Source organism: Microbispora amethystogenes, assembly GCF_016863015.1.
Classification (GTDB): domain Bacteria; phylum Actinomycetota; class Actinomycetes; order Streptosporangiales; family Streptosporangiaceae; genus Microbispora; species Microbispora amethystogenes.
In genome coordinates, this window is record NZ_BOOB01000001.1 from 115,344 (window position 1) to 157,138 (window position 41,795).

Consider the following 41,795-nt stretch of genomic DNA (forward strand, 5'->3'; position numbering starts at 1 on the left):
GGGGCCTCGCGGCGGCCGGCGCCGGCGACCGCCTCGCCCGGCCGACGTCGCTCCAGGACGCGCTGCACGCCCTGGACCGGCGGGAGGCGGCCACGCCGACGGACCGGGCGCCGGTGACTCCCGCCGCGCCGCCGGGCCCGAGGACAGGCCGCCGAGGTGCGGGCGACCGGCAAGGCGCGCGGCACCGCGCGCGCACGCGCCGTGCCCTCCCCGTGCCCTCCTTCGCCCTCGCCCGGCGGATCTGGTGGCGTGACCTCACCCTGTTCAGGAAGTCGTACCGGACCACCATCGTCCCCAACTTCTTCGAACCGGTCTTCTCGCTGGCGGCTCTCGGGATCGGCCTGGGGTTCTACGTGGACGGAGCCGCCCTCGGCTCGTCGTACGCGAGCTTCGTCGCCCCGGGACTGCTCGCCGTCACCGCGATGAACGGCGCCGTCTTCGAGGTCACGTACAACGTCTTCGTACGGCTCCGGCACGCTCGCAGTTACGACGCGGCCGTGACCAGTCCCGTGGAGCCGCCCGACATCGCGCTGGGTGAGCTGATGTGGGCGCTGACCCGATGCCTGGTCTACACCGGCGTCTACCTGGCGATCGTCGCGGCCCTGGGCTACGCGCCCGCGAGCACCGCCCCGCTCGCCGTGCCCGCCCTGCTTCCGCTCGGCCTGGTGTTCGCCTGCGCCGGACTGATCTTCACCGGTGCCGTCCGCGCGATCAACGCCTATTCCTACTTCTACACGTTGGTGCTGACCCCGCTCACCCTGCTGAGCGGGGTCTTCTTCCCCACGAGAAGGCTCCCTCCGGTGCTACGCGCAGTGGCCGAGGCCTCCCCGCTCCACCACGGGGTGGAGCTGTCGAGAGCCCTGGTGATCACCGGTGATCTCCCGGCCGCCGCCGGGCACCTCGGCTGGCTGGTCGCGCTCTCGCTGGTCCTGCTCGGTCCTGCCCTGTACAGCCTGCAGCGGCACCTGTGCGCGTGAACCGGAACGCGGCCCGAGGGTCAGGGCGCCAGGCGGTGCAGGTCACGCGGGAAGAGCGTGGTCCAGCGGATGTTGTCCGCCTCGGTCAGCCGGGCCACGAACCGCTCCAGCCCGAGCGCGAACCCGCCGTGCGGCGGCATGCCGTGGGCGAACGCGGCCAGATAGCCGGCGTACGGCTCCGGGCTCTCCCCGCGTGCCTCCAGCGCGGCCAGGTAGTCGGAGTGGCGGTGCAGCCGCTGCCCGCCGGTGACCAGTTCCAGGCCGCGGAAGAGCAGGTCGAAGCTGTTGGAGAACTCCGGCCGCTCCGGGTCGGGGTGCGTGTAGAACGGCCGCTTGCGCATCGGGTAGCCGGTGACGAAGAGGAACTGCGAGCCGTGCTCGCGCAGGGCCCAGTCGCACAGCCACCGCTCGTGCGCGGGGGCCAGGTCCGGCTCACCGCGCGGGTCCTCGTCGGTCTCCCGCGCCAGCAGTTCCTGCGCGTCGGCGAAGTGGATCGACGGGATCTCCTCCGGCACGTCCGGCAGCTTCACTCCGAGCAACTCGACCGCGCCCGGGGCGCGCTCCGCGATCGTGGCGACCATCTCGGCCACCGCCTGGCGGACCACGGCCATGACGTCGCGGTGGTCGGCCACGAAGCCCAGCTCGGCGTCGAGGCTGGTGTACTGGGCCAGGTGGCGCGCCGTGTCGTGCGGTTCGGCCCGGAAGACGGGGCCGACCTCGTAGACGCGCTCGAAGACCCCGACCATGGTCTGCTTGTAGAACTGCGGCGACTGCGCCAGGTAGGCCTTGCGGCCGAACCAGTCCAGCGCGAAGACGTTCGCCCCGGACTCGGTGGCCGACGAGACCACTTTGGGCGTGTGCACCTCGGTGAAGCCCAGCCGGTCGAGCGCGCGGCGGTACCCCGCCACCGAGGCCGCGGAGATCTCGAACGGCGCGCGCAGCCTGGGGTGGCGCAGGGCCACCGCCGCGTTGTCGAGCACGGTCGGCAGCGCGGCCGAGACCACCGGCCGGTAGAGGTCGAACGGCGACGCGACGGCCGGCTCGGACAGCTCACGGACCGCCGGCGAGGTGATCTCCACTCCGCCCGGCGCCTGCTGGTTGGCGGTGACGGTCCCGGTCACCTCGACGACGGTCTCCTCGGTGAGCACCGCGAGGCGCTTCACCAGTTCCGGCTCGGCGGCGACGACCTGCACCAGACCATCCCGGTCACGCACGATGGCGAAGGTCACCGACTTCAGCGCGCGGACGCGGTGCAGCCAGCCGGCGACGGTCACCTCTTCCCCGACATGCTCGGAGACCTGGGAGGACAGAATTCGCATGACAACTCCACAGACGAGAACCGTAGGTATCCCTGTCCGGTGTGGGCGAGCAGGGACCTGTCGCTCGCGGTGCCACCACACCTTCGCCCCGCCACCGGCGGGACCTCGTTGCGGCCCGGTCACGAGGGCCCACCGGCGGGGCATTGGGCGGCCACCACGACGGCGCCGCCGTTCCTCCCCGCAGCTCAGAAGGGTCTTCGACCGGGGGGCGAGGCCGCGTTTCCAGCGACGGCGGCTCTCTCGTGACTCGCGCGGTCCCGGCCTACTTGGCTTCGTCACAGCTTTGCTTCCGATCATAGTCGAGATCGGCTCCGGGAGCGGAAGGAACGCATGACCACGGAAACACGCGCCGCGTCCGCCACCGGGTCAGCCGGCAGGTCCGCCGCCACGAGGCGCCGGCACGCGTTCGCCCGGCTGCTTCCCTACGCCGGGGCGGCCCCGCTGAGCGTCGCGGTTCTGCTCAACCTGCTCGCGGGCCTGCTCCCCGTCTCCTTCATCGTGGGGACGAGCGTGCTGCTGAGCGAGGTCTCAAGGTTTGCCGGGGAACGGACCGGCGACCTCGGCGCGATCGGCACCGCGCTGGCGCTGACGGTCGGCGCCTACGTCCTCCAGCAGGTGCTCGTGCCGTACCAGGCCGCGGTGGGGGAGGTGATCGCGCGCCGGGTGGACGGCCGGTGCGCCGGCCGCCTGATGACCTCGGCCCTGACGCGGGCCCCGATGTCGGTGCTGGAGCGGGAGAACGTCGTGAGCAGGCTCGGCGACGCGCGTGACGGCCTCGGCCGCCGGCCGCCCACGCCGGGGGAGGCGGTGGCGGGCGCGCTCACCCTGATCGCCAGGTACACGCAGCTGGCGGGCGCGGTGGTCCTCATCGGGATCGCGCTCTCACCGATCGCGGGCGCCGTCGCGGCGGCCACCGCGCTGGTGATCCGCCGGGGTCAGCGCGGATCGCTCGGACGGCTCGGCGGGCTCTGGCACGAACTGTCCGGCCCGCGCCGCCGCGTGACCTACCTGCGCGACATCGGGACCACGGTCACGGCGGCCAAGGAGTTCCGGACCCTGGGCCTGATCGACTGGCACGAACGCCGCCACCGCGCGGACGCGAAGGAGTATCTGGCGGCGCTGTGGACCGGCCGGCGGCGCATCCTGTTCTGGCCGTTCGTGCGCTACACGCTGGTCGGCCTCGCGGGCGGCTCCGTCCTCCTGGTCTGGCTCGGCCGCACCGCCGCCGGCGGCGGGTTCGGCCTGCTGGAACTCTCCGTCGTCCTCCAGGCGGCGATCGTCGCGATCCGCTTCGGGGCCTTCTTCCCGGAGAGCGACGTCCAGACGCAGTACGGGCTGAACGCCTACGAGGCCCTGGCCGAGTTCGAGGAACTCGCCGAGGAGAACCGCGAGGACACCCCCCGGGGCCGTCTCACGGCTGAGGGGCTTCCCGCCCGCGGCATCCGCTTCGAGAAGGTCCGGTTCCGCTACGGGGAGGGACGGTGGGTTCTCGACGGTCTCGACCTGGAGATAGCGGCGGGCGGTTCGACCGCGATCGTCGGGCTCAACGGCGCGGGCAAGACCACGATGGTCAAACTGCTGACCCGCCTGTACGACCCGGAGGAGGGCAGGATCGTCGTCGACGGGCAGGACCTGCGGCGGTTCGATCCCCGGGAGTGGCAACGCCGGATCGCCGTGATCTTCCAGGACTACGTGCGGTACGAACTGTCCGCCGCCGCCAACATCGGCCTCGGCGCGCCGGCCGCTCTGGCCGACCGGGCCGCACTTCTCGCGGCCGCCCGCCGGGCCGGCGCGCTGGAGGTGGTGGAGTCGCTGCCCGCGGGGCTGGACACCCCGCTCTCCCCGCGGTACCGGAGCGGACGCGACCTGTCGGGCGGGCAGTGGCAGCGGATCGCCCTGGCCAGGGCCTTCCTCGCCGTCGCGCAGGGCGCCTCGGTGCTGGTGCTGGACGAGCCCACGGCCCAGCTGGACGTACGCGCCGAAGCGGAGTTCTACGACCGGTTCCTGGACATCACCGGCGGACTGACCACGGTGATCATCTCGCACCGGTTCTCCTCCGTACGCCGGGCCGACCGGATCGTGGTCGTCGAGCACGGCAGGGTCGTCGAGCAGGGCGACCACGAAGGGCTGATCAGGTCGGGGGGACGCTACGCCGACCTGTTCCACCTGCAGGCACGGCGTTTCGGCGCCGACGAGACCGGGACGGGGTCTCCGAGATGAGACGGATCGTGCTCAGCGCCGTGTTCGTGCTGCGCCTCGCCGCGGCGGCAGACCGGACCCGCCTGCTGCGGGCCATCGGGCTGATGACCGTCGGCTACCTCGCCACGCCCGTCATCGCCCTCGGGCTCCGGGAGTTCACCGACGCCGCCCTCGCGCGACGGCTGGAGGTGGCGACGTGGGTCATCGCGGGCGTCGCCGTCCTGCTCGTCCTGGAACTGATGCTCGGGCACTTCGCGCACCTGTCGTACTTCGAGGTCGGCGAGCTCGCCGAGACCACGCTCAACGAGGAACTGGTGCGTCACGTCAACGGCTCTCCCGGGATGGAGCGCCTCGACGACCCCGATTTCGCCGACAACGTGAACCTCGTCCGGGAGGAACTCGGCAACACCCGCACCGCGGTGGAGTCGGTGCTCCAGCTGGGCGGGCTCGCCCTCCAGACAGGGCTCACCACCGTCGTCCTCGTCACGCTCGATCCGTGGCTGGCCCTCCTGCCGCTGGCCGCGCTGCCCTCGGTGCTGGTGGGCAGGTGGGCCCAGAACCTCCTGGAGTCGGCGAAGGAGGCGAGCGCGGAGAACACCCGCCGCACCCGCCACCTGCTCGCGCTGGCGACCGCGCCGGCCTCGATCAAGGAGATCCGCCTCTTCCACGCCGAGGCCGCGCTCCTCCGGGAGCAGGACGCCAACTGGTCGAGGACCAGCGCGGTGCTGCGGAGGGCGCACCTGCGGGCCGCCGCCCTGCGCGCGGCGGGCCAGCTCGTGTTCGCCCTCGCCTACGGCGGCGCGATCACACTGGTGCTCTGGCAGGCGGAGCAGGGCAGGGCGGGCGTCGGCGACGTGATCCTGGTCATCACCCTGGCGGTCCAGGTGAGCGTGCAGGTGGCCGGCGCCGCGACCCTCCTCACCGGCCTGCAGGGCGTGGGCCGGACGCTGGACCGGCTGACCTCGCTCCGCGACCACGGGTCACGGGAGGGCGGACCACGAGAGGACGGCCGCGTCACACCGGCCCGAACGGCGCCGGTGCCCCGAGCCGTCCCGGCCGCGCTGCGCGAAGGGATCCGGCTGGAGAACCTGAGCTTCGTCTATCCGGGCACCGGCAGGGTGGTCCTGGAGGACGTCACGCTGACGATCCCCGCCGGAGGGTCGGTGGCGCTGGTGGGCGAGAACGGCGCGGGCAAGAGCACGCTCGTCAAGCTGCTGTGCGGCCTCTACCGGCCGACATCCGGGCGGATCCTGGTGGACGGGACCGACCTGCGCGACCTGCCGGCCGGAGAATGGCAGGCGAGAGTGGCCTCCCTGTTCCAGGACTTCGCCCGGTTCGAACTGCTGCTGCGGGAGAACGTGGGGGTCGGCGACGTCGCCCGGATGGAGGACGAGCAGGCGGTCCTGAAGGCCGTCGAGCTGTCGCGGGCCGGCCGGATCGTGGCGTCGGTGCCCGGCGGCCTCTCCGGGCTGCTCGGCCACGGCTACGGCCAGGGCACCGAACTCTCCACGGGCCAGTGGCAGACCCTGGGCCTCGCCCGCAGCCACATGCGTGAGGACCCGCTCCTCCTGGTCCTGGACGAGCCCGCGGCGGCGCTCGACGCCGCCGCCGAGCACGCCGTCTTCGAACGCTACGCCACCCTGTCGGCCGAGACCGGCCGGCGGTCCGGCGGGATCACCTTGTTCGTCTCCCACCGCTTCTCCACCGTACGGATGGCCGACATGATCGTCGTCCTGGACCAGGGCCGGGTGGCGGAGAGCGGCGACCACCGGGCGCTGGTCACGAGGCGAGGACTCTACGCGGAGCTCTACGAACTCCAGGAACGCATCTACCACTGACGTGCCGGGCACACCGGAGAGGCGGAACGGCGGCCGTTCTCACTCCTTGAGGTCGAGGGCGCCGTACCCGGCCCTGCGGGCGTGCCTGCGCAGGTCGTCGAGGGTGACGGAGGGGTCCGGTTCCAGCTGGCGGCAGACGCGGTCGAGGAACGCGGTCACCTCCGGCACCGTACGGCGGGTGGCCGTGGCGTAGGCCAGCGCCCGGGTGAGGACGGCCCTGACCCGGGTGGGCACGTCGTCGCACCACAGTTGCAGGACGTGGCCGCGCGGAGCCACGTACGCGCCGAGCATCGCCAGGGAGAAGGCGCCCTTCCCGCGCGTCCCGTCCTCGCGGTCGGAGTAGGGCGCGGCCTCGCGGAACTGGTCACCTCCGTCACACGCGCAGGACGGTGACCTGGCGGCCGGAGGGGGTGGTCGTCTGCTCGAAGCTGCCGCGTTCCTTCCAGGGCGGGGCCTCGGGGCGGCGGTCGAAGATCACCAGGCCGCCGGTGGGGAGGGTGAGCCGGTCCAGATAGCGGTCGAGCTGGGCGAGGCCGTCGGGCAGCGGGTCGGTTTCGCCCGCGCGCCAGACCTTCAGCTCCATGGCCTCCCGTTGCATCAGCCTTTCGCCATCGGGGCCGGTGTAGGGCCAGCGGACCAGCACGTCCAGGCGCTTGGTCCCCGCAGCGTATTCACGATCGAGATAACCTCCGCCGTTCACCAGCCGGTGCAGGAACGCCATGAGGATGATCTGGCAGGCGGCCTCGTGGTAGCCCTCCTGCCGGACGAGCACCTCGCCGTGCTCGCGCCAGAACACGACGAACGCCTCCAGCAGGCGCGGCAGGTCGAATCTGCCGTCCGGCAGCACAAAACTGTGCGGATCGGCCATCACGTACTGTTCCGACGGGTCGCCCAGCACCCGCAGGATGACCTCCCGATAGATCGGGTTCGCCACTTCCAGTGGGGGTTTCTGCTTGATCAGGCCCAGATCTCGGACGTAGGACAGATCGTCGGAGAAGGTCGGATCGATGTGAGGGAGCGATCCGGCTACCACAGGCTCCATCACTCGCTTGATCCGAGGCTCGTGCAGCCGGGCCACGAGGGAGTCCAGGTGCATGCCCCGCTTCCGGATCAGCCGCTCCTTGGCGTCTTCCACCTGCCCGGCGGTGATGGCGCCGGTCTTTCCCATCTGGAGGATGGTCTCAAAGGCGAGGGCGTTGACCAACCAGGGTTGCCCTTGGGTCAGCTCGAAGACCCGGTCCACCGCGTCCTTGGTGAACTCCTGGCCGGTCGCCTGCGTGTGCTGGTCGTAGAGTTCGGCGATTTCGTCGGCGGTGAAGTCGCCCAGGCGCAGCGACTCGGCGACGATGTTGAACGGGCTGGCCGGGTTGGACCGACCGGCCTCGCCCCCTGAGGCGACCTTGTAGTCACGTACGTCGCGCAACCCGCACAGCACCACGGACGCGGGAAACGAATGGCCCTCATGCCGCGCGTTGTGACCATGGCGGAGCTGGCTGAGGATGCTGACCATGCTGTTGCCCTGCAGGGCGTCGATCTCGTCGAGGAACAGCACCACCCGGCGCGGGCAGCGGCGGCACCACTCGGTCAGGGCCGAACCGACTCGCGTGCCCGCCGGAGCTTCCGGCCAGGTGTCCGGCGGTAGCAGCTCCGCCGGCAATGCCGCCCATTCGGCGGCCTGGCGGAGGGACGCCAGCAACATCTCTTCCGCGGCGGCGTAGTCGTCTCCGGCTGCCTTGGCGCGCTCGCAGGAGAACATCAGGGCGGCGACGTCGCCCTCGGCGTTCAGCTCGGACGCCAGGGCGTTCAGCGTGGTCGTCTTACCGGTCTGCCGGGGCGCGTGCAGCACGAAGTAGCGGTCCATATCGATGAGCTCGCGCGCCTGGGGGATCCGGTGCGCGGGAGGCAGCATGTAGTGGTGCTGGGGGCTGCACGGGCCAGTGGTGTTGAAGTACTTCGCTCCGGGTGGCCGCATGGTCACATACTGCCACTGCCTCATCCGGGGCGTGGGCCGATGCCGCCCCCGGTGGTCGCCTGCGTGTACTTCGGCGGCCTGTGCCCTGCTGAGGCGGCCGGGCTGCGTGAGAAGGGCCCTCGTCACGTTGGAGCCTGCTGACGCTGGAGACGCCCAACAGAATGCGGTGGGATATTCGCGAGACGAAACCTGGAGGTGTGGCTTAGATCGGGAAGCGGCCGCGGCGCCAGTGCCAGTGGCGGCCGGCCTTCAGGTGGTCGACGATCGCGCGCTGGAGCACGGTGCGGCGCGGCAGCTGGTCGAGCGGCGTGGTCAGGGTGCGGAACACGAACCGCAGCACCTCGACGTCGGCGTCCAGCCCTTCCGGCTCCTCGTAGGGATCAAGCTCGAACCTTCGCTGGAACCGGACGATGTTGGAGTCCTTGGGCAGGTACTCCAGCAACTGCGGGTCGAGCAGCCACGAGCCGCAGGAGAACGACGTGTAGCGCTCGTCGGGAAAGTGGCGCGGGAAGAACGCGCGGGCCTCGTCGAGTGACGCCGCGACCGCCTCCGGGGCCAGCGGCCCCGACTCGAAGATGTGTACGCCGATGTCGGTGTCGCCGCGCTGGTACTGCAGCCGGCCCAGCTCGTACAGGCCCCCGCGGGCGTGCAGCGTCAGCCAGCTCTGCATGACCGGCCAGCCCTCGCGGTGCATCCGCCGGTCGACCGCGAGGTTGCGACCCAGGTCCGCGAGGGTCGTCCACGACACGGCATCGGCGATGCCGTGGTCGCGGTGGTACCCCCTGACGACGTCGACCAGGGCCAGGTACGCGTACACGTAGAGATGCCGCCAGGCGGGGCCCCGCTCGCGCGGCAGCTCCGGACCCGGCGAGAGCCAGCCGTGCCCCCCGAGATCGGCGCGGACCAGCGCGATCGAGCGGTCGAGCAGCCAGCGCAGCTCCGGAGTCCACAGTGGAGATCCGGGGTCGGGCCAGCCCGCCATGATCTCGGCGGCGTCGTCCGGCCGCACCGCGAGCCGGTCGAGGATCGCGGGCGCGTCGGCCTTGGCGGGCAGCGGAGCCGACGGCCGGTCGCCGGCGAGCCGGTGCACGCGCTCGACGTCCTCGACGGATACCCCGAGCCGGGCGGCGGTGTCGTCAAGATCCACGCCAACGACCCTACCGGCCGGGGACGTCTTCCGCGTACCTGCGAGTAACGGCTGAGCAACCATGCGTCCTTGACCATCGCAGTCGTCCAACTGCGGCCGACAGGCGCTCCTGCTGCCGAACACCCGCCGGCACCGGCCGCCCTGAGGGCGGCCGGTGCCGGCGTTCGAGGTTCTGCCTGGCGATGGAGGCGCGGGCGGAGCCCGGGGGTCGAGGAACGAGCGTGACGGATCGCTACTCCACACGATGTAGCCGGGCGCGGACTACTTCCCCGGTGCCAGCCTGAGATGTCTTCCTGGGCAGGACGACCTCTGACCAGCCCGAGCGGCACGATGAACGGGCCTCGGCCGAGTAAGGCGGGGCGTCGGAGAGCCCGGGGGACAGTCCCCGTCCCACCCATGGATCACGAGAGGACGAATGGTGTGAAGATCGGACTGATGGCATGGGCAAGCGCGGCCATGCTGGGTATCGGCGCGGGCACGGTGAGGGCGGTGCCCGCGACCAGCGAGACGGCGGTCGTGCCGGCCGGCGCCACCCGCTCGGTGACGGGCGTCGATCCCGCGAGGCTGAAGTCCGCCATGGACGACGTGCACCGCGCGGGGATGCCCGGTGTGTTCGCCGAGGTGCGCTCTGAGGGCCAGGTCTGGCGCGGTGCCTCAGGGGTGGCCGATCTGGAGACCGGCCGTCCCGTAACGCCTGGCATGCTGCATCGCGTCGGCAGCCTCGCCAAGACCTTCGTCGCCGCCGCGGTCCTGCAGCAGGTCGAGAAGGGGCGAGTCGAGCTCGACGCGCCGATCGGCCGCTATCTGCCGCGCCTGGTGCCAGGCGAACGCGGCGAGAAGGTCACTGTTCGGATGCTGCTCAACCACACCAGCGGCATAGCCGAGTACCTCGGCTATGCGTTCCCGTCCCTCCAGAAGTTTCCGTCTCTACCGGACATGTCGCCCAAGAGCCTGGACGACAACCGGTTCAGGCGGTTCACCCCGGCTGAGCTGATCGAGATGGGACTCAGGGCGCCCGCCGTCGGCGAGCCCGGAGGCGCGCCGGGGGTGTACGCCAACACCAATTACCTGATCCTCGGCGAGCTCCTGGAGAAGGTGACCGGTACCACCGCCGAGAAGTACATCACCCAGAACGTCATCAGACGCGCCGGGTTGCGGCACACCATGTTTCCGGCCGGGCCGCGGGTCAGGGGACCGCACCCACGGATGTACGAGGCGTTCTTCGGCCTGATCGACCCGCCGCGCGACTACAGCGTCTACGACATGTCCTGGACAGGGATAGGGGCCTCGCTGATATCGAACATGGAGGATCTCAACCGCTTCTACGGCAAGCTGCTCGACGGCAAGATCGTCAAGCCGTCGTCGCTGGCCCAGATGCAGCGGACCGGCCCTGTCATCAGCCAGTCCGGGCAGATGATCTCCTACGGCCTCGGCCTGCACGAGCTCGAGATCCCGGGTTGCGGCACCTTCTGGGGCAACGACGGGACGGTCTGGGGCGCCGAGACGCAGTCGTGGATCCGCGCCGACGGCAAGCGCCAGATCTCCGTCGCGATGAACCTCGTGAGGTGGAACACGATCGATTCTTCGGGAAGGCCGCAGCCGCACCCCATCGATGACGCGCTCTCGGCTTTCAAGCGGCAAGCGCTGTGCGGCGACGAAGACGCCCCAGCTGAGAACGCCTCGTAAGAACTGAGGCCGCTCATTCTCCGGCGGCCGCTTTCCCGCCAACTGGCTGACGGACGAACGCGCAGGTCGGACCGCTGATCGCTGGTCGTACGTGGTAGGGCGGGTGGGACTTGAACCCACGACCCACGGATTATGAGTCCGATGCTCTGACCGGCTGAGCTACCGCCCCGCAATGGTGGAGTCTCTCACAACTTAGAGCAGGAGGGGATGCGCGCGCGGAGGGGAGCCGCGCCCTTCGGCCCTCGGCGTAATCCCCGCCTCTGGTGATCGTCTGGTGCTGGTGCCGATGGGCGTCGCGGGAGTTGTGGGGCAATTGTCCGGGTATGGGGTGAGGGATGTGGTCAGGCTCCACACACGACGGCTCTGCGAAACGTGGCTCCGCAACGGATCGGGGGTGTCCCGTGGGGAGACGGCTGGCGGGCGTCTGCGTGCTTCTCCTGGCGTCGGTCGCGGCGTGCGGACAGCGAGGGGAGGAGCGGGGAGCGGGCCTCGGCGCCGTCGGGGCCGTCCACGAGGGCTTCACCGTCGGCCTGCTGCTTCCCGCCGAGGGCCCCGAGCGCGCCCTGTTCACCGGCGCCTTAACGGCCCGCTGCCCGCGCTGCCGGGTCGAGTACGCGAACGCCGCCGGTGACCGGGCCCGGCAGGGGCGGCAGGTCGGGCGGATGCTGGCGGACGGTGTCCGGGTGCTGGTCCTCGGCGCGGTCGATCCCGGGTCCGCCGCGCCCTGGGTGGCGCGGGCGAAGCTGGCCGGGGCGAAGGTCGTCGCGTACGACCGGCTGGCCGACGGGCCGGTGGACGCGTACGTCTCGACCGACCCGGCGCGGGCCGGCCGGTCGCAGGCCCTGGCCCTGCTCGGCGCGATACGGCGTCCCGACAAGGGCCCCGGGAAGGGCCCCGGGCCCGTGCTGCTCCTCAACGGTCCGCCGGGCGATCCGTACGCGGCGGCCGTGAAGCGCAGCCTGCACGCGGTGCTGGACGGCCGCGTGACGGTCGGCTGGGAACGGGACCTGGCCCGGCCCGGTGACGCGGCACGCGAGGTGGCGGCTGCCCTCGCGGCGCTCGGCGGGCCCGCGAAGGTGGCCGGCGTCTGCTGCCCGGGCGAGTCCGCGGAGGCGGTCGCGGCCGCCCTCGCGCGAGCGGGCGCGGCCGGGGTCCCGCTGGTCGGGCAGGGCGGGCGGACGGGTGTCCTGCGGCGGGTGAGCGCGGGCACGCCGACCGCCACCGTGACCGTGCGCGCCGACGTCGCCGCCGAGGCCGCCGCCGCGGCGGCGCTCGCCGTCGAGGTCGCGGGCGGCAGGACCGTGTACGGCACGGCCACCGTGTCCAACGGCACCACGGCCTCGATCCCGGCCGTGCTCGTGCCTCCCGTCGTCGTCACGAAGGACTCCGCCGCGGCGGCGCCCCGGGGCGCCGGTCCCGAAGCCGCCGGCGCCGCCGTTCCCGAGGGCGCCGCCGGAGTGGTGGTCCGTCCGCGCTGACCGCGTCGCCGGAGACGACGAGGGCCGCGGTCGAGACGACCGCGGCCCTGTGCGCCGAAGGGAATCCCGCTCACTCCTCGTCGCCGGAGGAGGCGTCGGAGGATGCGGGGGCGTCGGCCGGGCGCAGGCGCTCCCACAGCAGGAAGGCGCCGCCGACCACGAGCATGGCGATGCCCGTCCACAGGTTGATGCGGATGCCCTCCGCCTTCTGGATCTCCTGGGCGCCGTCGAACAGTCCGGTGACGGTGAGGATCAGTCCGTACAGCAGGAACAGACCACCGATCACGCGGCGGATGTCGAAGAGCCGTTGCGGGGCGGCCATCAGAACCTCCTACAGGAAGGGCAGGTAGAACGCCGCGGCGAGGACGACCGCGCCGGCGCCGAGGATCACGGGGGAGCGGTACCAGGCGGCGTCTCCCGCCAGCGCGTCGTCCGAGAGGGACGCGTCGCTCAGGCCGTAGACGAGCCCGCGAAGCTCGCTCTGCGGCTTGGGGGTGGTGACGAGCGTGACCACGACCGAGACGATCGCGTCGACCACGAAGGCGATGCCCGCGCCCCAGAAGCTCGCGTTCAGTTCGGTGCCGAAGTCGAGCACGCCCGTCTTGTAGAGGATGTACGACGCGAAGGCGCAGACGGTGCCGCTCAGCAGGCCCCAGAAACCCGCCCACGCGGTCATCCGCCGCCAGAACAGGCCGATGATGAACGTCGCGAACAGCGGGGCGTTGAAGAACGAGAACAGCGACTGCAAATAGTTCATGATGTTGCTGAAGCCCGCCGCGATGAACGCCGCGCCGATTCCCGCGACGATGCCGCCGGTGGTGGCGATCCGGCCGAGCCGTACGTACCACTCGTCGGAGTGGTCGCCGTTGACGTGCGACTTCCAGATGTCGTACGTGAAGACCGTGTTGAAGCCGCTGATGTTGGCGGCGACTCCGGCCATGAACGACGCGAGCAGGCCGGTCACCGCGATGCCGAGCACGCCGTTCGGCAGGAACTCGTTCATCAGCAGCGGGATCGCCTCGTTGTACGTCGGCCCGCCGTCCTTGCCGAGGTTGCCGAACAGCACCACCGCGACCAGGCCCGGGATCACGGTCACGATCGGGATCACGAGCTTCGGGTACGCCGCGACGATGGGGGTGAGCCGGGCCGCGTTGGTGTTGCGGGCCGACAGCGCGCGCTGGACCTCGGCGAAGTTGGTGGTCCAGTAGCCGAAGGAGAGCACGAACCCGAGGCCGAGGACCAGGCCGATCCAGTTGGCGCTCATCGGGTTGTCGGTGCCGCCGGTCTGCGCCCAGGTGTGCAGGCCGCCCTCGCCGAGCACGCCCTGCTTGACCTTCTCGCCGAGGCCGGAGAAGCCGCCGACCCGGGTCAGGCCGATCACCACGATCGGCACCAGCGCCGCGACGATCACGAAGAACTGCATGACCTCGTTGTAGATCGCCGAGGACAGGCCGCCGAGCGTGATGTACGCGAGCACGATCGCCGCCGCCACGATGATCGAGACCCACAGCGGCCAGCCGAGCAGGGCGTCCATGACGAGCCCCAGCGCGTACAGGTTGATCCCGGCGATGAGGATCTGCGCGAGGGCGAACGTCGAGGCGTTCAGGAGCTGGGTCGCGCCGTTGAAGCGGCGGCGCATGAACTCGGGGACGCTGTGCACCTTCGACCGGTAGTAGAACGGCATCATCACGACGCCGAGGAACACCATCGCGGGAACCGCGCCGATCCAGTAGTAGTGCACGGTCATCAGGCCGTACTGCGCGCCGTTGGCGGCCATGCCGAGGATCTCGGTGGCGCCGAGGTTGGCGGACATGAAGGCGAGGCCGGTGATCCAGGCGGGAAGCGCGCGGCCCGAGAGGAAGAAGTCCAGGCTCGTCCGTACGGCCCGCCTGGCGGCGAAGCCGATGCCCAGTACCACGAGGAAGTACAGGGCGAGGATCACGTAGTCCAGGAGATTGACGTCGAGCCGCAGATCCTGTGCGGCCAGCAATTGGGCATCAGGCACGCAACGCCAGCTACCCTCACGCCTCCCCGTTTCACAAAGTGGGCTCGCGTATACCCAATCGTGACAAAACCGCAGGTGAGCGCGCGGTAAAGCCGGTTTCGGGCGTCCGTCGCGGCGTCCCGCGTGGCCGAGTGAACGAGCGGGTAGGCGAGCAGGTGAGGAGAACACGGACGAAGGGAGACAGGTCATGGCCGACGCCCCGAACCCGATCCAGCTGCAGAAGCACCTGAAGGGCGTGGACTACCCGGCCGGCAAGTCGGACCTGATCCGTACGGCCCGCGACCAGGGCGCCGACGACACCGTCCTGAACGCGCTGGAGCGCATCCCGGACCGGGAGTACGACGGCCCCAACGCGGTCAGCAAGGCGGTCAGCGAGACGGGGTGAACCGAAGCGGGGGCGGCGCGCGGAAGGGCTCCGCCGCCGCCGTCAGCCGGGTCAGGCCCAGACGTCGGCCAGCGGGGCGGCGACGGCGGCGGCCTGGTCGAGCCCCGCCCGGAAGGCGGGCCCCCACAGCCTCGGGTCGAGCACGTCGGCGCCGAACACCTCCCGCGACGCCCCGTCGGGATGCACCGTGTACGCGGCGTCCGCCCCGGCCTCCAGCAACTCGGCGTCGAGCACCTCCCTGGGGGTCAGGTGGCCGAGGGGCTCCAGCACGACGATCGTCCGCGCTCCGCCGGCCAGGTCGGCGTTGGTCGCGGAGCGGACCCCGCCGTCGACGTAGCGCCTGCCGCCGATCTCCACCGGCGGGAAGACCATCGGCACCGCGCAGCTCGACGCGACGGCGAGCACCAGCGGCGCGCCGGCCGAGCGATTCCACACGACGAACTCGCCCGTCGCGGCGTCCACGGCGGTGACGAGCAACTCGCGGTCCGGCCACTCCTTGACGGGCAGTCCCTCGCCGACCGCCGCGAGCCGTTCCGCCTGGTGGTCCACCCGGGCCGCCAGAGCCATCTGCCCGACCCTGCGCCGGGCCTCACGGCGGTCCAACGCGGGGTCGGACATGACCGCGAACACCTGCATGATCCCGTCCATGTCGACGGCGGGCGGCGGTCCGGTGTCCACCTCGGCCCGACGGGTGATCGTCTCCTCCAGGTCGGCGCCGGTGGCTACCAGCGTGCCGACGACCGACCCGGCCGAGGTGCCGACGATGCGGTCCGCCGTCCCCAGGTCCACACCGAGACGGCGCAGGCCGGTCACGATCCCCGCCTCCCAGGCGATCCCGGCGACGCCTCCGCCGCCCAGCACGAGAGCTGTAGTCATGTCCGGAATTATGTTCCATAAGCGCGGGCGAACGGGACGCGCCCCCCTGGTGAAACCGGTTTAGATTTTGTCTGGACGTCAAACTATTGACGGCACTTCGGCTCATGTGTGAATCTCTCGTTCAGATTTCCATGCACGGAGGAGAAGGACGGTCAGGGTCCCCGCCTGATCGTGCATGGCCGGTTGTCCATGCCCGAAGGGGAAACCGTCCATGCGAAGACTCGCAACCCTGCTCGTGGTCGCCGCGGTGGCGCTGACCACGGCCGTGATCAGGATGGCGCCGGTGTCGGCCGTCGCCGCCGATCCGTACACGTTCAAGAACGTGCAGATCGCCGGGGGCGGCTTCGTTCCCGGCATCGTGTTCAGCCCGGTCCAGAAGGACCTCATCTACGCCCGCACCGACATCGGCGGCGCGTACCGGTGGGAGCAGTCCAGCCAGACCTGGACCCCGCTGCTCGACTGGGTCGGCCAGTCGAACTGGGGCTACAACGGGGTCGTCAGCATCACCCCCGACCCGGTGGACGCCAACAAGGTGTACGCCGCCGTCGGCATGTACACCAACAGCTGGGACCCCAACAACGGCGCGATCATCCGCTCGTCGAACAAGGGCGCCTCGTGGCAGGTCAGCCCGCTGCCGTTCAAGCTGGGCGGCAACATGCCCGGCCGCGGCATGGGCGAGCGCCTCGCGGTGGACCCGAACAAGAACAGCGTCCTCTACTTCGGCGCGCCCAGCGGCAACGGCCTGTGGCGGAGCACCGACTCCGGTGCGACCTGGGCCAAGGTGACCAACTTCCCCAACGTCGGCAACTACGTCGCCAGCCCCGGAGACGCGTACAACGGTGACAACCAGGGCGTCGTCTGGGTGACCTTCGACAAGCGGACCGGCACCTCGGGCAACGCCACCCAGACCATCTACGTCGGCGTGGCGGACAAGAGCAACACGATCTACCGGACCACCAACGGCGGCACCTCCTGGGAGCGCGTCGCCGGGCAGCCGACGGGCTACATCGCCCACAAGGGCGTACTCGACACCGCCAACGGCTACCTCTACATCGCCACCAGCGACACCGGCGGCCCGTACGACGGCGGCAAGGGCGACGTGTGGCGCTACGCCACCGCCACCGGCGCCTGGACCCAGATCAGCCCGATCCCGTCCAGCAGCGGCGACGACTACTTCGGCTACAGCGGCCTGACCATCGACCGGCAGAACCCGAAGACGATCATGGTGGCCACGCAGGTCTCCTGGTGGCCCGACGCCATCTTCTGGCGGAGCACCGACAGCGGCGCGACCTGGACCCGCATCTGGGACTGGACGTCGTACCCCGACCGTAGCTTCCGCTACAAGATGGACATCTCGTCCGCGCCGTGGCTGACCTTCGGGACCAACCCGCAGCCTCCGGAGGTCACGCCCAAGCTCGGCTGGATGAACGAGTCGGTCGAGATCGACCCGTTCAACTCCGACCGGATGATGTACGGCACCGGCGCGACGATCTACGGCACCACCGATCTCACGAAGTGGGACTCCGGCGGCCAGTTCACGATCAAGCCGATGGTGAAGGGCCTGGAGGAGACGGCCGTACTCGACCTGATCAGCCCGCCGACCGGCGCCCCGCTGATCAGCGCGCTGGGCGACATCGGCGGCTTCCGGCACACCAACCTCGACGCCGTGCCGTCCATGATGTACACCCAGCCCGTCTTCACCTCCACCACCTCGCTCGACTACGCCGAGACGAACCCGAGCGTGATGGTGCGGGCCGGAAACTTCACCGACTCCGACCGGCCGAACGACAGCCACGTCGCCTTCTCCACCGACGGCGGGGCCAACTGGTTCCAGGGCACCGAGCCGGGCGGCGTCAACAACGGCGGCACGGTCGCCGCGGCGGCCGACGGCAGCCGCTTCGTGTGGTCGCCGGCCGACCCCGGCATCCAGGTCGTCTACTCCGTCGGCTTCGGCAACAGCTGGAGCGCCTCCACCGGCGTCCCGGCCAACGCGATCGTCGAGTCCGACCGGGTCAACGCGCAGAAGTTCTACGCATACTCGGGCGGCAAGTTCTACGTGAGCACCAACGGCGGCGCGAGCTTCAGCGCCACCGCCGCGACCGGCCTGCCGACCACCGACGTCCACTTCAAGGCGCTGCCCGGCAAGGAGGGCGACATCTGGCTGGCCGGGGACGGCGGCCTGTGGCACTCCACCAACTCGGGCGCCTCGTTCACCAAGCTGTCGAACGTCAGCGACTCGATCAACGTCGGCTTCGGCAAGGCGGCGCCCGGCAAGTCGTACCAGGCGCTCTACCTGGCCGGGGCCGTCGACGGCGTCGACGGCCTGTTCCGGTCCGACGACACCGGCGCGAGCTGGGTGCGCATCAACGACGACCAGCACCAGTACGGCAACATGGGCGAGGCCCTGACCGGCGATCCCCGGATCTACGGCCGGGTCTACCTCGGCACCAACGGCCGGGGCGTCATCTACGGCGACCGCACCGGCGGAACCCAGTCCCCGTCGGCGTCGCCCTCGGCCTCTCCGTCGGCGTCCCCCTCGGCGTCCCCCTCGGCGTCACCGTCCGCGTCTCCGTCGGCCTCGCCCAGCGCGTCTCCCAGTGCGTCTCCGAGCGCGTCTCCGAGTGCGTCCCCGTCCCGCTCGCCCAGCGCGTCGCCCTCGGCGACTCCGTCGGGCGGCAAGTCGTGCTCGGCGACGTACAAGGTGGCCAACCAGTGGCCGGGCGGCTTCCAGGGCGAGGTCACGGTGAAGAACGCCGGCACCGTAGCGATCAGCGGCTGGACCGTCAAGTGGGCCTTCGCGAACGGCCAGACGATCACCCAGTCCTGGAACGGCACGGTGAGCCAGTCCGGGGCGAACGTCACGGTCACCAACGTGAGCTACAACGGCTCGCTCAGCTCCGGGGCGTCCACCACGTTCGGCTTCCAGGCCAACTGGAACACCACCAACTCCGTCCCTGCGGCGCTGGCCTGCACCGCCTCCTGAGATAACCCCAAGACGGCCGTACGGGCGACTCCACGCCCGTACGGCCGTTCTCTTTTCCATGGTGGCTCCGGCCATGGGCCTCCGTCGCGGCCTCGGCACCGGGCCCTCCTCGCTCAGCGAGCGCTGCCGCACGACACGCATTGCCGGAAAAGGGGTGGGCTTGAGGTGGCGGGGTGATCTATTGGAGTGATGATGGGACTGCCAGGGGAGTGGGGCGGGACGGGGTGGGACAGCCAGGCGCGGTTGGTCGGGGAGCGGTGGGTGGAGCGCCGCCCCAGGCGGCCGGAGGTGGCCGCGCGCCACGGCCCTGGCGATGCGACGCGACCAATGGGAGAAGGCGTGCCGATGTGACGTACGCCTGACGCGCTGGTACGGCCCGTCCCTTGGCTCCCTTGCCCAGCCTCATGTGTGTGCCCATTCCTCTTCGGAATCGGAGGACGTACGCCACGCTTCGTGTGCGGTCTGTTACCGTAGGGCGCGTGACCCCCGCACAGACCACGACCTACACTCGCGACATGAGCGAGAACGCGTTCGAGGTGCCGCTGAACGAGGCCGACGGCCATCTGCCCGACGTGATCAACGCTGCCGCACAGCGACACGCGATCGCCTACCTCACGGACCAGGGTCGCCGTGTCGCCGCCATCGTGCCGTCGGACGAAGCCTGGTACTGGACCTCCGGATGGCAGTCGGCGGAGGCCGAAGCCGACGAGGACATCCGTGAGGGTCGCACCCGCTCCTTCGCCACCATGGATGATCTTTTCGCCGAGATAGACGCGGTCCGGGCAGAAGACCTCCCGTGAAGTTCGAGCGTACGGCCGCCTTCCTCCGGGATGTGGCCCGGCTTTCTCCCGAGCAGTACGCGCTCTTCAGAGAAGTGGTCTTCAAGCATTTCCTGCCGGCCATTGAGCAGGGGGCGCACACAGGTCGTGTCTCCTGGCCTACTCGGCTACGTGTTCACAAGCTCACAGACACACATGTCTACTCGATGACGTGGAACTTCGCCTCTCCAGACGGCAGAGCGACCTTCGAGTTCGGCACCACCGACGACGGCGGACCCCTCCTGGTCTGGCGTCGCGCCGGCGATCATTCGATCTACGACCGGCCCTGAAAGAGGTGGGGCTTCTCGGGGCCGTGGGGAGAGCGCGTACCGATGTGACGTACGGCTAACACGCCCGTGGGGGTGGTCGCGTAGATTTGCCTGGGCGGGCCGTCGGGCCGCCCAGAGGCAGGGTGGCCGGACACAGGGGTGACTGCGCGATGGCGATCGGGGTTTACGTCGCGGCCGGCGACGCGAGGAGCAACAAGGGCACGATCGCCCTCGGCATGATCGAGCTCCTCACCCGCCAGGTGGGCACGGTGGGCGTGTTCCGGCCGGTCGTCCGGGCGGGCCGCGAGGACAGCCTGGTCAACACCGCGCGGAGCCGCTTCGCGATCGGCCTGCCCTATGACATGTGCACGGGCGTCACCTACGAGGACGTGCACGCCGACGAGGACCGCGCGGCCGGGGAGATCCTGGCCCGCTACCGGGCGCTGGCCGGGCGGTGCGACGCGGTCGTGGTGATCGGCACGGACTACACGGACGTGGGCGCGCCCACCGAGTTCACGTTCAACGCCCAGCTCGCCGCGAACCTCGGCACGCCGGTGATGAACGTAGTCACCGGCCTCGACCGCACGCCCGACGAGATCGCCACGGCGGTCGAGATGTCGCGCAAGGAGCTCGCCGAGCGGCACGCCACCGAGCTGGCCACGGTCGTCACGAGGGTGGCGCCCGCCCTGGTGGACGAGGTGGCCGCCCGCGTCCCCGCGTACGTGCTGCCGGAGGTGCGGCGGCTGTCCGCGCCGACGGTCAGCGACCTGATGGCCGCCTGCGACGGCGAGCTGTACATGGGGGACGCCGCCCAGCTGGGCCGGGAGACGGGCGGCCTGATGATCGGCGCGATGTCGCTGCCGAACATCCTGGAGCGCCTCACCGAGGGTCTCGCGGTCGTCGTCCCGGCCGACCGGGCCGCCGCGCTGGTGCCGGGCCTGCTGGCCGCGCACAAGGCGCGCACGTTCCCCGCCCTGTCGGCGATCATCCTGAACGGCGGGCTCGAACTGCCCGACGCGGTCGTCCGCCTGCTCAAGGGCATGGACATCCGGCTGCCGATCATCACGACGTCGGGCGGCACGTTCGAGACCGCGACGAAGCTGTCGAAGGCCGAGGGCCGGTTCAGCCCCGACGCCCCCGGCAAGATCGACACGGCGCTCGGGGTGTTCGCCGAGCACGTGGACGCCGCGGCGTTGCTGCGCAGCCTGCGGGTCACCAGGGCCGCCGCGATCACCCCGCTGATGTTCGAGTACGACCTGCTCGACCGGGCCCGCGCCGACCGCAGGCACATCGTGTTGCCGGAGGGCGCCGAGCCGCGCATCCTGCGGGCGGCCGACAGCCTGCTGCGCCGGGGCGTCGCCGAGCTGACCCTGCTGGGCGACGAGCGGGAGATCCGGCTGGCGGCGAACACGATGGGCCTGGCCGTCGACGGCGCCCGGGTGGTGAGCCCGTTCGACCCCGAGCTGCGCGAGCTGTTCGCCGAGGAGTACGCCCGGCTGCGCGCGCACAAGGGCGTCACCCTCGGGCAGGCCCGCGACATCGTGACCGACGTGTCCTACTTCGGCACGATGATGGTCCACCTCGGCCTGGCCGACGGCATGGTCTCCGGCGCCGCCCACACCACGGCGCACACGATCCGGCCGTCGTTCGAGATCATCAAGACGTCGCCGGGTGTCGGCGTCGTCTCCAGCGTCTTCTTCATGTGCCTGGCCGACCGGGTGCTCGTGTACGGCGACTGCGCCGTCGTGCCCGACCCGACGGCCGCCCAGCTCGCCGACATCGCGATCTCCTCGGCCGCCACCGCCGCCCGGTTCGGGGTCGAGCCGCGCGTGGCCATGCTGTCGTACTCGACCGGCGAGTCCGGCGCCGGGCCCGAGGTCGACAAGGTGCGGGAGGCGACGGAGCGGGTCCGCGCGCTGCGTCCGGACCTGCCGGTGGAGGGGCCGATCCAGTACGACGCGGCGGCTGAGCCCAGCGTGGCGCGCACGAAGATGCCGGGCAGCACGGTGGCCGGGCGGGCGACGGTGTTCGTGGTGCCCGACCTCAACACGGGCAACAACCTCTACAAGGCCGTGCAGCGCAGCGCCGGCGCGGTCGCGATCGGCCCGGTGCTGCAGGGCCTGCGCAAGCCGGTCAACGACCTGTCGCGCGGGGCGACGGTCGGCGACATCGTCAACACCGTCGCGATCACGGCCATCCAGGCCCAGGCGCGGGAGGAGACAGGGTGAGCGGGCAGGTCCTGGTCCTCAACACGGGGTCGTCGTCCATCAAGTACCGCCTGATCGACATGGCGACCCGCACCGGTCTGGCCGGCGGGCTCGTCGAGCGCATCGGCGAGGACGAGAGCGCGCTCGTCCACGACGGCGTACGGGTCGAGCGCAGGGTGGCCGACCACGAGGAGGGCCTCAAGGCCGTGCTCGCGGCGTTCGCCGAGCACGGGCCGTCGCTCGACGGGGTCACCGCGCTCGGGCACCGGGTCGTCCACGGCGGCAGCCGGTTCGTCACGCCCGTCCTGATCGACGACGCGGTCGAGCGGGCCATCGAGGAGATCGCGCCGCTGGCACCGCTGCACAACCCGGCCAACCTGGAGGGCATCCGGGTCGCCCGGCGGGCCTTCCCCGGGCTGCCCCACGTCGCCGTGTTCGACACGGCCTTCCACGGGACGATCCCGCCGCACGCCCACACCTACGCCGTCCCCCGCGAATGGACCCGCAAGCTCGGCGTGCGCCGCTACGGTTTCCACGGCACCTCCACGGCGTACGTCTCGCGCCGGGCGGCGGCGCTGCTCGGCCGGCCGTACGGCGAGGTGAACTCGATCGTGCTGCACCTCGGCAACGGCGCGAGTGCGACGGCCGTGCGGGGCGGGCGGAGCGTGGACACGTCGATGGGCATCACCCCCCTCGCCGGCCTGGTGATGGGCACCCGCTCCGGGGACGTGGACCCGGCGCTGCCCGCCTACCTCGGCCGGGTCGCCGGGATGGGGCTCGCCGACGTCGACACGGCGCTGAACAAGGAGAGCGGCCTGCTCGGCATGTGCGGCGCCAACGACATGCGGGAGGTCTGGCGGCTGGCCGACGCCGGCGACGAGGACGCCCGGCTCGCGCTGGACGTGTACGGCTACCGCGTGCGCGCCTACGTCGGCGCCTACTACGCGGCGCTCGGCCACGTCGACGCGGTCGTGTTCACCGGCGGCGTGGGGGAGAACAGCGCGCGGGTCCGCGCGCTGGCGACGACCGGGCTCACCCGGCTCGGCATCGAGGTCGATCCCGTCCGCAACGCCGCCGAGTCGGCGGAGGCCAGGGTGGTCTCTCCCGAGGGTGCCGAGGTGACGGTGCTGGTGGTGCCGACGAACGAGGAACTGGAGATCGCCGAGCAGACCGCCGCCTGCCTTGAAGAGGGATGACGCCGGTGACCGTGGCCGCGGGCCCGGCTGGCTATCGTGGGCAGCGGATGGGGGTGAGCCGTGTGTCAACGGCTGAGAACAGTCGGACGGGTGGGGAAGAGGGAGAGCGGCAGGGGCTGCTGGACCGGGTGCGCGCCACTCCGGCGGGCCGGCTGACGCTGCGGATCGTCATCGGGGTGATCGGGACCGCCCTCGTCGTCGGCGGGCTGATCATGGTGCCGTTCCCGGGACCGGGCTGGCTGGTGGTCTTCACCGGCCTCGCCGTGCTGGCCACCGAGTTCGCCTGGGCGAGCCGGGTGCTGGAGTTCGCCAAGCACTGGGTCAGGCGGGCGACGGACTGGCTCAAGCGGCAGAACTGGTTCGTCCGCATCGTGGCGGGCGCGCTGACCCTCGCCTGCGCGGCCGCCATCGTCTGGGTGTCGGTGCGGCTGACCCTGGGCATCGACCTGATCCAGAAGGCCCGCGAACTGCTGGGCTGACCTCCGTCCCGACCCGAGCCGCGCCGACCAGCCGAGAAGCCCGCGGGGGGCGCGGGCTCAGGCGGCCGTCCGGGCCAGCCGCCGGATCGCCAGTTCGGCCAGCAGCGCGGCGCCGTCGCCCAGGATGGCGTCGTCGAACTCCGCCTCCGCCGAGTGGTTCGACGGGGCGGTGGCGAGGTCGCGTCCGGGCGGGCAGGCGCCGACTACGAGGAAGGCCCCGGGCACCTGCTCCAGCACGTACGAGAAGTCCTCCGAGCCGGTCGCGGGGGTGGGAAGCGGGAAGTACCGGTCCTCGCCGAGCGCCTCCCGCACCGTCCGCGCGGCGAACTCGGCCTCGGCGTCGTCGTTGACCGTGACCGGATAGCCGATGCCGAAGGCGCAGTCGACGGTGAGCCCGTGTGCCTCGCCGATGCCGCGGGCCAGCCGTACGAGGCCCTCCCTGACCCGGTCCCGGGTGGCGGCCGAGAACGTCCGCACCGTGACCTCGAACCGCGCCTCGTCCGGGATCACGTTGTCGGTGGTGCCGGCGTGGAAGCTCCCCACCGTCACCACGACCGGGTCGAACACGTCGTACGTCCGGGTCACGTGGGTCTGCAGGGCGGTCACGATCTCACAGGCCGCGGGGATCGGGTCGAGGGCGCGGTGCGGGGCGGAGCCGTGCCCGCCCCTGCCGCGCACGGTCACGGTCAGCGTGTCGGCCGCGGCGAGCACGGGCCCGCCCTTGGTCAGGAACAGGCCGCGGGGGATCGTGGTCGAGAAGACGTGCATGCCGTACGCCGCGACCGGCCTGTCGCCCGCCGCGTCGAGCACCCCCTCCTCGATCATGAGCTTGGCGCCCTCCTCGCCCTCCTCACCGGGCTGGAACATGAGCACCACGTCGCCTTCGAGGTCGGAGCGCCGTGAGGAGAGCAGGCGGGCCGCCCCCACGAGCATCGCCGTGTGCAGGTCGTGGCCGCAGGCGTGCATGCGGCCATCGACGCGCGAGCGGTACGGCACGTCCGTCTTCTCGTGCACCGGCAGCGCGTCCATGTCGGCGCGCAGCAACACGGCCGGCCCCGGCCGGGCACCCCGCAGCACGGCGGTCACCGACGTGAGCCGCTCACCGGTCGTGATCTCCAGCGGAAGGCCGTCGAGCGCCGCGAGCACCCTCTCCTGGGTCCGGGGCAGGTCGAGCCCGATCTCGGGCTCCCGGTGCAGGGCGCGGCGAAGCTCGACGAGATCGTCCTGAAGGGTCATGGGCCGCCCATCGCGCGAGAAGGGTCGATGTCGCGCATCACACTAGAGCGCCGGTCGAGTGGTTTCCACGTGGCCGGCGCTCCGGCGGCCCCCCGCCGAGACAGTGCCGGGACGCACCTGGCCGGGCTGTAGTTGCAGACTTTCATAACTACATATAATGGCAACGATGTCCGCCGATGAGGAGGCGATTTCTGTGGGGCGTGGCCGGGCCAAGGCCAAGCAGGTGAAGGTCGCTCGCGCGTTGAAGTACAGCGGTGGTGGTGATCTGGAGTCCCTGCGGCGGGAGCTGGGCGTCGACGCGGCCCCTGCCGTGCGCACGGAGCCCGGCGATCCCGTGGGCGAAGCGGACCTGGATCATGAAGGCGAGCCGAGCGTATGAGTTCCTTCGAGGAGAGTCTCCGGCAGCGGCTGGCCGCGACGCGCCGGGCATTGGCGGCGGCACAACGGGACGGCGATCACTTCGGCGTGCAGACGCATGCCTCGGAGGCGGAGGAGCTGGAGCGGCTGGGCGCCGCCCACGGAATCGTCGTCACACCTGAAGCGGCGGCCGCGCCCGCCGTCGAAAGAGGGGCCGAGTGATGCCGGTCCCGCTCTACCAGGCCAAGGCCGAGCTGTTCAAGACGCTCGGCCATCCGCTGCGCATCCGGGTGCTGGAACTGTTGTGTGAGGGACCCAAGCAGGTCCGGGAGCTGCTGGCCGCGATCGAGGTGGAGGCGCCGAATCTGTCGCAGCAGCTGGCGGTGCTGCGCCGGGCGGGGCTGGTCACCGCACGACGCGACGGGACGACCGTGGTCTACGAGCTGGCCGGGGCCGACGTGTCGGAGATGATGCGGGCGGCCCGCCGGATCCTCACGGAGTTGCTGGCCGACCAGCATGAGCTCCTCGCCGAGCTGGAACAGACGGCGTGAATCTCCGGGAAGTGCCGCGCCGGTTCGCGGATCTGCTGCCCGGGCGGTCGGACTGGACCGCCGCGCGCCGCTCGCCGGGCCGGGACCTGGTGGCCGGGCTGATCGTCGCGGTCGTGGCCCTGCCGCTGGCGCTGGCGTTCGGGGTCTCCTCCGGGCTCGGCGCCCAGGCCGGCCTGGTGACCGCCATCGTCGCCGGAGCGCTCGCGGCCGTGTTCGGCGGCAGCAACCTGCAGGTGTCCGGCCCGACCGGAGCCATGACCGTCGTCCTCGTCCCCATCGTGCACGCCTACGGCTCCGGCGGAGTGCTGATGGTCGGCCTGATGGCCGGGCTGGTTCTCCTGGCCCTGGCCGCGCTGCGGGCGGGACGCTTCGCCCAGTTCCTGCCGACCTCGGTCGTCGAAGGCTTCACCGCCGGGATCGCCGTGGTCATCGCGCTGCAGCAGGTCCCCGCCGCGCTCGGCGTGACAGCCGGAGACGGCGAGAAGGTGTGGCAGGTCGCGGCCGGAGCCGTGGCGCGCTTCGCCGCTCATCCGACGTGGGCTGCGCCGCTCATGGCGCTGGCGGTGGCCGCGTCGATGCTGGCCGGTGCCCGGCTGCGGCCGGGTGTCCCGTTCTCCCTCCTCGGCGTCGCGGTCGCGACGCTGGGTGCTCAGGTGTTCTCGCTCGATGTCGCCCGGATCGGGGCACTACCGGCCGGGCTGCCCGCCCCGTCGCTCGGTTTCCTCGATCCCGGCATGGTGGGACCGCTCCTGCCGTCCGCGCTCGCCGTGGCGGCGCTGGCGGCGCTGGAGAGCCTGCTGTGCGCCACCGTCGCCGACGGCATGAGCGTCGGCGAGAGACACGACCCCGACCGGGAGCTGTTCGGGCAGGGCATCGCCAACCTCGCCGCGCCCCTTCTCGGCGGCGTGCCGGCGACCGCCGCGATCGCCCGTACGGCGGTGAACGTGCGCGCGGGGGCCCGGTCCCGGCTGGCCGCGCTCACCCACGCCGCCGTCCTCGCCGGCATCGTGCTCGCCGCCGGCTCCCTGGTCGGCCGGATCCCGCTCGCGGCGCTCGCGGGGGTGCTCCTGGCCACCACCGTCCGCATGGTCGAGGTCGGCTCCCTGCGCGCGCTGGCCCGCGCGACCCGCGGCGACGCCGTCGTGCTCGTCCTGACCTTCAGTGTGACCGTCGTGTTCGACCTCATCACCGCGGTGGCCGTCGGTCTCGCCCTGGCCGTCGTGCTCGCGCTCCGCGCGGTCGCCCGGACCTCCCGGCTCGACCAGGTCCCGCTCGACGCCGGCGACCACAGCGCCGAGGAACAGCGGCTGCTGAGCGAGCACATCGTCGCCTACCGGTTCGACGGGCCGCTGTTCTTCGCCGCCGCCCACCGCTTCCTGCTCGAACTGTCCGAGGTCGCGGACGTCCGCGTGGTCATCCTGCGGATGTCACGGATCACCGCCCTGGACGCCACCGGCGCCCAGATCCTCGGCGACGCCATCGCCCGGATGGAGCGCCGGGGCATCACCGTCCTGATCTCCGGCGTCAAACCCGGGCACGGCCAGGTCCTGGCCGCCCTCGGCATCGCCGATCACCTTTACCGCGACGGTCTGGTCTTCCCCGACACGCCCAGTGCCATCGCTCACGCCCGCGGCCTTCTGCACCACCACGGGCTCCTGCCGGCCACCGAGGAGACCGACCGCGTGCGTACGGCGGGTCAGGTGCAGAGCACAGCGGGTCAGAGGTAGAGGCCGGTGCCGTGGTCGGTCTGCTGCGTCGCCACGGCGTGCAGGTCCCGCTCGCGCAGCACCAGGTAGAGCTGGCCCTGCACCTCGACCTCGTACTGGTCCTCGGGGTTGAACAGGACCTTGTCGCCGGTCTTCACCGTGCGCGCGCTGACTCCCGCGCCGCACACCTCGCCCCACACCAGCCGGTTGGCCATCTTGACCGTTGCCGGGATGACGATGCCCGAGGTGCTGCGCCGTTCCTCGGACTCCCGCTCGACCCTGACCATCACGCGGTCGTGGAGCATCTGGATCTCGAACTTCGGGTCAGGCACCCTCGCAGTGTACGCGGAGGCCGCCCGGGCGCCGTCATCGGAGGCGAACGGAGGTCAGGCGCTCACGAGCGGCCCATGGCGAGGTCGTAGCCGGTCCCCGAGTGGCGGTAGACGCGGCCCTTGCCCCACTTCAGCACCTGGAAGCGCACATGGACGGTGTTGGAGGCGACGCCCGTCAGGTCGGCCATCATCTTCTCGGAGAGGTCGACGATCGCGGGGATGTCGTGCTGGGCGACGGCCCACTCGGCCGGGCCGAAGTCCTCGACCACCCCGACCGCGCTCTTCCCCTTGTAAGTGATCTTCACCTTCGTGCCCAGGGGCCAGTACGGGCTGGCGAGCGTCGCGTACCGCATGGGCTTGCCGGAGGCGGTGGCGGCGTCCCAGAAGGACGTGGCGGTCGCCTTGCCGGAGGGGAGGGCGGCGATCCGCTTCGCGTCCGCGGCGGCCGCGCGGAGGGCCGCGTTGAGCGCCGCGCCGATGGCGACCGGGTCCAGGGCCGGGCCGTCGGCGGGCGAGAGGGATGCCGCGGGCGGAGCCTGGGGCGTCACCGCCGCCTCCGCGGTGGTGACCGTGCCGAGGAGGAGCGTGGTTCCGGCCAGGGCCGCGGTGACCGCCTGACGGGCTCGGTTGTGCATGGGGTTCCTTTCGGGTCGCTCGCGGCGCGGTCCTCTGGGGGGAGCACCGCGCGTCGTGCAGGGCTTGCGGCCGGGGTGGCCGGGCCCTCGTACGCGCGTCCGGGCAGCGCGGAGCGGCCCCGGGGCGGGGCGCGGGTGCCGATCGGGCGCGCGATCCCTGGGTGAGGGATGGGAAACGAGTCGCGCGAGGGGTGGGGCGTACAAAGGGGTCAAACGTGATGTGAGGCACGAGTATATGGAAAGAGACAGTAAATAGGACAAAGCGGAGTCAGTGCTCGGTAGATCGTCCTTGACCCGGAGGCCCTGAGAGCGCTCTCATAGGCAGGATCCGACAAAGCGATTGCAAGGGGGCGACATGGCGATCAACGACTTCACCTGGGTGAACGAGCCCGCCGAATGGTCGGGGGACGGGGAGGGGCTGCGGGCCGTCGCCGGTGCCCGGACCGACCTGTGGCAGAAGACGCACTACGGATACTCGTTCGACACGGCGCACATGTTCGGGCGGGAGGTGGCCGGGGACCTGCGGCTGACGGTGACGTTCGACGCCGACTACGCGGAGCAGTACGACCAGGCCGGGGCGGTGCTGCGGATCGACGAGGAGAACTGGATCAAGGCGGGGGTCGAGTTCGTCGACGGCGGCCACCAGCTCAGCGTGGTCGTCACACGCGGCTTCTCCGACTGGTCCGTCACGCCCGCGCCGGCCGGCCTCGTCTCCGCCACGTTCGACTTCGAGCGCGCCGGAGACGCCGTCACCGTCCGGTACGGCGTGAACGGCGCGGAGCCGGAGCACATGCTGCGCCTCGCCTACTTCCCGCCGAAGACGCCCGCCCTCGCGGGGGTCATGTGCGCCGCCCCGAGCGGCGAGGGCTTCGAGACCCGCTTCACCCGGGTGTCGCTCACGTCCTAGCCGGGGGGCAGGACCAGCTCGGCGAAGATCGCGCGGTGGTCGGTCACTGGCAGCCGGTGGATGCCGAACGCCCGCACGGCGACGCGGGGGTCCACCAGGACGTGGTCGATCGTGACGGGCGGCACCGGCAGTCCCCGGAAGTCCCACCGCCGGTACGGCCAGGTCCCGGCCAGGCCGTCGCCGGTCGCGTCGGCCGCGTCCCGGTAGCCCGCGTCGAGCAGGCGCCGGACGCGGTCGTGGTCGAGTGTCGCGTTGAAGTCCCCCGAGAGGATCCGCACCTGCCCGGCGGGGAGGGGCAGCCCGGCGAGCCCGTCGGCCCAGCACGCGAGCCGTGCCACGTAGCGCGGCGCGCACGGGTGCACGGACACGACGCCGACGGGCTCCGCGCCGGGCACCTCGACGCCGCCCTGCGCCTGCCGGGAGTCGCCGGGACCGGTGATCGTCTCCGGGCGCAGCGGGAACCGGGTGAAGAGGCCGGACCCACCGGAGCCCACCTGCGCCCGCTCGTCCCCGTACGGCAGGAGCCGGGTCAGCCCCGCGCCCCGCAGGCCCTCCAGGGCCTCCGGGGTCAGTTCCTGCAGGGTGAGCACGTCCGGGCGCAGCGTCCGTACGAGATCGACCAGCGCGGCGGGCGGCACCGAGCCCTTCAGCAGGTTGGCCGACAGCACCCGGAGGACCGGCCCTCGCGCGTCCTGCGCGTTCCGCGTGCCCGTCGCCGCTGCCATGCCGGCCTCCGCACGACCTGGGCCGGGGAGAGCACCGTCCCGATCGGAGAGGGCACGGGGCAACACGCAGGCGACGAGCACCCCGGTGACCGCCACGCCCGCCACGAGCGCGGCCCGGCGCCGCGTGAGCAGCGCGACGACCGGCGCGGCGACCGAGGCGAGGGCGGCGTACGGCGTGAACGCGACCAGTTGCACCCAGCGGAAGTGGACGTCGCCCGGCACCAGCCGCAGCAGGGCCCACAGCGCGAACGGCGCGACCACGAGCCAGGCGAGCAGGCCGCGCAGGAGGTTCCGGCAGCCCGCCCCGCCGCCGGCGGTCCGCTTCGTCATCCTCGGCCCCTTCGCCACACCGCTCGGAGTGATGATCCACCCTACGGGCCGGGCGCCCGCGTTCTCAGGACTCCACGCCGACGCGGGCACGCCGTACAGTCTCGGCATGAATGTCGAAGCGAGGGTCCTGGACGCGATCGACGAGGCGGAGACCGTGCGCCTGCTGGCCGGTCTGGTCCGGGTGCCGAGCGTCACGGGCAGCGACGCGGAGTCGGACCTGCAGGACAGATGTGCCCGCATGCTCACCGAGTGGGACCTCGACGTCGACATGTGGAAGCTCGACCTCGACGACCTCCGCGCCCGCGAGGGGTTCCCGGGGACGGAGGCGGAGCGCGCCGAGGGGTACGGCGTCGTCGGCGTCACCGAGGGCGAGGGCGTGCCCGCGCTGATCCTGCAGGGGCACGCCGACGTCGTGCCGATCGGCGACCCGGGCAAGTGGGAGGGGCAGGACCCGTTCGGCGCCCGTCTCACCGCGACCACCCTGCACGGCCGGGGCGCCTGCGACATGAAGGCCGGTCTCGCCGCCAACCTCGCCGTCGTCCGCGCGCTGCACCGGGCCGGCGTACGGCTCGCGCGCCCGCTGGCCGTCCACTGCGTCGTCAGCGAGGAGGACGGCGGGCTCGGCGCCTTCGCCACCCTGGCCAGGGGGCACACCGGCGAGGCGGCCGTGATCACCGAGCCGACGGGCGGCGCGCTGATCACCGCCACCGCCGGGGCGCTGACCTTCCGCCTGGAGGTCGCCGGCCGGGCCGCGCACGGCGCCACCCGCTACGAGGGCGTCAACGCCGTCGAGGCGTTCTGGCCGGTCCTGCGGGCCGTGCGGGAGCTGGAGCGGGAGCGCAACCGGGACCGCGACGCGTTGTTCGGCGGCAACCCGGTGCCGTACCCGATCGAGATCGGCACCGTGCGGGCCGGAGACTGGGCGAGCACGGTGCCCGACCTGCTCGTGGCCGAGGGACGGCTGGGCGTCCGCCTCGGCGAGGACCCCGCCGAGGCGCGGGCGGCCCTGGAGGCGGCGCTCGCCGGTCTCGACGACCCCTGGCTGCGGGACAACCCCGTGCGTGTCACCTGGCCCGGCGGGCAGTTCGCCAGCGGACGGCTGCCCGACGGGCACCCGCTGGCGGGGGAGACGGCCGCGGCCGTCGCGGACGCGACCGGCGCCGCGCCGTCCAGGACGGCCGCGCCGTACGGGAGCGACCTGCGCCTCTACGCGGCGGCGGGCGTGCCGACCCTGCACTACGGCCCCGGCGACGTCCGCTTCGCGCACGCCCCGCGCGAGCAGGTGGACCTGCGGGAGGTCCGCGACGTCACCCGCGCCCTGGCGCTGCTCGCCCTGCGCCGCTGCGGCGTGCGCTGAGCAAGTGGACGCCGGGAGGACGGGCGCCGGGCAGGTCAGCGCCGGGGAGGTGGACGCCGGGGAGGTGGACGCTGGGCGCCGCCGAGGGGAACGCGGGCGGGCCGGGGTCGTCAGGCGTTGACGACGGAGGCGATCTCGTTGAGGGGAAACTCCAGGTAGTCGCCGGCCTCCTCGCACCAGGCGTCGAGCACACCGCTGCGCAGCTCGCCGTGGCTGACCGTGGCGGTGACCCCGTCGGCGAGCGTGATGAGCGCCCGGATGTCGCGGTCGACCACGAAGCCCAGCAGCGACTGCTGGGCGGCGGGCAGCCGCGTCGCCATCCGGCCGATGACCGCCCACGTCTGGCGGGCCCGCGCCTCCCCGGCAGCCGGCCCGCCGCTGACGATCAGCCGCCGGGCGTGCTCGCGCGGGTCGGGCGGGGGTTCCAGGAGGTGCGCGGGGGGATCGAGCTCGGCGACCCGCCCGCCGGGCAGGAGGATGAGCCGCCCGCCCTGCGGCTCCCGCCTGACCGTGATCTCGCCGGTGTCGTCCACCGGCACGGGGGCGTACCCCGCCTCGCGCAGGGCGGCCAGCGTCGCCCCTGCGGGCGCCGCGCCCGCGAGCACGGTCGGCGCCAGCAGCCGCAGGCCCAGTCTGCCCAGCTTCCGGTGCGCGGCGATCTCCGCGAGCAGTGCGGGGTCGGAGCCCTGGATGATGCAGCCGACCGACGACACGGTGACCTCGCCGTGGCGCCGCGCCACGTCCCGGATCAGGTACGTCAGGGGCTGCGGAAGCGTCCCGGCCTCCGCCAGGCCGGCGATGAGCGTCTCCGCCGTGTCGCCGGCGTCGAGGGCCCGCCGTACGCTCGCGGGGCCGAACCGCCACACCGACGCCGTGCCCTGCGACTCCCGGTCGGCCGCGCGGTCGAGCAGCGCCGCGAGCTCGACCGACGGCGGGCCGGTCACCACGGCGGTGAGGTCGGCGCCGAACAGCGCCGTGCGCTGGGCGCTCGCCATGGCGTGGGTGGCGGCCGCGGCCAGCCCGGGATCGTGCTCGACCTCCGGCACGCACTCGTGGCTCTCGTTCCCGGCCACGGCGGCCAGCGGGGCCAGCGCCCGGCCGAGGCCGGTGAGCATGTCGCAGGCGGCCAGGCCGAGCAGGCGGGCCTCGTCGAGGACGGCCGCGGCGCAGTCGGCGAGCAGTTCCCGGTCGAGCAGCGGGGCCCGCCAGTGCACCCGCTGCACGAGCTCACGGAGCGTCGCGAAGGCCCTGTCCTCGGGGATCTCGGCGAGCGCGGCGAACAGGGCCCACCGGATCCTCGCGATCGTCTCGCCGGCCGGGTCGTCGCCGAGCGCGGCGGGCTGACGGCCGTCCACCCGGCGCAGCGACGAGCGCTCCATGCGCCACCAGGCCGCGAGCAGGGCGCACAGCCGCGCGGGGGCCTCCTCCAGCCGCCACGCGTCGAACCCGGCCGTCGCGGTCAGCCCGCCGGCCTCGTCGTCGACGGCGACCAGCCGGGCGACGGCGCAGACCTCCAGCAGCAGCCGGGTCTCGTCCTCCGCGCAGCCGATCTCCCTGGCCAGCCGCTTGATCTCCCGCACGCCGACCCCGCCGTGCTTGAGCAGCGGCAGCGTCGTCTTGTCGATGTTCTCCAGCAACGCCGTCGCCCGGTCGAGCACCCGCGGCGCGGCCAGGCACATCGCGTGCTCGACCGCGCCGGCGTCGGCGCCGGACGTGGCCAGATCGGGCGGGTACGGCGTGAACGGCCCGCGGTAGTCGGGCCCCCGCAGGGCCAGCGCCACCTCGCGGGGCATCTCGGCCAGGTTCCACTGGGTGCGGAAGAGCAGCCCGCGGTCGAGCGCCCACTTCTCCGGCGTGCCGGGGGTGATGAACCGGTTGCCGTCGACGCTGCGCACGGGCCCGTCCCAGGCGAAGTCGTCGAGCATGCCGAGCGTGCCGTCCGGGGCGTCGTCCAGCAGCGTTCCCAGGCGCTCGGAGTCGCCGAGCAGCGCCGTGATCCGCGCGACCACCTGACGCCTGCCGCCGTGCCCGGACAGGTCGAGCATCCGGCACACCCGGCGCAGCGCCTCGGTGCTGAGCTTCCAGGAGTCGAGGTACGCCGAGAGCGGCTCGCCCAGGCCGCAGGGCGCGGTCCACCAGCGGGCCACGGCCTTGGCCAGGGTGATCCGGCCGTCCGGGCCCGGCCACGCGACGGCGTGGTCGTAGAGGTGATCGAGCCAGGGGATGACCTCGGAGGTGCTCACCCCGAGGAAGCGGGCCAGTTCGTCCTCCGTCGGGTGCCCTCCGACGACCAGGCACGCCTGCAGGAGTTCGAGCGTAGGCAGGGGGAGGCCGCGCATGACCTCCATGACGGCGAAGGTGTCGGTCAGCCGGTGCGCCAGGGCGTCCATGCGCCGGGGCCACGGCGGTGCGATCGCGTCCGGGCGGTTGGCCAGGACGCGGGCGAGCCTGTCTTCGTCAAGACTGGTCAGCCAGCCGACTATGTGATCGTCCATAATTGATCTCTCGGGAGTCCCAGGCAGACACCGTAGTGCAGATCACAGCCTCGGCGGGGTCCGCGCACCGGTGGACAGGTCGCGGTCACGAATTCCGAGATCACGATATGTCTCCGCCGATCGGTTGGAAACGGGCGTGCTGTTGGGCCGCTCCGGCCCGATGTCTGCACATCATCGCCCGCCACGCCCACGCTTCGGGAGAGTTCCGGGGAATCCGGGCCGTCGGCCGGAGGGCGCTCCCATGCATTCCGGGCTGCACGGGAGCGCTCTTCGGCCGGCGGACCGCGATCGGCGACAGCAAGATCTAACGACGGAGTTAGGTTTTCGGAGGGCGCGTCGCCGTCCGTCCGTCTTCCCGGCTCGGGGCCGGGGCTCAGGCCGCGAGCACGGCCCATACCGCCTTGCCCTGTGGGACGAGGGGGCACCAGCCCCAGCACGCGCTCAGCGACTCCACGATGTGCAGCCCCAGCCCCCCCGGCTCGAAGGGGGAGGGGTCCCGCAGCACCGGCGCGCTCGACCCGGGGTCGGTGATCGCGCACGCCACGTGCGCTCCCCGGCGGATCAGCGACAACCGGATGACCTCCCTCGGGCGGTCGCCGGTGAGCGACATGCCGTGCCGCAGCGCGTTGGTGGCCAGTTCGGAGACGACCAGTTCCATCCCGTCGAGCAGGTCGGTCATCCGCCAGCCCGAGAGCGTCCCGGCGGCGAAGCTGCGCGCCGAGTGCACCGACTCCGCGCGGGGCGGGAGGACGAACGTGGCACTGGCGCTCGCCGTGCCGGGCTGGAGGAGGCCGCGAGCGGGCTCCGGCCACCAGCCGATGGGTGGCCACCAGTCGAGCGCCGACCAGTGAATCTGGCCACGAGTCAGGTTCGTGGACTGCACGAGATCATGATGTAGGACACTCCCGTGCATGTGCAAGAGCGAATGCACGTGCAAGCGCGTTGTGCAGGCGCTACCGTTACCCCCGACACCACTGGGACGAAGGGGGCGATCTTTGACAGACTGTGAACCAGTCCACAAAGCGGAGGAATAGCACGTGTCCATAGATCCGCCCGGATCCGGTTCCACCGTTCGGCGAATCATGCTCGGCGCGAGCCTTCGACGCCTGCGCGAGGAACGCGGTCTGACCCGTGAGGTCGCCGGCTTCCACATCCGTGCCTCGGAGTCGAAGATCAGCCGGATGGAGCTCGGCCGGGTCGGGTTCAAGACACGTGACGTCGAAGACCTGCTCACGCTGTACGGCGTCCATGACGACGACGAACGGCGTGGCCTGCTGGAGATGGTCCGCGAGGCGAACACACCCGGGTGGTGGCACAAGTACGGCGAGGTGCTGCCGAACTGGTTCGTCACCTACGTCGGCCTGGAGGAGGCCTCCAGCGTGATCCGCACCTACGAGGTGCAGTTCGTGCCCGGCCTGCTGCAGACGGCGAAGTACGCCCGCTCGGTGATCCAGCTCGGTCATCCGGACGCGACGGAGGCCACGCTCGATCAACGCGTCAACCTGCGGCTCCAGCGGCAGGAGAGGCTCACGCGCAAGGACGGCCCCCGGCTGTGGGCCGTCATCGACGAGGCCGCGCTCAGGCGGCCCATCGGAGGGAGTGCGACGATGCGGGAACAGCTCCAGCACCTGCTGGAGGTGTCCACGCTGCCCAACATCACCCTGCAGGTGATGCCCCTTCGCTACGGGATGCACGCGGCCGAGGGAGGCGCGTTCACCATCCTCCGCTTCCCGGACTCCGATCTTTCGGACGTGGTCTACGTCGAGCAGCTCTGGGGTGCGCTCTACCTGGACAAACGTGAGGACATCGATCCCTACCTCACGGCCATGGAGCAGCTGTGCGTGGAGAGCACCACGCCTGGCGGCACCGCCGAGATCCTCGGCGATCTTCTCAGAGAGACATGAATGCAGACATATAACGGGATGCCCGCAACCGACCTCTCCGGGGTCACCTGGCGGAAGAGCGCCCACAGCAACTCGACCGGCAACTGCGTGGAACTGGCCGAGCTTCCCGACGGCAGTGTGGCCGTGCGGAACTCGCGGTATCCCGAGGGGCCGGCCCTCATCTACACGCGGGACGAGATCCGGGCCCTGGTGCTCGGGGTCAAGGACGGCGAGTTCGACGGCCTCCTGGTGTAACCCTCTGTTCACTCGCTTCTCGCGGGCGTAACACCACAAGGCGGACGCCGTAACAAGGATCCGGCACATTGGACCCCAGGAGAATCGCAAGGGGGGACCTCGTGCTGGAGCAGATGACTCTTTACCCGGTGGCCGACGACGTGCTCTTCGCACCCGGCGGCCGCGTGGTTATCCGCACCTACGGCGTCGCCTCCCCGGCCGACCCGCAGGACGGGCGGCCCAGGGCGGTCGCCTACCGGACCTGGGTCACCGGGGTGCGGGAACAGCCCAGATACTGGCGGTGGGGGCACTTCGAGGACGCCCGCCACGGCCACCGCAAGGTCCTGGAGTGGCTGACCGGCCGAGGGCCGCAGCCTCAGCCGGTCGCCCAGAGCTGACTCAGGCCCGACTCAGGGCCCGACTCAGGGCTCGGCTCAGGGCTCGGTTTTGGCGTCCGGCTCACACGGGGGCGTTCCAGCGGAGCAAAACGGGTTCGTCCCCGTGCTCGTGGCCCAGCACCGAGTACGTCCCGGTGTCGAGGCGGAGATATCTGCCGTGGGCGGGCGGCAGGCCGAGCCAGCGGGCCGTGAGCACGCGCAGGATGTGCGCGTGCGCGACGACCAGCACGTCGCCGTCCGTGGAGCGGATCCGGGCCAGGACCTTGTCCGCCCGCTCCCCGACGCGCTCGACGGTCTCGCCCGGGTGGGCCTCGTCGCCCGGGACGACGCCGTCCCGCCAGACGTACCAGCCGGGGTGCGAGTCGCGGATGTCCGCGGTGGTCACGCCCTCGTAGCCGCCGTAGTCCCACTCCCACAGATCCGGGTCGACCTCGTACGAACCGGCGCCGGCCAGTTCGGCCGTACGCCGGGCCCGGCGGGCGGGGCTGACGAGGACCTGGGCGAACGACCGGCCCGCCACCAGGCGGGACAGGGCGCGCGCCTGCTCCTCGCCGTGCGGGGTGAGCGGGACGTCGGTGCGGCCCGTGTGCCTCCCGGCCTTGCTCCACTCGGTCTCGCCGTGTCTCAGCAGGATGACGTTCATAGGACCTCACCCTTGCCGACGCGCCGCGCTCCAACCGCACCGCCCCCGCCGGAAGCCCGGCCCCGGGGGTCCTGGGCCGCCGTCCGGCGGCCGATGCACGTGCATACGACCTTCTCGCCGGTGCCGGTCCAGGCGTGAACGTTTCAGGAGTGCCACCGGGCGTGCCCTCGGGTGTCATATGCGGTGGACGTCGTCCGCGCCGCCGTGGCCGAAAACGGACAGACATAGTCGAGCGCATCCAAACAAGTCAAGGATGGTGACGACGCCCGGGCTCTGCCAGGATTGCGCCGTGTCCACCGGCCGGCCGTCCCTGCGCGCGTTCCGCGCCGCGGTGTTCGCGGCCGCGTGCGTGCTGGTCTCGGCCGCGCTGCACATGCTGGCCGGAGGGGCTCCCGTGCGTGCCGGCGCCCTCGTCGCCGCGCTGGCGCTGACCTGGCTGGGCGCTTTCCTGCTCGCGGCCCGGCGGCGTGGCATGGACGTCCTGCTGGGCGCGTGCTTCGCCGCGCAGTACGGCCTGCACCACCTGTTCACCCTCGGCGCCGCGCACGAGCCGGCGACCATGTGGACGGGGGAGCACGGCACCGGGCTGGGCATGCTGCTGATCCACGCCGCGACGGCGGTCCTGTCCGCCTGGGCCCTGGAACGCGGCGAGTCGGCGCTGGCCCTGATCGTGCACCTGGCCGTCACACCCGTGCGGCGGCTGTGGACCCTGGCCGTCGTCCTCGCGGGCCCGCCGACCGGCGCCGCGCCGCTCCCCTCGGGCGTCCTCGGGCGGTTCTCCCTTCCGCTCCCGCGCCGAGCCGACTTCGCCGTGGTGGTCGCCCGGCGTGGTCCGCCTTCGGTCCTCTCCGTTCTCTGATCCGGGCTCGCCCCTCCGGGGGCGGCGGCCGCCGACATGCCGCACGCCCGTTCCCAGCCGCCCTGAACCGCGCACCGCGCGGTCGCGGCTCGTGTCCGGCACGCACGCCCCGCCGCGGGTGTCCCGGGTGACCGCCTCGCCGCACCGGCCCCCCTGCGCCATTCCTCCGGGACGCGCGCAGGGCCGGAGCCGCCGGCCGGGGCTCCGCTCCGGCCTCCTCTGCCGTGAGGCGCGTCATTTGGGCCCCCTTGTGAGGGGCGGCGGTCGCCGGACAACTCCCCCCATGCCCTGGTGAGGCGTGCCCGCGGGCGCGCGCTCACGGCCGAACGGAGAAACCTCCCATGACCTCGACCACCGACGTCCATCCCGTCGCCGACCCCCCGCGGCCTCCCCGCCGCAGACGCGCGAACTGGGCGGCGCTGCGCCCCCTCGTGGTCCGCCTGCACTTCTACGCCGGAATCCTGATCGCCCCCTTCCTGCTCGTCGCGGCTGCCACGGGCCTGCTGTACGCCGCCTCCTTCCAGATCGAGGACGTCGTCTACCGGCACGAGCTGACCGCGCCGGTGAGCCGGACCGCCGTCCCCCTGAGCGAGCAGGTCGCCGCGGCCGGCCGGGCGCTGCCCGAGGGGAAGGTCGCCGCGGTGCGGCCCGCGGCCGAGCCCGGCCTGACCACGCGCGTGCTGTTCGACGTGCCGGACCTGCCGGAGAGCACCCGGATGGCGGTTTTCGTCGATCCCGGGACGGGTCAGGTGCGCGGCACCCTGGAGAGCTACGGCGGCTCCGGGGCGCTGCCCGTGCGCGCCTGGATCTCCGACCTGCACCGCCGCCTGCACCTCGGCGAGCCCGGCCGGATCTACAGCGAGCTGGCCGCGAGCTGGCTGTGGGTGGTCGCCCTCGGCGGGCTCGCGCTGTGGCTGACCCGGCGCCGCCGGGACGGCCGCCGCCTGCGCGGCCTGTTCACCCCGGACCGCGCCGCGAGCGGGTCGCGCCGCACGCTGTCCTGGCACGGCTCGGTGGGCCTGTGGGCGCTGCTGGGCGTGCTGTTCCTGTCCGTCACCGGTCTGACCTGGTCGAAGTACGCCGGGGACAACATCGCCGCGCTGCGCACGACATTCGGCTGGGAGACTCCGGCGATCAACACCGATCTCGGTGCGCACGCCGGGCACTCGGGACACGCCGGGCAGGCCGCGGGCGGCGGACAGGCCGGCGCCACCGCGGACGTGGGCATCGACCAGATCACGCGGGCGGCGGCCTCCTGGCGGCTGTCCGGCCCGCTGGAGGTCGTCCTGCCGAGCGAGCCCGGGTCGGCGTACGTGGTCAAGGAGATCCGCAAGACCGCTCCCACGCGCCTGGACCAGATCGCTTTCGACCCGGCGACCGGGCGGGTCGTGGGCGAGCTGAGGTTCGCCGACTATCCGCTGGCCGCCAAGCTCACCGAATGGGGCATCGACGCCCACATGGGTCTGCTCTTCGGCCTGGCCAACCAGATCGTCCTGGCCGCGATCGCCGCCGGGGTCGTCACGCTGATCGTGCTGGGCTACCGGATGTGGTGGCGGCGCCGCCCGACCCGCGGCTTCGGCCGGCCCTACCCCCGGGGCGGCTGGCGGGGCCTGCACTGGGGAGTCCTGGTGCCGCTGGCCCTGCTCACCGCCGTGATCGGCTACTACCTGCCCCTGATGGGCATCTCCCTGGCCGCGTTCCTGGTGATCGACGTCCTGCTCGGGCTCCGCGCCAGGTCGGCACGCTGACTCCCTGAACCGCCACGACGGCGTCGCGCCGGGCCGGTCCACCTGATGGGGGCCGGCCCGGGCGACGCCGCGCCTCGCCATGGCACGCGCCGGCAGGAGGTCATCCACGCGGCGGAGCGGCGGCCGCGGGCCGGCTGACCAGGAACAGGCCCCCGAGCAGGGCGACGGACGCGATCACCGGCGCCGGCCCCGGTGCGAAGCCGGTCACCGTGAGGGTGAGCAGCGCGCCGCCGACGAGCGGCACGGCGACCGCGACGTGCCGGCCGGCGGCGGCTCCCGCCGGCTCCTCCCACCGGCCGAACAGGGCGGTGAGCCCGAGCAGGACCGGCGCGAGGGCGGCCATCCACAGCGGGACACCGCTCCACCAGGCCGCCGAGCCGGGGAGCGGGGTGGCCAGCCCGAACCCGATGGTCGCGACCCCGGCGACGGAGACGAGCGCGGTCATGTGCCACAGGTAGACGGTCATCATGCGCGGCGCGAGCGCGGTGAGCACCGCCTCGGCGCGGGGCCGGCGGGCCAGCGCGTTCAGGGCGGGGCGCAGCAGCATCGCCAGACCCAGCTGACCGGCGAAGAGCGCGAGCAGGCACGCGCTCGGCGGGGCCATGTTCGAGACCGCGCCGGGCATCCCGATCATGCTGGCGGGGTACGGCCCGGCCGCCACGAGGGCCGCCACCATCGCGAACCCCGCGCCCGCGAGTGCCGCCGCGCGGCGTCCCCGCAGCCACTCCAGGCCGCCGTCGGCGTAGCGGAACCCGACCTGGTGGACGGTCAGCCAGACGAACGCGACGTTGAGATAGCCGGCGGCCTCCAGCCCCGAGAAGCGGACCAGGTCGGTCAGCACCGCGCCGCCCGCCAGCACCGGCAGCGCGACCCCGGCCCGTACGCGCAGCAGGCGGGGCGTGGCCACCACCGCGAGCAGGTAGACGGCGAGGAACCACAGCAACTGGCCGACGGTCCGCGCGGCCATCTCGACCGGCTGCGGGGGCACGCCGAGCGCCGTCAGGAGGTGGGGGAGCGGCAGCCAGACGGCCGCGAGCGGCGCCACCGGCCAGGCCAGGCGGCGCACCCGCCGCGCCGTCCACTCCCGGGCCGTCCGTCTCTCCGCGCTCGACCGCCGCGCCGTCCCACCCCGGGCGGCCCGGCCGGTCTCGCCCGCGTCCGCCGGGCCCGCGCGGCGTGCCGCGGACCGGAAGCTGATCGCGTTGGCCGCGCCCCCGGCGAAGAAGACCAGCGGCATCACCTGGGAGATCCAGGTGATGAACGGCGCCGCCGCCAGGGCGTTGCCCGTGGTCAGCCGTCCTCCGGCGTACGACAGGACCGGCATCGCCCAGTGCTGGGCGACCACGAGGACCATCCCGAAGACGCGCAGGACGTCGATGAAGCGGTCCCTGGGCCCGGGAGCGGCGGGGGCCCGCACGGGGGCGGGCGGAAACATGGTCAGGGACACAGGGGGCCGCCTTCGGTCGTCGGTCGTCGAGCTAGAGCCCGGCCGGAGCGGTGGGTGGTCGCGACCACCCGATCCGGCGCCGGCCGGGGGAGAAGAGCCCGGGGAGGGCCCGGGGGAG

Annotated in this window: 38 protein-coding genes and 1 tRNA gene (1 of these 39 only partly in view); 23 read left to right on the plus strand and 16 right to left on the minus strand. The window is 72.2% G+C overall.

What is annotated here, in order from left to right:
• On the plus strand, positions 1-977 hold the 3' portion of the coding sequence (locus Mam01_RS00515) for an ABC transporter permease (RefSeq protein WP_425563086.1). It extends 310 nt beyond the left edge of the window; the window shows 977 of its 1,287 coding nt (coding positions 311-1,287); its start codon lies beyond the left edge, outside the window; the stop codon is at positions 975-977.
• A 20-nt stretch (positions 978-997) separates the two neighbouring features.
• On the opposite strand, the gene aspS is transcribed toward Mam01_RS00515, so the two are convergent.
• Positions 998-2,296: an aspartate--tRNA(Asn) ligase gene (aspS, locus tag Mam01_RS00520; protein WP_204283280.1), complete on the minus strand. Its 1,299-nt coding sequence runs from the start codon at positions 2,294-2,296 to the stop codon at positions 998-1,000.
• 330 nt (positions 2,297-2,626) lie between these two features.
• Between aspS and Mam01_RS00525 the strand changes: the two genes are divergently transcribed.
• Positions 2,627-4,516 (plus strand): ABC transporter ATP-binding protein, encoded by a 1,890-nt coding sequence (locus Mam01_RS00525; protein WP_204283282.1) that lies wholly within the window; start codon positions 2,627-2,629, stop codon positions 4,514-4,516.
• Positions 4,513-6,333, plus strand: a complete 1,821-nt coding sequence (locus tag Mam01_RS00530; protein WP_204283283.1) for an ATP-binding cassette domain-containing protein — start codon at positions 4,513-4,515, stop codon at positions 6,331-6,333. The genes Mam01_RS00525 and Mam01_RS00530 overlap by 4 nt, the downstream gene beginning before the upstream one ends.
• Before the next feature lie 39 nt (positions 6,334-6,372).
• On the opposite strand, the gene Mam01_RS00535 is transcribed toward Mam01_RS00530, so the two are convergent.
• From Mam01_RS00535 to Mam01_RS00545, 3 genes are all read right to left on the minus strand, one after another.
• Positions 6,373-6,624: a hypothetical protein gene (locus Mam01_RS00535; RefSeq protein WP_204283285.1), complete on the minus strand. Its 252-nt coding sequence runs from the start codon at positions 6,622-6,624 to the stop codon at positions 6,373-6,375.
• 82 nt (positions 6,625-6,706) lie between these two features.
• A complete protein-coding gene (locus Mam01_RS00540) occupies positions 6,707-8,242 on the minus strand; it encodes an ATP-binding protein (protein WP_204283286.1) in 1,536 nt (511 codons plus the stop codon).
• 265 nt (positions 8,243-8,507) lie between these two features.
• The gene (locus Mam01_RS00545) at positions 8,508-9,452 is read right to left on the minus strand and encodes an acyltransferase domain-containing protein (protein WP_204283288.1); all 945 of its coding nucleotides are present in this window, start codon (positions 9,450-9,452) and stop codon (positions 8,508-8,510) included.
• 420 nt (positions 9,453-9,872) lie between these two features.
• Between Mam01_RS00545 and Mam01_RS00550 the strand changes: the two genes are divergently transcribed.
• The gene (locus Mam01_RS00550; RefSeq protein ID WP_239100911.1) at positions 9,873-11,138 is read left to right on the plus strand and encodes a serine hydrolase domain-containing protein; all 1,266 of its coding nucleotides are present in this window, start codon (positions 9,873-9,875) and stop codon (positions 11,136-11,138) included.
• Between the two features lie 92 nt (positions 11,139-11,230).
• Here the strand turns inward: Mam01_RS00550 and Mam01_RS00555 are convergent.
• Positions 11,231-11,307 (minus strand) — tRNA-Ile (locus Mam01_RS00555).
• A gap of 232 nt (positions 11,308-11,539) precedes the next feature.
• Here Mam01_RS00555 and Mam01_RS00560 point away from each other — a divergent pair.
• Positions 11,540-12,616, plus strand: a complete 1,077-nt coding sequence (locus tag Mam01_RS00560; RefSeq protein WP_204283290.1) for a substrate-binding domain-containing protein — start codon at positions 11,540-11,542, stop codon at positions 12,614-12,616.
• A 70-nt stretch (positions 12,617-12,686) separates the two neighbouring features.
• Here Mam01_RS00560 and Mam01_RS00565 read toward each other — a convergent pair whose 3' ends face one another.
• Positions 12,687-12,938, minus strand: coding sequence for a hypothetical protein (locus tag Mam01_RS00565; RefSeq protein WP_204283291.1), 252 nt, complete (start codon positions 12,936-12,938; stop codon positions 12,687-12,689).
• 9 nt (positions 12,939-12,947) lie between these two features.
• Entirely contained in the window at positions 12,948-14,621 is a 1,674-nt protein-coding gene (locus Mam01_RS00570) for a sodium:solute symporter family protein (RefSeq protein WP_239100912.1), read from the minus strand.
• 187 nt (positions 14,622-14,808) lie between these two features.
• Here Mam01_RS00570 and Mam01_RS00575 point away from each other — a divergent pair, with 187 nt between their 5' ends.
• Positions 14,809-15,006 carry a DUF2795 domain-containing protein gene (locus Mam01_RS00575; protein ID WP_150939173.1) on the plus strand — a complete coding sequence of 66 codons (198 nt, stop codon included), beginning with the start codon at positions 14,809-14,811 and terminating at the stop codon, positions 15,004-15,006.
• A 51-nt stretch (positions 15,007-15,057) separates the two neighbouring features.
• Here the strand turns inward: Mam01_RS00575 and Mam01_RS00580 are convergent, their stop codons facing one another.
• Positions 15,058-15,882 (minus strand): patatin-like phospholipase family protein, encoded by an 825-nt coding sequence (locus Mam01_RS00580; protein ID WP_204283294.1) that lies wholly within the window; start codon positions 15,880-15,882, stop codon positions 15,058-15,060.
• Between the two features lie 211 nt (positions 15,883-16,093).
• Between Mam01_RS00580 and Mam01_RS00585 the strand changes: the two genes are divergently transcribed.
• The 6 genes from Mam01_RS00585 (at position 16,094) to Mam01_RS00610 (ending at position 23,834) form a co-directional block, all read left to right on the plus strand.
• Positions 16,094-18,865, plus strand: coding sequence for a cellulose-binding domain-containing protein (locus Mam01_RS00585; RefSeq protein ID WP_204283295.1), 2,772 nt, complete (start codon positions 16,094-16,096; stop codon positions 18,863-18,865).
• A gap of 515 nt (positions 18,866-19,380) precedes the next feature.
• Positions 19,381-19,665, plus strand: coding sequence for a hypothetical protein (locus Mam01_RS00590; RefSeq protein WP_204283296.1), 285 nt, complete (start codon positions 19,381-19,383; stop codon positions 19,663-19,665).
• Complete coding sequence (locus Mam01_RS00595; protein ID WP_204283297.1) at positions 19,662-19,973, plus strand: hypothetical protein; 312 nt, start codon at positions 19,662-19,664, stop codon at positions 19,971-19,973. The genes Mam01_RS00590 and Mam01_RS00595 overlap by 4 nt, the downstream gene beginning before the upstream one ends.
• 149 nt (positions 19,974-20,122) lie before the next feature.
• On the plus strand, positions 20,123-22,180 hold the full coding sequence (gene pta / locus Mam01_RS00600; RefSeq protein ID WP_204283298.1) for a phosphate acetyltransferase: 2,058 nt from the start codon (positions 20,123-20,125) through the stop codon (positions 22,178-22,180).
• Entirely contained in the window at positions 22,177-23,355 is a 1,179-nt protein-coding gene (locus Mam01_RS00605; protein WP_204283300.1) for an acetate/propionate family kinase, read from the plus strand. The genes pta and Mam01_RS00605 overlap by 4 nt, the downstream gene beginning before the upstream one ends.
• Before the next feature lie 62 nt (positions 23,356-23,417).
• Positions 23,418-23,834 (plus strand): TIGR02611 family protein, encoded by a 417-nt coding sequence (locus Mam01_RS00610; protein WP_239100913.1) that lies wholly within the window; start codon positions 23,418-23,420, stop codon positions 23,832-23,834.
• A gap of 57 nt (positions 23,835-23,891) precedes the next feature.
• Here Mam01_RS00610 and Mam01_RS00615 read toward each other — a convergent pair whose 3' ends face one another.
• Positions 23,892-25,070, minus strand: a complete 1,179-nt coding sequence (locus Mam01_RS00615; RefSeq protein ID WP_204283304.1) for a M20 metallopeptidase family protein — start codon at positions 25,068-25,070, stop codon at positions 23,892-23,894.
• 166 nt (positions 25,071-25,236) lie between these two features.
• On the opposite strand from Mam01_RS00615, the gene Mam01_RS00620 reads away from it, so the two are divergent.
• From Mam01_RS00620 to Mam01_RS00635, 4 genes are read left to right on the plus strand one after another with little or no spacing between them, the layout of a single operon-like run.
• Positions 25,237-25,449, plus strand: coding sequence for a DUF3073 family protein (locus Mam01_RS00620; protein ID WP_373868669.1), 213 nt, complete (start codon positions 25,237-25,239; stop codon positions 25,447-25,449).
• Positions 25,446-25,649: a hypothetical protein gene (locus Mam01_RS00625; protein ID WP_204283306.1), complete on the plus strand. Its 204-nt coding sequence runs from the start codon at positions 25,446-25,448 to the stop codon at positions 25,647-25,649. Before Mam01_RS00620 ends, Mam01_RS00625 begins: the two co-directional genes overlap by 4 nt.
• Entirely contained in the window at positions 25,649-25,978 is a 330-nt protein-coding gene (locus Mam01_RS00630; protein WP_204283307.1) for an ArsR/SmtB family transcription factor, read from the plus strand. Before Mam01_RS00625 ends, Mam01_RS00630 begins: the two co-directional genes overlap by 1 nt.
• Positions 25,975-27,705: a SulP family inorganic anion transporter gene (locus Mam01_RS00635; RefSeq protein ID WP_204283309.1), complete on the plus strand. Its 1,731-nt coding sequence runs from the start codon at positions 25,975-25,977 to the stop codon at positions 27,703-27,705. The genes Mam01_RS00630 and Mam01_RS00635 overlap by 4 nt, the downstream gene beginning before the upstream one ends.
• Here the strand turns inward: Mam01_RS00635 and Mam01_RS00640 are convergent.
• Together Mam01_RS00640 and Mam01_RS00645 are read right to left on the minus strand one after the other, a co-directional pair.
• A complete protein-coding gene (locus tag Mam01_RS00640) occupies positions 27,696-28,016 on the minus strand; it encodes a GroES family chaperonin (protein WP_150939200.1) in 321 nt (106 codons plus the stop codon). The two genes, Mam01_RS00635 and Mam01_RS00640, sit on opposite strands and share 10 nt — an antisense overlap.
• 62 nt (positions 28,017-28,078) lie before the next feature.
• On the minus strand, positions 28,079-28,651 hold the full coding sequence (locus Mam01_RS00645; RefSeq protein WP_204283311.1) for an RlpA-like double-psi beta-barrel domain-containing protein: 573 nt from the start codon (positions 28,649-28,651) through the stop codon (positions 28,079-28,081).
• 355 nt (positions 28,652-29,006) lie between these two features.
• On the opposite strand from Mam01_RS00645, the gene Mam01_RS00650 reads away from it, so the two are divergent.
• Positions 29,007-29,558: a DUF1349 domain-containing protein gene (locus Mam01_RS00650; protein WP_204283313.1), complete on the plus strand. Its 552-nt coding sequence runs from the start codon at positions 29,007-29,009 to the stop codon at positions 29,556-29,558.
• Here Mam01_RS00650 and Mam01_RS00655 read toward each other — a convergent pair.
• Positions 29,555-30,613: an endonuclease/exonuclease/phosphatase family protein gene (locus Mam01_RS00655; protein WP_204283314.1), complete on the minus strand. Its 1,059-nt coding sequence runs from the start codon at positions 30,611-30,613 to the stop codon at positions 29,555-29,557. The genes Mam01_RS00650 and Mam01_RS00655 overlap by 4 nt on opposite strands.
• Before the next feature lie 106 nt (positions 30,614-30,719).
• On the opposite strand from Mam01_RS00655, the gene Mam01_RS00660 reads away from it, so the two are divergent.
• Positions 30,720-31,970: an ArgE/DapE family deacylase gene (locus tag Mam01_RS00660; protein ID WP_204283316.1), complete on the plus strand. Its 1,251-nt coding sequence runs from the start codon at positions 30,720-30,722 to the stop codon at positions 31,968-31,970.
• Positions 31,971-32,080: 110 nt separating this feature from the next.
• Here the strand turns inward: Mam01_RS00660 and Mam01_RS00665 are convergent, their stop codons facing one another.
• On the minus strand, positions 32,081-34,465 hold the full coding sequence (locus Mam01_RS00665) for a helicase-associated domain-containing protein (protein WP_204283318.1): 2,385 nt from the start codon (positions 34,463-34,465) through the stop codon (positions 32,081-32,083).
• 373 nt (positions 34,466-34,838) lie between these two features.
• Positions 34,839-35,348: an ATP-binding protein gene (locus Mam01_RS00670; RefSeq protein ID WP_239100914.1), complete on the minus strand. Its 510-nt coding sequence runs from the start codon at positions 35,346-35,348 to the stop codon at positions 34,839-34,841.
• Between the two features lie 154 nt (positions 35,349-35,502).
• Between Mam01_RS00670 and Mam01_RS00675 the strand changes: the two genes are divergently transcribed.
• The 3 genes from Mam01_RS00675 (at position 35,503) to Mam01_RS00685 (ending at position 36,980) form a co-directional block, all read left to right on the plus strand.
• On the plus strand, positions 35,503-36,369 hold the full coding sequence (locus tag Mam01_RS00675) for a Sco1979 family transcriptional regulator (RefSeq protein WP_507762921.1): 867 nt from the start codon (positions 35,503-35,505) through the stop codon (positions 36,367-36,369).
• Positions 36,370-36,603, plus strand: a complete 234-nt coding sequence (locus Mam01_RS00680) for a DUF397 domain-containing protein (protein ID WP_111700033.1) — start codon at positions 36,370-36,372, stop codon at positions 36,601-36,603.
• Between the two features lie 101 nt (positions 36,604-36,704).
• Positions 36,705-36,980 (plus strand): hypothetical protein, encoded by a 276-nt coding sequence (locus Mam01_RS00685; protein WP_111700034.1) that lies wholly within the window; start codon positions 36,705-36,707, stop codon positions 36,978-36,980.
• Positions 36,981-37,041: 61 nt separating this feature from the next.
• On the opposite strand, the gene Mam01_RS00690 is transcribed toward Mam01_RS00685, so the two are convergent.
• Positions 37,042-37,623: a histidine phosphatase family protein gene (locus tag Mam01_RS00690; protein ID WP_204283323.1), complete on the minus strand. Its 582-nt coding sequence runs from the start codon at positions 37,621-37,623 to the stop codon at positions 37,042-37,044.
• Positions 37,624-37,912: 289 nt separating this feature from the next.
• Between Mam01_RS00690 and Mam01_RS00695 the strand changes: the two genes are divergently transcribed.
• Both Mam01_RS00695 and Mam01_RS00700 read left to right on the plus strand, forming a co-directional pair.
• Positions 37,913-38,482, plus strand: a complete 570-nt coding sequence (locus Mam01_RS00695) for a hypothetical protein (RefSeq protein ID WP_204283325.1) — start codon at positions 37,913-37,915, stop codon at positions 38,480-38,482.
• 341 nt (positions 38,483-38,823) lie between these two features.
• The gene (locus tag Mam01_RS00700) at positions 38,824-40,230 is read left to right on the plus strand and encodes a PepSY-associated TM helix domain-containing protein (RefSeq protein ID WP_204283327.1); all 1,407 of its coding nucleotides are present in this window, start codon (positions 38,824-38,826) and stop codon (positions 40,228-40,230) included.
• 100 nt (positions 40,231-40,330) lie between these two features.
• On the opposite strand, the gene Mam01_RS00705 is transcribed toward Mam01_RS00700, so the two are convergent.
• Positions 40,331-41,677, minus strand: coding sequence for an acyltransferase family protein (locus Mam01_RS00705; protein ID WP_239100915.1), 1,347 nt, complete (start codon positions 41,675-41,677; stop codon positions 40,331-40,333).
• Positions 41,678-41,795 lie beyond the last annotated feature (118 nt).

Bases quoted from the DNA above. Each gene is read 5' to 3' on its own strand.
- Mam01_RS00615 (WP_204283304.1), bottom strand. From the start codon at position 25,070: ATGACCCTTCAGGACGATCTCGTCGAGCTTCGCCGCGCCCTGCACCGG.
- Mam01_RS00540 (WP_204283286.1), bottom strand. From the start codon at position 8,242: ATGCTGCCTCCCGCGCACCGGATCCCCCAGGCGCGCGAGCTCATCGAT.
- pta (WP_204283298.1), top strand. From the start codon at position 20,123: ATGGCGATCGGGGTTTACGTCGCGGCCGGCGACGCGAGGAGCAACAAG.
- Mam01_RS00590 (WP_204283296.1), top strand. From the start codon at position 19,381: ATGAGCGAGAACGCGTTCGAGGTGCCGCTGAACGAGGCCGACGGCCAT.
- Mam01_RS00690 (WP_204283323.1), bottom strand. From the start codon at position 37,623: ATGAACGTCATCCTGCTGAGACACGGCGAGACCGAGTGGAGCAAGGCC.
- Mam01_RS00625 (WP_204283306.1), top strand. From the start codon at position 25,446: ATGAGTTCCTTCGAGGAGAGTCTCCGGCAGCGGCTGGCCGCGACGCGC.
- Mam01_RS00620 (WP_373868669.1), top strand. From the start codon at position 25,237: ATGTCCGCCGATGAGGAGGCGATTTCTGTGGGGCGTGGCCGGGCCAAG.
- Mam01_RS00530 (WP_204283283.1), top strand. From the start codon at position 4,513: ATGAGACGGATCGTGCTCAGCGCCGTGTTCGTGCTGCGCCTCGCCGCG.
- Mam01_RS00665 (WP_204283318.1), bottom strand. From the start codon at position 34,465: ATGGACGATCACATAGTCGGCTGGCTGACCAGTCTTGACGAAGACAGG.
- Mam01_RS00535 (WP_204283285.1), bottom strand. From the start codon at position 6,624: ATGCTCGGCGCGTACGTGGCTCCGCGCGGCCACGTCCTGCAACTGTGG.
- Mam01_RS00655 (WP_204283314.1), bottom strand. From the start codon at position 30,613: ATGACGAAGCGGACCGCCGGCGGCGGGGCGGGCTGCCGGAACCTCCTG.
- Mam01_RS00580 (WP_204283294.1), bottom strand. From the start codon at position 15,882: ATGACTACAGCTCTCGTGCTGGGCGGCGGAGGCGTCGCCGGGATCGCC.
- aspS (WP_204283280.1), bottom strand. From the start codon at position 2,296: ATGCGAATTCTGTCCTCCCAGGTCTCCGAGCATGTCGGGGAAGAGGTG.
- Mam01_RS00660 (WP_204283316.1), top strand. From the start codon at position 30,720: ATGAATGTCGAAGCGAGGGTCCTGGACGCGATCGACGAGGCGGAGACC.
- Mam01_RS00565 (WP_204283291.1), bottom strand. From the start codon at position 12,938: ATGGCCGCCCCGCAACGGCTCTTCGACATCCGCCGCGTGATCGGTGGT.
- Mam01_RS00630 (WP_204283307.1), top strand. From the start codon at position 25,649: ATGCCGGTCCCGCTCTACCAGGCCAAGGCCGAGCTGTTCAAGACGCTC.
- Mam01_RS00585 (WP_204283295.1), top strand. From the start codon at position 16,094: ATGCGAAGACTCGCAACCCTGCTCGTGGTCGCCGCGGTGGCGCTGACC.
- Mam01_RS00650 (WP_204283313.1), top strand. From the start codon at position 29,007: ATGGCGATCAACGACTTCACCTGGGTGAACGAGCCCGCCGAATGGTCG.
- Mam01_RS00680 (WP_111700033.1), top strand. From the start codon at position 36,370: ATGCAGACATATAACGGGATGCCCGCAACCGACCTCTCCGGGGTCACC.
- Mam01_RS00525 (WP_204283282.1), top strand. From the start codon at position 2,627: ATGACCACGGAAACACGCGCCGCGTCCGCCACCGGGTCAGCCGGCAGG.
- Mam01_RS00575 (WP_150939173.1), top strand. From the start codon at position 14,809: ATGGCCGACGCCCCGAACCCGATCCAGCTGCAGAAGCACCTGAAGGGC.
- Mam01_RS00645 (WP_204283311.1), bottom strand. From the start codon at position 28,651: ATGCACAACCGAGCCCGTCAGGCGGTCACCGCGGCCCTGGCCGGAACC.
- Mam01_RS00700 (WP_204283327.1), top strand. From the start codon at position 38,824: ATGACCTCGACCACCGACGTCCATCCCGTCGCCGACCCCCCGCGGCCT.